We start from the raw sequence: 55,792 nt of genomic DNA, 5'->3' as shown, positions 1-55,792 counted from the left end.
CTTTCTGCCCACAAAAAAGGCGGACCACACGGCCCGCCCCTCATTCGCAAATTCCGGCTTCAAACAGCTTTCTTCAGCGCTTCGGCCAGGTCGGTGCGTTCCCAGCTGAAACCGCCGTCGGCTTCCGGATCGCGGCCGAAATGGCCATAGGCTGCGGTGCGCTGATAGATTGGCTTATTCAGGCCCAGGTGCTGGCGGATGCCGCGCGGGGTCAGGTCCATGACCTGATCAATTGCTTTTTCGATCGCAGCGGGTGCGACTTCACCGGTGCCATGGGTATCGGCATAGATCGACAGCGGCTTGGAGACACCAATGGCATAGGACAGCTGGATGGTGCATTTCTCCGCCATGCCCGCAGCCACAACATTCTTGGCAAGATAGCGCGCCGCATAGGCTGCCGAGCGGTCCACTTTGGTCGGGTCCTTGCCCGAGAAGGCGCCGCCGCCGTGCGGGGCTGCGCCGCCATAAGTGTCGACGATGATCTTGCGCCCGGTGAGGCCTGCGTCGCCGTCCGGGCCGCCGATCACAAATTTGCCGGTCGGGTTCACGTGCCATTCGGTGGCATCGGTCAGCCAGCCCTCGGGCAGGGTTTCGCGGATGTAAGGCTCGACAATGGCGCGGATATCGGCCGAGGTCAGCGCCTCGTCCAGATGCTGGGTCGACAGCACCAGCGAGCTGATGCCCACCGGCTTGCCGCCTTCATAGACCACCGACAGCTGCGACTTCGCATCCGGCCCAAGCGCCGGCTCGGTGCCGTTCTTACGCACTTCCGCCAGGCGGCGCAGGATCGCGTGCGAGTACTGGATCGGCGCCGGCATCAGGGCCGGGGTCTCGGTGGTGGCATAGCCGAACATGATGCCCTGGTCGCCGGCCCCTTCGTCCTTATCCGCTGCCGCGTCCACGCCTTGGGCGATATGGGCCGACTGTTCATGCAGCAGGTTGGTCACCTCGACGGTCTCGTGGTGGAACTTGTCCTGCTCGTAGCCAATGTCCTTGATGCAGGCGCGGGCGATCTCGTCGATCTTGCCCATGTAGTCGTGCAGCTTGTCCTGATCAGACAGGCCCACCTCACCGCCGATGACAACACGGTTCGTGGTGGCAAAGGTCTCAGCCGCTACGCGTGCTTCAGGCTCCTCCGCCAGAAACGCGTCCAGCACCGCATCGGAAATGCGGTCGCAAACCTTGTCCGGGTGGCCCTCGGAAACCAATTCCGACGTGAAGGTGTAGTTCATACGAGTCATGTGAGAAGTGCTCCATTATGAGGTTGCCTTGCCACGCCAGGAAGCCGTTGTGGTAGGTATCAAGCCGCATTACGCGGCGCGGCCGCGCCGGTCAATCTTTAATCGGTTAAAGTTAAGCAGCTATGACCGCCGTGCAAGTCTGCGGCTGCACAAGGCCGCGGCAACCGCGCCGAGAAGACATAGCAAGAACACAGGCCAGTCGCCGCTGCGGCTGTACAGCGTCGGCGGCAGCGGTGCGGGCAAAGCCGCGTCAATGTAACCCGCCTCGCCCAGGGCCAGGCTGTCCAGCAGCCGCCCGTCTGGTGCGATCATCGCCGACACGCCGGTATTGGCCGCGCGGATCATCGGCAGCCCCTGCTCCAGCGCCCGCATCTGCGCCTGCACCAGGTGCTGATAGGGCCCGGAACGTGTTCCGAACCAGGCATCGTTGGTGATCTGCACCAGCATCTGCGGCCGGATTGCAGCAGCATTTACATCTTGAGGGAAAACAGCCTCATAGCAGATTAGCGGCAGCGCAGCGCCGACGGGCAGGTCCATCACCCGCGCGCCCGGCCCGGCAGCATAGCCCGCGCCCGCTTGCGATGCAAAACCATGGATCCCGAACCGCGCCATGACATCGCCAAAGGGGACATATTCACCGAAGGGAACCAGATGCGCCTTGTCATAGATGGCGGCAGGCGCACCTTCCCCGTCCAGCAGCACGGCGGAATTGTAGTAGGCGCCGGCCTCTTCCCGCTGGATACCAAGCAGCACTGGCACGCCGCCAGTGCTTTCGGAAATGACCCGCATAGTGTCTCCGGCATAGTTCATCAGCTGCGGCACTGCGGTTTCCGGCCAGACAATCAGATCCGGGCGCGGATCTTGCTGCGCAAAGGCGACGGCGCGGCGGACGAACTCCCAGCGGTGATCAGGGTGCCATTTGAGGTCCTGCGGCGCATTGGGCTGGACGATTCGCACTGTTTTGCCAGTCATCGCGGTCTCTGGCGGCGCGGGGGCTGCATAAACTGCTGCTGCGGCCAGGCCCAGCGGCATCAGCGCAGCCGCAGGGGTCTGCCGCAGCATGGCCAGCGGCAGGAAGGCGGCAAGCGTCAGCAGCGCCAGCCCGTGCGGGCCGGCCCAGGGCAGGAAATGCGCCGCGGGCGTATCAACCCAGAACTGGCCGAACGCAGCCCATGGAAAGCCGGTGAGCAGATAGGCGCGCGCGAATTCCGCCAGGGACCAGGCGGCAATCAGCATCGGAATCCGCCAGGCGCCGGCGCTGAGCCGCGCTGTCAAGCCAAAGGCGGCGCCCCAGAACAGGGCCAGACCGCCGGCCAGGAAGACCAGCGCAAACGGTGCCATCCAGGCGTGACGGTCAGGGTCTACCTGAAACGGCTCGATAATCCAGGACAGGCCAAAGACAAAGTAGCCGAGGCCGAACAGCCAGCCAGCCAGCGCGGCAGTGCGGGCTGAACCGGCCTTCAGAATGAGCCAGCCGGATGCCCCCAGCGCAACCGGCACCCCAGGCAGAATGTGCCATGGGGCCAGGGCCAGCGACAGCAGCGCACCGGAACCAAAGGCCAGCGCGGCAGGCGCCAGCCGGAGCTGGCGCGCGGCCTGGCGCAGCCCCAGTGAGATCATGCGGCGGCGTCCGGCAGCCGCACCCGCAGCCGTTTGATCCGGCGCGGGTCGGCGTCCATGATTTCAAACTCGGCGCCCTCGGGATGCTCAATCACTTCACCGCGCGCAGGCACCCGGCCGGACAGCATGAAGACAAGACCGCCAAGCGTGTCGATCTCCTCCTCATCCACGTCGTCGTGGCTGGTCAGGGAGTGGCCGGTCTCCGCTTCGAAGTCAGGCAGCGAAGTACGGGCTAAAGCCACATAGCAGCCGGGCTTCTCCTCGAACCAGGTCTGCAGCTCGTCTGCGTCATGCTCGTCTTCGATCTCGCCCACGACCTGCTCAATCAGGTCCTCGATGGTGACGAGGCCATCGACACCGCCGTATTCGTCAATCACCAGCGCCATGTGACGGCGCTCGGCCTGCATCTTGGTCAAGAGTACGCCGATCGGCATGGAAGGCGGCACAAACAGCAGCGGCCGGAGCATGCGGGAGAGGTCAAATTCGGCGCTGTCGCCATTGAACCCGTGGGTAAGGGAGAAGTCCTTGAGGTGGACAAAGCCCAGCGGCGTGTCCAGCGTGCCCTCGTAAACGGGGATCCGGGTGAAACCGCTTTGGCGGAAAATGCCGACCAGATCCTCCTTGGCGACCGTGACCGGCACCGCGGAGATTTCTGCCGAGGGGATGGCGACGTCCTCAACCCGCATCCGGCGCAGGTTGATCATGCCATGCGGCTGGGAACCCGCCGCAGGCTGTTCGCTGCCGGTTTCCTCCCCGTCTTGCGTCTCGGGGCTGAACGCGCCGAACAGCCGCGCCCAGAAACCGTTTTTTTCAGTGGCCGGCGCTTCTGCCGCCGTGCCGTTCACGTTCTGCAGCGCGCCCTGCGCCGCGTTAGAACTGCCTTCTATGTCGCCCATCTTTCCATTCCAAAAGCCCCGCTCAGGGGGCGTCCTCACTCATATATGGGTTCGCGATACCCATTTTGCCAAGTAGCTGGACCTCAATCCCTTCCATCAATGCGGCATCACGGTCACGAATGTGATCATAGCCCAAGAGATGCAACAATCCGTGAACGACAAGATGGCGGGTATGGTCGGCCAGCGGTTTTCCCGCTTCTGCCGCTTCGCGGGCGCATGTGTCAAAGGAGATTGCAATGTCGCCCAACGCGATTTCTCCGGTGAAATCAGCTTCTGGTGCCTGCGGTGTGCCGCCGTCCTCTTCGGCCGCCAGTTCCTCGGCCGGCCAGCTGAGGACGTTGGTCGCCTTGTCCTTTTCACGAAACTCGGCATTGAGGTCTGCAATACGCGCGTCACCGCAGGCCAGCAGCGAGATTTCGCAGTCCTCCGGATCAAGGGCGAAATGCACAAGCACAGCCACGGCAGCCTGCCCGGCCAGAGCCTCAAGCCCGGCGTCCTGCCAGCGGCTGTCTTCGATGGTGATGTCGAGCGTCATGGATCGCTTTCAGATGCGGGGGCCGCCCCCCGCCCCCCCCGGAGTATTTTCACAAAGAAGAAGCAGCCGGAGAGTGCGGAGAGGTCAGGCCGGTTTGGCGTCCGCGTCATAAGCCTCGATGATGGCCGCCACAAGGGGGTGGCGGACCACGTCGCGGGCGGTGAAGTAGTTGAAGCTGATCTTGGGGATCGCTTGCAACAGGCGTTCGGCATCGGCCAGGCCCGATTGCACCCCGCGCGGCAGGTCGACCTGGGAACGGTCGCCGGTGATCACCATGCGCGAGCCTTCGCCCAGACGGGTCAGGAACATCTTCATCTGCATGGTGGTGGCGTTCTGCGCCTCGTCCAGCACCACAAAAGCATTGGAGAGGGTACGGCCGCGCATGAAGGCCAGCGGCGCAATTTCGATGCGTTTTTCTTCGATCAGCTTGGCCAGCTGCTTGCCGGGCAGGAAGTCGTTCAGCGCATCGTACAAGGGCTGCATATAGGGGTCGACCTTGTCCTTCATATCGCCGGGCAGGTAGCCAAGCTTCTCGCCTGCCTCAACAGCAGGACGGGACAGGATGATCCGGTCGACATGGCCGGTGATGAACATCGAGACTCCGACAGCCACCGCCAGATATGTCTTGCCGGTGCCGGCCGGGCCGATACCGAAGGCCAGCTCATTTTCGAACAGCGAATGCACATAGGCCTTCTGTGCCTCGGTGCGCGGCTCCACCAGTTTCTTGCGGGTCTTGATCTCGACCCGGCCGCCGCGGAACATCTGCAACTGGCCATCGGGTTCCGCATCATCGGAGTCGGGGCTCATCCGCAGCTCGCGGTCGATGTCGCCGCTTTCGACGCTGCGGCCGGTTTCCAGCCGGTCGTAGAGCGCGGTGAGTACCCCCGCAGCCTGTTCGCGCGCCGAATCCTCGCCCATAACCGACAGCTGGTTGCCGCGGCGGACGATCTGCACGCCCAGTTTCTGTTCGATGTCAGCCAAGTTGCGGTCGTATTCGCCGCACAGGTCGATCAGCAAGCGGTTGTCGGGAAATTCCAGCAGCACTTCATGGGTTGCGGTCTGGTTTTGCGCGTCATTCAGGGCACCGATGGCCAAGCTGATCTCCTCTGGTCCGGGTTTGTCCTTTCAGTTTGCCCGGGCCGTTCCGTTTGCGCAAGCAGGAGCAGCGGAAATTCACTCAATTGAAACAAAACAGCCGCCCCATCAAGGAGCGGCTGCCTGGAAAAGATATCCGGCTGCGATTACAGCGGATCCGCGAAATCCGAGCCTTCCTTGAACGGACCTGTGGCAACGTTGCGCGGCAGGTTGCTGTTGCAAACCGGTTTGCCGTCGGGCGTGCGCCGCAGGTCGGCATAGCCTTCGAGCCCGTCGTCGATAATCCAGTGCTCGCAGCCCTGCGGATCGACCCAGATGCCGGCTGTCAGGTTTGACAGATCCAGAGATTTGCCATCCGCGATATGCTGGTCAGTGGTCTTGTCGAAGGTTTCCGAACAAGCTGAGACAGCAGCCGCGGCGGCGAGGAGCAAAAGTGTTTTACGCATCATCATAGTCGCTTCCTCCTCAGCGCAGGCAGTAGATTTCAACGCGGCGGTTCTGCGCCATGTTGGCGGCGCTGGTGTTTGGCACCCGCGGGTCGCGTTCGCCGTAGGCCCGGACATCGTTGATCCGGGCGCCGACCGAGCGGCCTACCTGGGCCACCGCATTGGCGCGGCGTTCGGACAGGCCGATGTTGTATTCATCAGAGGCCCGGCTGTCGGTATGGCCGGCGATCACAAAGGAACGCGCACCGTTGGCCTTGGCCTGCTGAAAGAATTCGCCCAGGCGCTTGCGGCCTGCCGAATTGATGAAATGCTTGTCAGTGGCAAAAAACTGGTCGGTCGGCATCACGCCGCAGATGTTGCCGCGGCGGCAGACCGGTTTGCCGTCCGGAGTGATATGCGGGGTCATGAACCCTTCAGCCCCGTCATCCATCACCCAGTGCTCACACCCATCCGGATCCACCCAGATCGTCGGAATGTAACGTTCGCCCTTGATGACCCGCTGGGTTTGCGCGCTGGCAGGCGCGGCGGCGATGCTGAGCGCGGCCGCGGCAGCCAGCGCAAACGCCTTGTTCAATTTCAGTATCAACACAACCAGAATTCCTTCACCTAAGTTCCCCCAGGGCGCAGCCCCATACTTGCCCACTGCTCAGGCCATACCCATAAATCTACCTGAATCCGATGCAGTGCACCTGTTAAAATTTTTCCTATTCCGCGCAAATTAAGCCCAATTGCCGAACACTCAAGGCACGCAGCGGCCATTGTCCCCGAATGAGATGCAATCCAGTCTCACCCGGCTGCAGCCGGACACCTTCCCACCCAGCCTGGCAGAGGGATCCAAAGGTAAATTCGGCAGGCTGCCGGGCGATCAGCCGATCAGCTCGCCAGCCAGCGAATTGGCGCCGGAGGACACGATCCGCACCCGGGCCAGCTCGCCCGCCGCGCGGTTGCAATCGGCCACATGCACAGCGTGCAGGTAATCGGATTTACCGACCATTTGGCCCGGCAGACGGCCCGCCTTTTCAAACAGGACACCAACCTCGCGGCCAACCATGCTGTCCTGCACTTCACGCTGTTGCTTGACCAGCAGAGCCTGAAGGCGCTGCAGACGGTCGTCAGCTGCCGCCGGATCGACCTGAGCACGCTCCGCCGCCGGGGTTCCGGGGCGGGTCGAATACTTGAAGGAATAGGCCGTACCGTATTTCACCTCTTCCACCAGATCCATGGTGGCCTGGAAATCCTCTTCGGTCTCTTCCGGGAAGCCGACGATGAAGTCGCCCGAGATCAGGATGTCGGGGCGCGCCGCGCGAATGCGCTCAATCAGGCGGATATAGCTTTCGGCGGTGTGCGAGCGATTCATCCGCTTGAGGATCTTGTCGGAACCCGCCTGCACCGGCAGGTGCAGATAAGGCATCAGCTTGGCGCAGGTGCCATGGGCCTCGATCAGATCGTCTTGCATGTCGTTAGGATGCGAGGTGGTGAAGCGGATGCGCTCCAGCCCGTCGATTTTATCCAGTTCCCAGATCAGCTGCGCCAGGGTCAGATCGCCGTTTGGTCCTGCTCCGTGGTAGGCGTTCACGTTCTGGCCCAGCAGGGTGATTTCACGCACGCCGCGCTCCACCAGGTCCTGGGCTTCACGCAGAATGCGGTCTGCCGGGCGGGAGACTTCGGCACCGCGGGTATAAGGCACCACGCAGAAGGCGCAGAACTTGTCGCAGCCTTCCTGCACGGTCAAAAACGCGGTTGGGCCGCGCTTGGCCTTGGGGCGGTTTTTGAGCTTTTCGAATTTGTCTTCTTCGGGGAAATCGGTGTCGAGCACCTTCTCCCCTTCCCGCGCCTTGGCCTCCATCTCGGGCAGGCGGTGATAGCTTTGCGGGCCGACCACCAGGTCGACCAGCGGCTGGCGGCGCATGATCTCTTCGCCCTCGGCCTGGGCGACGCAACCCGCCACACCGATTTTCAGGTCCGGCTTTTCGGCCTTCAGCCCCTTGAAGCGGCCCAGTTCAGAGTAAACCTTCTCTGCCGCTTTTTCCCGGATGTGGCAGGTGTTCAGCAGGATCATGTCGGCGTCATCGGCCGATTTGGTCTCCACATACCCTTCACCGCCCAGCGCCTCCGCCATGCGTTCGCTGTCGTAGACATTCATCTGACAGCCATAGGTCTTGATAAACAGCTTCTTGGGCGCGGTCATGCGGATCAGCCTTCCAGCCAGGGTTGGTAAACAGCGGCCTGCCATACAGGCAAATGCCGCCGCTTGCAATGAGGCCGCAATTACCCGATTTTGAGCCCAAAGGCCAGAAAGGCAGAGGCAGACGGGCATGATGTATTCTTCGCTGGAGGATTTTCTGAAGCAGGGCAAGGCGCTGCTGGCCAAGGGGCCAGTAGCGCTGGTCTTCATTGAGGACGAAGTAGAGATCGCCACCACCCTGCGCCACCATTTGCAAAGCGGCTTCAAGGCAGTGGTGGCACTGATGCCGGATGCCTTCGACCTGCCGCAGGATGTACGTGCCAAGGTCCACCGGGTGCCGTTTGACTGCGGACCGCTGGATGCGGTGACCAAAGCCGTCAACGCAGTGATTGCGGCAGCGCAACCCGGGTGCTGGCTATACTACTGCTACAATGCAGAATACCTGTTCTACCCGTTCTGCGAGACCCGCAGTGTCGGTGAAATGCTGGCCTTCCACACTGAGGAGCGGCGGGACGCGATGCTCAGCTATGTGATCGATCTTTATGCAGGCGATTTGGAGGCCAGCCCGACCGCGGTATCTCTGGAGGCCGCCTATCTCGACAAGTCCGGTTACTACGCCCAGTCGCGCAAGGATCCCGAAACCGGCCACCCGCGCGAGCGGCAGCTGGATTTCTTTGGCGGCGTTCGCTGGCGGTTCGAGGAGCACATCCCCGCAGCCAGCCGCAAAATCGACCGGATTTCGCTGTTCAAGGCCAATCCGGGGCTGGAGCTGCAGCCGGATCACACCTTCAATGACCAGGAATACAATACCTATGCCTGCCCCTGGCACCACAACCTGACCGCTGCAGTCTGCTCCTTCCGCACCGCCAAGGCGCTGAAGCGCAACCCGGGCTCGACCTTCGATATCGAGACCTTCCGCTGGCACAACTCGGCGCCGTTCGAATGGCACTCCCGCCAGCTGCTGGACCTGGGGCTGATGGAGCCCGGCCAATGGTTCTGACCTGACGGGCGGCAGATTTGCCGGCCGGCATGCGGGTACCGGGTTAAGGTTGCGCGCCCTTCACTCTCTTCCCAGCCGGGCCCTGCACCGGGCCAGGTGAAAGGCGCGCTGATAAGCCATTCAACCGAACCTGCCATCAGCAGGAGCCCGGCTGGCCGGACTGCCTATACCCGCATCAGACCCCGCTCTTTCAAGTGGTACCCGGAGGGAGCAATCTGTGCGCGGAACTCCGGGTCGTGGCTCACCAGCAGGATCGCCTGATCAAGCCCTTTCAGGATCTCAGTCAGCCGCGCGTAATTGTCCGGGTCCAGCGCGTTGGTCGGCTCATCCAGGATGAGCACTTCCGGCTCCATTGCCAGCACCGTGGCCAGCGTCACCAGCCGCTTCTCACCGCCTGACAGCTTGTGGGTGACCCGGTCGCGCAGATGCAGCAGCCCCAGGCGGGCGAGCACATCGTCAACGATCGCGAGCGCTTCCTGTTTCGACTTGCCCAGGTTCAGCGGGCCAAAGGCTACATCCTCGGCCACGGTCGGGCAGAACAGCTGGTCGTCGGCGTCCTGGAACACAAAGCCCACGCGGCGGCGCATATCGTGGAAATCCGCCTCGGTCCGGCAGGGCCTGCCAAAGGCGGAGACGGTGCCGCTCATGGGGACAATCAGCCCCATGATGATTTTCAGCAGCGTCGACTTGCCGGCGCCGTTTGGGCCGACAATCGACAGCCGCTCGCCGGCGCCGAGCTGCATCGAAGCACCTTGCAGCACGGGCTCAAGCCCGGGGTAGGCAAAGTGGATGTCGTTCAGTTCAAGAAGCGGCATAGGCGGCCTCGGCCCAGATCAGGGCAGCAAGTGCGCAGGACAGCGCCAGGGCAAACAGCAGGTCGGCGCGGCGCAGGCGGAAGTCTTCCAGCAGGATGATGCGGCCGGAAAAGCCCCGGCATTTCATCGCGGCCAGGATGCGTTCGGAGCGTTCGATGGCGCGCACCAGCATCATGCCCACCAGGTAGCCATAGCTGCGGTAGGTGTGCCAGTTGGTGCCGGGGCGGAAGCCGCGCAGTTTCATCGAGGTGCGCAAGCGTTGATATTCCTCGCGCAGGACGTCGATGTAGCGGATGGTAAACATCATCAGATGCACCAGCCGCGCAGGGGTTTTCAGGGCAAACAGCGCATGCCCCATGGTGACCGGTTCCATCGACCCGACCAGTGTCATCACCGTCAGAATGACCGCATTGGCGGTCAGGGCAATTTCGGCCGCGCGCCGCAGGCCTTCCCAGCTCGCCTCAAGCCCCCAGATGGAAAACATCGGGGTGCCGGGAATGGTGAAGGGCAGCATCACCAGCATGAAGATGATGAAACTGTCCATCATCGCCATCCGCTTCAGCGTCTTCCGGGGCGGCAGGCCGGAGAAGGCCAGCAGCCACAGCGACAGGCCAAGCGCCGCTGCCAGCACCAGAAGGTTGCTGAGAGAGACAACCACCACCGCGTAGACGGCGGCCATCACGATGCGCGCCCTGGGGTCGAGCCTTGCGACCTTCGCGCGGAAGCCGCCAAACCCGCTGAGCGGCGCGTCGCTGCCTGTCAGCACATAGGTCATGCGCTGGCGCCGATTTTGCGCCGTGCGGCAATGTAGAAGCCCAGGCCGAACAGGCCGAAGATATAGCCGATACCGCCCAGAACGGACTGGAAGTCTGTCTTGTTTTTGAACGCGGTCAGCTCCTGACGCAGCGGCCGCAGCTCGGTGCGCAGCATCCGGGCCAGTTCGGCGCGGGATTGGTCGGAGAGGCCGGCAGCCCCCGCCGGAGCCGCGTCTGGGCTGGCTGCGGTCTCGATTGGGCTTTCGCCCATGATCTCAGCGACTTCCGCAGCTTCCATCGTGATCTCCGCGACGTGACCCGCGCCCAGATCGCCGCGGAAGACATGCGTTACCGGCGATGCCGGGGTGAACAAAAAGAAGCCTTCGGCATCGGTCCTGGTTTCGCCCAGCTTCGCTCCCCCCTCGTCAAAGACTTCGATCAGCAGGTCCGCGGCCATATCGCCATTGGAGAACCCCACCTCGCCCTCGATGTCCGAACCGGACGGGAACACCGAGGAGATCACATTGTGCGCCAGGGCCGGCAGCGGTGCCAGCAGCGCCAGGATCAGAACGCAGACGCGGATCATGCCAGGCTTCCTTTCGTGTCGATGAACAACTCGGGCTTCACCCGGCGGGCCAGGAAGATGGCGGCGCCGGACAGCAGCGCTTCGATCACCATCACCGGGATGTGGGAGAAAAACACCAGTTTGGCGGCCAGGATAAATTCGTCGCCGGACAGCATCAGCGACACCGCCACGGCAAGCGTTGTCAGAGCAATCGCCAGCCCGCCGCCGATGCCGCCCCAGACCGCCCCTTGCAGCGGCGAGCCGCGCGCCAGCAGCGGCCGGAACATCAGCCCCACGAGAACCGCAGGCAAGGCAATGTTCACTGCGTTCACGCCCAGGACGGTCAGCCCGCCAAAACCAAAGAACACCGCTTGCAGCAACAACCCGACAAACAGCGCCGGGAAGGCGGCCCACCCCAGCACCAGCCCGGCCAGCCCGTTCAGGATCAGGTGAACCGAACTGGGCCCGATCGGGACATGGATCAGCGAGGCCACAAAGAAACTGGCGGATAGCACCCCCGCCGCCGGAATACGCTCCAGCGGCAGGCTGCGCAGACCCATGGCAATACCGCCGACGGCGGCAACCGCGCCGCCGATCACAACCGGGTTAGACAGTGCGCCGTCTACGATATGCATCGGTCTGCTTTCACTTCAGCTCTTCAGCGTGGATCCACAGCACCGCATCCTGGCTGAGTTCCTTGCCGTCGTGCTCGGTCGCCGGACCGGAACCCAGAGCTGCAAAGCCCCAGTAGCCGGCTTTCGGAATGCCAAAGGAGAACACGCCGTTCTGGTCGGCGATGGCCACAATCGCACCGCCCGGCATCTCACCCACGGTCGGGCTGGTGGTGGAGAACTTCTCGAGATCCGGCTCGGCGGCCATGAATTCGATTTCAATCTCGGCACCCGGAACCGGCTTGCCGTCGGCCAGAACCTGGCCCGAGAAGGTGGAGCCCACGATGACGTTGTAGGGCTTGTTCAGCGGCAGGATTTCGGTGGCCAGGCCAACCGGCTGATCCCAGTCGGTGGGCAGTGTGTTGCGGTTCAGCACAACCTTGGCGATCTGCTGGATGTAGATGTCCTCGCTTTCCTCGTAATAAGGCGCAGGCACAGTCACCACCACATAATCGCCCGAGCGTTTCACCGGCACCGAGGCCTTGTAAGCTGAGGCTTCGTTCTCGACGCCCTTGAAGGTGGCGGGCTCCAGGCGGTCCGCCAGGTCGGTCTTTTCGCCCTTGTGGATCATGAAGAATTCTTCGGGCTTGCCCATGTCCATCGCATGGCCGTTCGCCATCGGGTGCCAGAACACCAGCCCCATCGGCACGTCGCCGGGCTTCTCGATCAGCGCGTTTTCGGTGTAGTTCAGCTGGAAATGCGCCGATGCGGTAACCGGCAGGGAAACGGCCAGGGCTGCGGCCAGGTAGTTCAGTTTCATTTCGTCCTCATTCGACGACGCAGGCACACCTGCAATCAGGAATGAACAACGGGGAGTAGCGGCACGGAATTGTCGAAACAACGCCCGGGCCAGACGCGCACCCCGGCGTCCGGTGGATAAGAGTTGAGCCCCCGCAAGCGGAGCCTCGGTCCTCGTGTCCGGCAGGTCTCCTGACTCGCGGGTCCTGGTTCGGCTGGCCTTCCCGGGAGACTTCCCAGTGGCATGTTCAGCGTCACTCACCGCTCACAGTTGCGGGGGCAGTCACGGATTTGGTCCCTTTTGGGTACGCCTCACCGTGTTCCCTATTTCTTCCGCTGCGCATTGAAACACTCGCGGAACCGGTCACTTTGGCTGAATGGCAAAACGGAATATGCGAGTCAAGCGTCTCGTCCATTGCCCGCTTGCCGTTGAACGCTTGAGGACTTGATCCCGGCTCCCGGCTAGGGGGACGGGTTTGCACAAAAGAAGCCGCGCGTCACGGAACTGAAAAGGCCTGCACCGAACTGTTGCGCCACAAGCTGCGCGGGAGGCCCGGAAATTACGGCGAAGCCTTCTGGTTAAGCCTGACGGGAGGAGCCGGCAGGCCATCCCGCCACAGTTCCGTTCTTGCCCGCGCTTCTAAAACGCTTCCAACTCTTAAACGGTCTTACTGCGGGAAGCGCCCTTTGAGGTGGTAGCAGGCTGGATTGCCGCGGTATCCTCCCTGTTCTCCTCCAGGCCGTATGATCAGCGCTCCCGGAAGGCGCGCCCGATCGGTTCGGTAATGGGAGAAACCACGTAGTCAAGAACGGTTCGCTCGCCAGTCCGGATCGCCGCGTTGACTTCCATGCCGGCAGTCAGCCGGCGGCTCAAGGAAACTTCTGAGGTATTTTCATCCGCAAAAGAAATCCGGACCTCGAAGTACGCCTCTTTGCGGTCATTGAGGCGCGAGTTTGGTGAGATTTCGAACACCTCGCCTGCCTGGACCCCGTACTGCCTGGAATCAAAGGTCGTCGACTTTAATTCAACCGGGTCGCCCACTGCCACGTGGCCGATGTCCTCCGGCCGGATTTCGACCTCGGCGATCAGGCGGTCCTGAGTAGGCAGAATCTCGGCAATCGGCTCACCCGGGGCAACAACCTCGCCAGGCCCGGTGAAATGCAGCTTTTGAACAATCCCCGGCACCGTTGCCAGAATTGTCAGCCGCTGCTGCCGTGCAGCATTGTCTGCCAGGGCTTGGGCAACCAATGCCAGCGCCTCCTCCTCGGCCTCCAGTTCCGACAGCAGGCTGTCCTTGATCCCCGCTACAAACTCCTGTTCCTGGCGGCGGGCCTCATGCAGGCTGCGCTCGCCATCTGCCAGCGCGGCGAAGGCGCGCAAGCGATCGCCTTCTATTTCCAGCGTCTGCGCGCGCAGACGGCTCAGCGCAGTGGTGCTGAGCAGCCCCTTGCGGTGCAGGGTGCTTGCGGCGGCTTGCTCAATTGCAAAGGTCTCTTCCCGGCGGCGTGCGTTGTCGAGGATTTGCTTACGGATTTCCAGCGCCCGCTCCAGTTCCTGAACCCTGGCCTGATGGCGGACACGGCTGGCCTCAAACGCATCGAGCTGCACCAGCAGCCTGTGCCCAGGTTCCAATTGGCCACGGGCTGCATTAGCGGATAAGGTTCCGCTGATCACCGCCACCACTGCCTGCAAGCGGGCCGTGGCCCGTTTCAAGGCGGTTTCCCGCAGGGACAGCTGCCCCTGTTCTTCTGTCAGCAAGCGGGCAGAAAGGCGGGCAACCGGAGCCCCTGCCTCCAGGAAATCTCCCTCGCGTACAAGGATTTCGGCCAGAACTCCGCCATCGGGATGCTCTACCGGACGGGCGTTCGACGAAGGCACGATGCGCCCCTTGGCATAAGTCATTTCAGGCAGTTCCGCATGCCAGGCCCAAACCGCCGCCGCGGCCAGCGCAGCCATCAATATCCGCGCCACCCGGCGGGCTGTGCCGGTAACCGGGGTGTGGATGACATTGAGCCCCCGCTTCTTCGCTTCATCCAAGCTTGGGGTCCAAAAGGCCGTTGACCGCTGTTCCATCTCGCGTTCTCCTTACCGCTCACCACTGGCATGAGGGCCAAACAAGTAGGCCGAAACCTTTTCCCGCCCCTTGCGGCCCTTACCGTTCAGCACTGTCCGCCCATGCTGCAAAACCGAGAACCTGTCGCCCAGCGCCAGATCCTCAGGCCGGTTCGATACCAGCAGCGTGGCGCTGCCCGCCCGCCGCCGGGCAATCGCGGCGCGGATCAGGCTGGCGTGACCGGGGGCCAGCCCCTCGCAGGGCTGGTCGAAAATGCGGACCGGGCCGGGATGCAGCAGCGCCCGCGCCGCGGACAGGCCCTGCAGCAATTCATGCGGCAGGCGGCTGCAGGCCTCGACTGTCAGGCGGGTATCCATGCCCTCGTGCAAGGCGGCGATTTCGCTGCGCACCCCTGTTTCCTCAAGGACGTCCAGAACTTGCCGCTGTGAAACCCCGGGCAGCGCCAGTTCGAAATTCTGCCAGATGGTGCCATAGACAAAGGCCGGCTGCTGCTGGGCAAAGGCAATGGCCCGGCGCAAATCATCGACCGGGATCTGCCGCTGGTCGGTGCCATCGAACAAAACCCGCCCCGCAACAAGCTGATGCAGCCCGGCGAGGGTTTCTGCCAGCAGGGTCTTTCCGGACATGTTTGCACCCGACAATACCGTTATTTCATCCGGCTGCAGCACCAGGCCTGCCCCGGTCAGGACCAGATCACTGCCGTCAGGCAGCCGCAGCGCTGCCTGCTCTACAACCACCGGCGCTGCAACAGGCGGCGCGGTCCTGGGTGCCGCGTCGCGGCGCAGTTCCTCCGGCTGAGCCAGCACCCGGTCGATGTCCCGCAGGCTTTGGCGGACCGCCAGCGCTTGTCCGGCTGCCCGGGCCAGCGACTGAACCGGTGACAGAAACCGCCAGATCACTACCAGCAGGGCGACGAAGCCGCCAATGGTGAGCTCCCCTTGAATTGCCATCCTGGATGCCAGCAGCCCGCCCGCAACACCCGCCAGCAGGATGAGAAGCTGAGAGGCATGGGCCGAAAGTTCAATCAGGTATTGCTGCCGCATGGACGCGTTCAGGACATTGCCGAGCACGGATTGGAACCGCCGCTGCCAAGGGGCAGCACAATTCAATCGCCGCAGATGCCATCGCTGCGCAGTAACCGTCTCGCAAAGCTGGCGCCATTCCCGCGCGGCATCGTTGGCCCGCACCTCCTGGCGGCGCAGATGCGGAGCGAAGGCCGCCAGGAAAACAACCTGCGCACCCGCCGCAGCCAGCGCCGCGAAACCAACCGGAGGCGCAATGTAAAACAGCAGTGCGCCAAAGATCAAAACAAAGGGCGCATCCAGGCCAACTTGCATCAGTGGCCCCACCAGCGCATCTCTGACCGTTTCGAACTGCTTGAGCCGGGCCCGCTGCTGCTGCGTGGTTGACTGCTGCTGTGCGGCATCCGGCAGCGCCATCAGCTTTTCCAGCAGCGCAAGGCTCAGCCGGTGCTCCAGTTGCGCGGCCAGGCTGACCAGCGTGCGGCTGCGGAGCCGGCGGGCCGCCAATTCGGTTGCCAGCCCAAGGAACAGGCCGGCGGTCAGCACCGCAATGACCCCCGGCACGCCCGCCGGAATCGCACGGTTGTAGACCAGCACCACAAAGACCGGTGTCAGCAGGCCGGCAAAGTTGATGGCGGAAGAGGCAAACAGAAGGGGCCAGACATGGTCCTGCACACCTTTCAGCAACGCAGCGGTGCTTTGCGCGGCAGGCCTGCGGCTTGCGGCAGCAGATGGCAGCACCGATAGCCGGGCTTCCTCTGGACTGGCCGCCGCAGCGTCAGTCTCATCAGGATGGCCGAAGAACCGGAAACTTCCGTCCGGAGATATGAGCAAGCCTATTCCAGGATCGTCAGGGCCGGCTGGCGCGGTGCCCTTGCCGCGCGAAAACGGCACCCGAAGCGCAATCAGCGCATCGCACAGGTCCCAGCCATCATAACGGTCCCGCGCGTGCGGCAGGGCCGCCCGCACCTGCGCCTCGCTGGCCTCCCAGCCGCCCAGATGCAGCAAGGACGCCAGCAGTGCCGCGGCGCGGGCCGGTTCCGCCCCGTCACGGCGGTCCCTTGCCCAATCCAGCAATGCAATGTTGGGCAGGAAGGTCTCTGTGCCGGGCCTTCGGCCCATTCCGCTGCTGATGCTGTTCATGCCTGAATGCCCCTCTGCTGTTTCATGCCGCTCCACTGGAACCGGCTTTACCGGGCTCCAGCCGGACGACGATATCGGCAGCATCGAGAACCGCCTGTGTCGGACGGCTTAGTACGCAGGTCGTCTTGCCGCGCAGAGACAGCAACATGTTTTCGAGCGCGCGGGCGCCACTGGGATCCAGATCCGCAAATGGATCCTCCAGCAACAGCACAGCGGGCTGCGCTGCAAAAGCCCGTGCCAGCGACAAGCGCCGGAAGAAACCCGGGCTGCCAACACCCTGGCCGTCGCGCGCTACCCGGCTGTGGACCCCGTCCTGGAGCAACGCCAGCTGGCTGCTGATTCCCAGCATTTCAGCCGCGGACTGCAACGCCTCAGTATTTCCTTCCGGATTGAACGCCGTGAGGTTTTCCAGAATGTCGCCATCCGTGACCACCGGCTGCCGGGGTTCGAACACCAGCCCTGGCGGTGCCGCAGAGGCATGCGGGTCCGCATAGCCGGCACCTTCCAGCAGCACTGTCCCCTTGTCTGCACGGGTTTCGCCAGCAAGAATCGCAGGAACACGCCGCTGCGGCAATCGATCCCGCCTTCGACGGCAACCAGCTGGCCTGGCGCTGCTGCAAAACTGATGTCCTGAAACCAATCCCCCATTTGACAGGGGCGGCTGAGCGTCAAGCCCTTCACGATGAGCCCACCCGTGGCGGCCGTCCGGTAAGATCCCTCTGCGGCAACCTTCACCCCAGCAACTTCTGCCAGCCCATTGGCCCGCGCGGTGGCATCATCCTTGACGGCGCTGAGGAACGTCAGCTGGATCACCGGCTGCACCGCGCGCCCGGTCAGCAGCATGCAGGCCGCCAGTTCTGCCACCGGCAATTTGCCTTGGATGGACAGCCAGCCGCCCAATGCACATGTCAGGACAGTCGCGATCTGGGAGCCAGCGCTTACCGCAGCCTGCCCGCTGCTGCTCAGGCGGATGATCTTTTCGCTGGCGGCCGAGGCGCTGGCATGCAGCAGCTCATACCGGCGCAGCATTTGGTGCTCCAAGCCAAGCAGCTTGATCAGCCGCGCGCGCCGCAGGATTTCCTGCAGGAACGACAGCCGCCGCTTGTCGTACTCCCGTTGCAGCAGTGATGCTTTGCGGTAGGGACGCCGGAGCAAGGCAACCGTCAGCAGCAACCCGGCAATAACCGCAATCGGCGCGGCAACCAGCCAACCGCCCAAGGCCAGGATCACCAAAAGGAAAATTACAGAAAACATGAGGTCAACGGAAACCTTGACGAATTGTTCCCGAACCGCGTGACGCAACCCAAGCACCCCCATCAGGCGGTCGACTGTGGCTTCCTGCCCCAGTTGCTCCAATGCCTCTGGCGACCCTTCGAGCAGCGCATCCGACAAGGCTTTCCCCGCCTGTTCGCCTTCCGCGCATGCCGCTTCCAGCACGTAGCGTGCCCGCGCGGCCTTCAGGATAAAATCGATCAGCAGGACGGCAATCAGAACCAGGAATATTCCAAACAAAGTGCTGTAGGATGCATTTGGTATGACCCGGCCGAACACAAGCAGCATGCTTATTGGAAGCGCAAGCGTGAACAGATTGATCACGATTGCCGAGAGGACTGAATCCGCATCAAGACTTTTCATGCCTGCCCAAAGGGCGGCAGCATCTGGCGGGCGTATCCCCATCATCGTTACCTTAACACTAAAAAACTACTATAGATTGAGTATCCGGCAACTCCCCTTTACCACCGGTAAAAACACGCCTCAGAATGGTGACAATTTTACAGTAAGTGACTCATCTAATTAATCGCCTCCTGCGTGCATAAATGGTATTAATAAATTGAAAAGTTCTGGCTGACGGCTCCTTGCCGCCCCTCGCCAGAATTTAGTGTTTTGCGTTTTGTGGCAGTGTTTGCCAGGGAGGCCGTATTGGCTGAAGAAAATCCGTTCGGCGCTGGGAGCGCCGGAATGATCGGTGGTGGGCCGGTTGAAAACCGCGTCGAAGAAATGGAGCGCGAACTGCGCGTAAAAACTGCCAACACCGCACCGAAATTCGGTGAAGGGGATGGCACGGGCGACGGTGAACGGCAGTCGCTCTTGCATCGTGGCACCATGGATTATCCCGGAATGGAACGGGCCGGGCGCGATGACTGGGAAATTCTTCCGAAGGAAGATGAGATTGCTATTGACCAATCCGCACCCCAGCCGCCCAAAACCAGCCAATTGAAAGACTTGCAAAGCACGCCACCTGAGCAGAAGAGTGTATCGCCCATCTTTTCCGAAGAACCCAGGGAAGACACCGGTGGCCTCTTGGAATTGCCGGTAGCATCAGCCGAAGCGGACTCTTCCGCTAATTTGCCCAGAGAAATAGAAACGCAGTACCGGCCAGCGCCGAATTTGGATTCAGCCGGCAGCCGGCCGCTCTCAGAGCCGAACACGGTGTCCCCGGACCCGACCGACCCTGGTCCGGTGGACCCGGTGCCGACCGACCCGGACCCGGTGGACCCAACGCCGACCGACCCGGACCCGGTGGACCCAACGCCGACCGACCCGGACCCGGTGGACCCGGTGCCGACTGACCCGGACCCGGTGGACCCAACGCCGACCGACCCGGACCCGGTGGACCCAACGCCGACCGACCCGGACCCGGTGGACCCGGTGCCGACTGACCCGGACCCGGTGGACCCAACGCCGACCGATCCGGACCCGGTGGACCCAACGCCGACCGACCCGGACCCGGTGGACCCAACGCCGACCGACCCGGACCCGGTGGACCCAACGCCGACCGACCCGGACCCAGAGGAACCCAAAGTCAATAGCGCTCCCGATGAGCCAGCCTTGGACAACGCCGTGGTCGCCGAGAATGCCGCGGGTGCCGCCATCGGCAGCCTCTCCGCCAGCGATCCCGACGGCGACACCCTCTCCTACAGCGTCGATGACGCCCGCTTCGAGGTCGTTGGCACCACCCTCAAGCTGAAGGACGGCATCAGCCTCGACCATGAGGCCGAGCCCACGGTGGACGTCACCATCACCGCAACCGACCCCGGCGGCCTCGCCAGCAGCAGCAGCTTCACGATCACCGTCAGCGATGTGAACGAGGCGCCGGACGCCCCGGCGCTCTCCGCAACCCTGGTGGCCGAGAATGCCGCGGGCGCCGCCATCGGCAGCCTCTCCGCCAGCGATCCCGACGGCGACACCCTCTCCTACAGCGTCGATGACGCCCGCTTCGAGGTCGTTGGCACCACCCTCAAGCTGAAGGACGGCATCAGCCTCGACCATGAGGCCGAGCCCACGGTGGACGTCACCATCACCGCAACCGACCCCGGCGGCCTCGCCAGCAGCAGCAGCTTCACGATCACCGTCAGCGATGTGAACGAGGCGCCGGATGCCCCGGCGCTCTCCGCAACCCTGGTGGCCGAGAATGCCGCGGGTGCCGCCATCGGCAGCCTCTCCGCCAGCGATCCCGACGGCGACACCCTCTCCTACAGCGTCGATGACGCCCGCTTCGAGGTCGTTGGCACCACCCTCAAGCTGAAGGACGGCATCAGCCTCGACCATGAGGCCGAGCCCACGGTGGACGTCACCATCACCGCAACCGACCCCGGCGGCCTCGCCAGCAGCAGCAGCTTCACGATCACCGTCAGCGATGTGAACGAGGCGCCGGATGCCCCGGCGCTCTCCGCAACCCTGGTGGCCGAGAATGCCGCGGGTGCCGCCATCGGCAGCCTCTCCGCCAGCGATCCCGACGGCGACACCCTCTCCTACAGCGTCGATGACGCCCGCTTCGAGGTCGTTGGCACCACCCTCAAGCTGAAGGACGGCATCAGCCTCGACCATGAGGCCGAGCCCACGGTGGACGTCACCATCACCGCAACCGACCCCGGCGGCCTCGCCAGCAGCAGCAGCTTCACGATCACCGTCAGCGATGTGAACGAGGCGCCGGATGCCCCGGCGCTCTCCGCAACCCTGGTGGCCGAGAATGCCGCGGGCGCCGCCATCGGCAGCCTCTCCGCCAGCGATCCAGACGGCGACACCCTCTCCTACAGCGTCGATGACGCCCGCTTCGAGGTCGTTGGCACCACCCTCAAGCTGAAGGACGGCATCAGCCTCGACCATGAGGCCGAGCCCACGGTGGACGTCACCATCACCGCAACCGACCCCGGCGGCCTCGCCAGCAGCAGCAGCTTCACGATCACCGTCAGCGATGTGAACGAGGCGCCGGACGCCCCGGCGCTCTCCGCAACCCTGGTGGCCGAGAATGCCGCGGGCGCCGCCATCGGCAGCCTCTCCGCCAGCGATCCCGACGGCGACACCCTCTCCTACAGCGTCGATGACGCCCGCTTCGAGGTCGTTGGCACCACCCTCAAGCTGAAGGACGGCATCAGCCTCGACCATGAGGCCGAGCCCACGGTGGACGTCACCATCACCGCAACCGACCCCGGCGGCCTCGCCAGCAGCAGCAGCTTCACGATCACCGTCAGCGATGTGAACGAGGCGCCGGATGCCCCGGCGCTCTCCGCAACCCTGGTGGCCGAGAATGCCGCGGGTGCCGCCATCGGCAGCCTCTCCGCCAGCGATCCCGACGGCGACACCCTCTCCTACAGCGTCGATGACGCCCGCTTCGAGGTCGTTGGCACCACCCTCAAGCTGAAGGACGGCATCAGGCTCGACCATGAGGCCGAGCCCACGGTGGACGTCACCATCACCGCAACCGACCCCGGCGGCCTCGCCAGCAGCAGCAGCTTCACGATCACCGTCAGCGATGTCCCGGTTCCTCCTGCGACGGTAACGGTCAGCACGGGTTTTCATGTGGAACAGATCGCAGTTGCCGATGGGGTTCTTGGCCTCCTGGGGGTCGACTACACCAGCGCGCCAGTGGATGATTTCTACACTTCGACCATCGACTTCCCAAGCACCCCTTTCTCTTTCTTTGATGCAGCGTCAGCCGATGTCTTTGCAACCCGTGTCACCGGGCGCATCGAAGTGGAAGACCCGGGCAATTATGAATTCCGCCTGACAAGCGGAGATACCGTTGTCATGTGGATTGACGGGGATCCTGTGGTGATCAATGCGGTCGAAGGTCTGGCAACCGTGCAGCTCGGAAATTCCAACATGAATGCAGGCGAGCATGAAATCGTCATCCACCATCTCGATCTCAACGGGGATGCAGAAATGACTCTGGAATGGCGCGGCCCGGGAGAAACGGATTTCAGCCTGGTCACGCCTAGCACACTCGGCACGATCGAAGATGACGATGACGATGACGCAGGCTTCATTGTCGATATCGACACTGGAACCAGCACTCTTTTGGGGGTCAAGCTGACAGATGTGCCTGACAACTGGCTGATCAGTTCGCAGGACAATGCAGGTGTCGCGGCCGATGGAGAACTGGATGTCACTGGCTGGGACCTGTCGCAGCTGACGATCGCGCCGGCTTCCGGCGACCTGGGTACTGCAACAATCAATATTGAGACGACCCTGCAAGCAACGGATGGGGAAATTGAAACATCCACTAGCAGCTTCGACGTGACTGTCGTTCCGGAAAACGGCATCGTGCTTGATCTCGATCTTGGGCTGGGCGGCCTTCTGGCGCCACCGCTGCCCGATTTGGGGCTTCTGGCACAAGCCGCTATCCCGAACGGTGCTGCCGTAGGCCCTGCGGCCGAAGACCTTGTTGAAATGGCACCCCAACCTCCCGGCTCGCTCTTCAATCCAGGTGTCGATCTGGGGGTTCTATAGTAGTCTCGAAAGACTAAAAGTTATTCGACGCAGGTGTGCAATGCCGACGGGCTTCGAATGGCACTCTTCCCCTCCGTGCGGTATGTGGCCAGCCGCTTGCAGCGCTGCGGTGCCGCAAGCCTGAAATCAGGTTTCGTAACCAGTTGATGACGGTTACTGCGGGTTCGAGCCAGACCGCGAAGCTCTTGTAGCGCCGCCCGGCACTGACCTGCCCCCCGCTGGTCCCTCGCTCATGACGAGAGTCTGGGGGTTTGTACTCTGAGCCCCAACGTTGGACCGCCAGATGCTTGATTTTTCCGGCTCTGTCACGATGACGGGCTGGTGACGCCATCGGGCTAATGCATGGCGATCGGTAGGTTGTATCCAATCGCACTGTGAGGTCTGTCCTCGTCATAGTGTCTACGCCAATCCTCCAGCTTTTCGCGGGCGTCTGCAAGGTTCATGAACCAATGGGCGTTCAGGCATTCCGCTCTGAGCTTGCTGTTAAATGCTTCGATGAAGCCATTGTCCGTGGGTTTTCCGGACTGTGAGAATTCGAGGGCAACGTCGTTGGTGTAGACCCAGAGGTCGAGGTCCCGCGAGATGAACTCGCTGCCGTTATCGACTCTGATTGTCTTGGGGTATCGATCCGGCCGATCCGAGGCTGACGGCATGAATGAGATCTGGGCATTCCCTGCCCGGCAGGCGATGCTGCGCATCGCCGAGAGGGGACTTCATGCCGGGCCGCTTGTTCGACGAAAAGCCATTCCGGATTTTAACCATTGCGGACTGCTATACGAGAGAGGCTCTCGCGACGGCTGCGGGAACAAACTTCCGAGCCTGCCAGGTCATTGATGAATTGGATCGGTTAGCCCGGATCCGAGGCAAGCCACGAAGCATTCGAGTCGACAACGGCCCTGAGTTCGCCGGTCGGTTACTGGACCAGCGGGCCTAATGGTTGATCTGCGTGTACTCTGGATGTGCGGGCACGCAATGATGGCATTCACGAAAGTCCTCGACCGCCAGTTTCCAGTTCCCGGGCATTTCGTAGCGCGCATGCGCAGCAATTTGTGCCTGGGCCGGGTCATTTGCCGCAATCAGCGGATCGAGCCTTTCCATCAGCACATCAAAAACCGCGATTCCGGGATCGTCGATGGCCGAGAGATTGATGAAAATCAGCCCGTGCCATAAGCGCATTTGGCAAGGGGGCAGCCCATTTGCGGCCTTGTCATAGTCGTCCGGCATTCCGCGAGCCTGCCGCAATGTACCGTAGGTCTGATAGACCCAGGCATGGTACGGGCAAGTCAGCAGCTTGGCATTTCCCCGCGGTGACAGGCAAACCCGGCTGCCTCTGTGCCGGCAGACGTTGAAAAAGGCGCGCAGCGCACCGTCATAACCGCGGATGACGATGATAGACTCGCCAAAAATTTCGTAGAGAAAGTAGTCGCCCTTCTCCGGGATGCTCTCAGCATGCCCGGCGAAGAGCCACTGCTTTGCCAGCACTCTTTCGCGGTCCAAGGCGAAAACTTCCGGATCAGTGTAAAACACTTGCGGAAGAGTACGGCCATGGCGATGCGCTTGAAGTGCGGATGCAATTTCGCGCGGCAGCTCTTCCTTGGCAGAGGAACCCGGAACTTGCGCCGGATGTTCAATACCCTCTGTCACAGCCCTGTGCTTGGAGGAGCATCGGACAGAAAATTCAGATACTGGCTGACGTAGTCCATTCCCACCAGCTCGGCAAAACCATCCATAATGCGCTTGGTGACAGGGCCTGGCACACCGCCTTCGTAACGGTGCCCGTTCAGCGAAGCCACCGGGCAAGCGCAAAGGCTGGTGGAAGTAAAGAACGCCTCCTGCGCGTCCAGAGCGGCGTTAAGCGGCAGGTCCTGCTCGCGCAAGGGAATGTCCAGTTCACAACAAAGATCAATCACCACCTGCCGGCTGACACCTGCCAGAACATACTCCGTCGTGGGCGTCAGAACCACGCCGTCGCGGACCACAAAGAAATTGCAGCCCGCACCTTCGGCGATATTGCCGTTGTGATCGGGCATGAGCGCCCACGCCCCCGGAAACTCCGCAGACACCTCTTTCTGCGCCAGGATCATGTTGAGATAGTTGTTGGTCTTGGCATTGGGATTGATGGCGCGGGGCGCAATCCTGCAGCGCCCGGTCATCCTGGCATCGATGCCGTTTACGAAGAACGGCGCCCTCGCCCGCAACGGGATCGGGATGCAGTCGATAATGACCGTGGCCCCGGAGTTTTGCGGAGGTTCCCCGTCAAAGTTCTGCAGCCCGCCGGTGACGCGAAGCGTGACCCAGTAGTCTTCACCGGGACGCAGCACAGGCAGGTTTGCCTGGACCAGGCTTTCCGTCGCATCAATCATTTCCTGGCGCGGCATGCCCGGATCGATCCTGGCGTAGGAAAGGCTCTCGATCAGCCGGTCGATGTGCTCTTCCAGCTTGAAGAGCTTTCCGCCAAAGGTTCTGATCGTATCAAAAACGCTGTCTCCGTAAACGAGCCCGAGATCTCTGATGGATACGGATGCTTCACTCTCCGGAACAAGCGCCCCGTTCACATAGGCAAACCGGCCTGCCATCTCGAACCCTCCCACTATTTTGATAGAAATGCAGCAATCTGGCGGCCGCGTGTCATGCTTGTTTGCGACATTCTCAGGGATTGCCGGTCAAGCAGCCGCTACGGATCGAAAATTGGCATCGGCGGAAAACGGTCCGTCATGCAATGCGGAGTTTTTCAACGGAATAGCCCCACTCCTGCCATTCCTCTTGTAAGACGGTTCTGCGATGCAGCTTCGCCGGAACGGCCATTTGCTGCAACCGCGTGATCGAAAGGTTACCAAGGATGGCTCTGGGGGCGAGTTTTCCCTTAGAAAATTGATAGCCAATGCCCATTTTGATGAAGGCATGGCCGTCAAAACAGTGGGGGTAGCCGGCAGGATTCCCCAATCTCATTGTTACGCTTGGTCACTGGGTCAACTAGGATTTCCGGATCAAGTTCTCCTTAAGCTTTTGAAATGACGGGTCGCTGCTTTGTCTCTCGCTATAAACGAGATAGTATCCAAAGCCCGGGCGGCTGACCGGGGGACCGATACACACCAGTTTACCGGATGCGATCAGATCGTCCTCGATCCCGATCGTGCCAATGCTGATACCTTCGCCGGCACAGACCATGTCGAGCATCGTCGGGTAGCTTTGCACGACGCGCAACGCTTGCCTGCCAGGGTACTCCCCACCAGTCAGAGTCAGAAAGCGCTCCCAATCCATCCAGCCAATGCCGTTGGGGTCGCCATGATCCAGCATGAGCCCGGGGTCGAGTGATCGCAGCGGATCCATCGGATCGAGTTGGGGGTTGTCCTTCAAGAAAGATGGGGCTGCAATGATCCGGCATTGCTCGTCAAACAAATGATCCGCGCAGTTCTCTCCGAAATCGCCATGTCCAAATCTTATGGAGAAGTCGACTCCGGTCTCATCGAAAATCCGATAGTCGTCAGAGGTGACAAGGTTGATATTCTTACCAGATGCCGCCCGCATTCCGCTAATGCGCGGCATGACCCATAGATGGGCAACACCGAAGGAAGCACCGACGACAAATTCGTCTTTGTTGGCAGGCAGGATGCCGCGCACCCCCAATTCCAGCCTGTCAAATGCAGCCGTCGCAAGATCAGACAGCCTTTGACCTTCCCGGGTCAGTTCAACCTTGCTGCCATGACGAATAAACAGCGGGGTTCCGATCCAGCTTTCCACGTTGGCGATATGCCGGGTGACGGCAGGCTGCGCGACCGAGAGTTCCTGTGCAGCAGCGGTGAAATTACAGTGCCGCGCGGCCGCCTCAAAGGCCAGGAGCGCGTTGAGAGGGGGAAGCTTGCGGCGCATGATCGCGCTCCCATCATATCAAAATGTTAGTCCACGATGCCGATTTTTGGGATCGCGGTAAAGGCTTTGCTGATGCAGCCTGACCGAAGCAACCGGAGGGCAGCCATGGACAAGGTCAGTTTCACCCAGATGAAGGATGGCACAAAGGAGGAGTATGAACTCCTGAATGAACGTGCCGCCGATGATGCCAAGCAAACAGCCGACCGCTTGCTGGAGGCACTGGTCGAGCTGGACAGTGAAATGGCGGGCTACCAGATCACCCGCATGGGGCATTCGGTGCAATCTGCCACACGCGCCTGGCGTGACGGGGCGGACATTGACTGGGTTGTCTCAGCGCTGCTGCACGACATCGGGGATATTTTTGCGCCCTACAATCATGATGAATATGCCGCCTCGATCCTGCGGCCCTTTGTCCGCGAGCAATGCGCCTGGGTCGTGCAGACACATGGCGACTTCCAGATGCTTTACTATGGCCATCATCTGGATGGCTATGATCAGCACAAGCGCGAACGCCACCGCGGCCACCCCTGTTTCGACGACAATGCCGAGTTCTGCGAACGCTGGGATCAGGCCAGTTTCGATCCTGACTATGACGACCTGCCGCTGGAATTCTTTGCCCCTATGGTGCGCGAGGTCTTCAGCCGCGAGGCCTATGCCCCGGATGTGATCCAAAGCGGCATACGCATCCCATTGGTACAACCTGAAATTGCCAAGCATCGCGCGGCGTGACCGCCAGCCCGGAGAACAAAAAACATGGTCCAAGAAAACCTGCGTGCGCTGGCCGCCGACTACTATGCAAGCCCGGAAATCCACGCTGAAGAACGCGAAAAACTGTTCTACAAGGCCTGGCAATACGCCTGCCATGCCAGCGAACTGGCCGAGCCCGGCGATTATGTGGCCACCAGCATTCTGGGCCAGAATGTATTTGTGGTGCGGGATCAGGATCAGGAAATCCGCGCCTATTACAACATCTGCCCCCATCGCGGTCACAAGCTGGTCGAGGGCTCAGGCCAGACCCGTGCCATCGTTTGCCCTTATCATCACTGGAGCTTTTCCCTGGATGGATCGCCGCGCCATATGCGCAAACGCGACACCAGCCATATCCCTGAACAGAAAGAAGTTTGCCTGAAAACGGTTCGGGTGGACCGCCTGCTGGATTTCATCTTTGTCAATCTGGATCCGGATGCGGAACCGATTGCAGAATACTGGCCGGGGATCGAGGCGCAGGTGCGCGAGAAATGCCCCAAGGTGGACAGCTATGTTCTGGGCAAAACGGCGGCGGCTATTCACGAGGTGGATGTTGCTGCCAATTGGAAGATCCAGATCGATAACTATCTGGAATGCCAGCACTGCCGTCATGGGCACCTGTCTTTCACCGACATGCTGGACATCAACAACCAGACCTATGAGCTGAGCAAGAACGCCGCCTACAACTTCATTCCCGGCAATGGCAAGGCCGACAACATGGCCTATCCGCTGGATCTGGAGCATGACGAAACCGATCTGCACTTCTGGTTCCTGTTCCCTAATGTAGGCATTTCCCAGTTTGCCGGTGTGCCCAATATCACCCTGTTCCAATGGAACCCCATCGGCACGGACCGGGGCCTGCGCTGGAGCATCAACCTGGAGCCTGCCGAAGACACCGATCCGGGCATGCGCGAGCGTCAGGAAAAGCGGGCAATCTGGGGGCGCGATGTGCTTCAGCCCGAGGACATCTCATTCCTGCTGTCCGTTCAGGAGGGCATGTCGCAACGCTCGTTCGATCAGGGATGGTACATCGTGGATTGGGAAAATATTGAGTTTTCCGAGGCGATGATGCGCCATTTCCACGCGCTCTATCTGGCCCATATGGGGCGCGGAGAGATGCCCGAGGATGTCTCCACGCGTCTGGTTGAAGAGCCCGCGCAATGAGCGGTGCAAGGCCGCTTTCCGGCGTCCGGGTTCTGGATTTCGGGCACTATCTGGCCGGGCCGCTGGTCGGCATGATGCTGGCCGATATGGGGGCCGAGGTCATCCGCATCGATCCGCCCGCCGGGCCGCGGTGGGATGATCCCGCCTTTTCCATGCTGTCACGCGGCAAACATGTGATCCGGCTGGATCTGAAAAGCGCGGCGGGGCAACAAAAGGCAATCGATCTGGCCAAGCGCGCTGATGTCGTTATCGAGAACTTTCGCCCAGGCGTCATGGACCGGCTCGGCGTTGGTCCGGCGGTTCTAAGGGCCGCAAACCCCGCCCTGATTTATCTCTCCATGCCCGGCTTTGCCTCAACCGACACTGAACTGGCAGGGCTAGCGGCGTGGGAGGCCATCATTGCCGCACGCACCGGCCAGTTCACCGACATGGGGCTGAACCGCCGGCTGATGGGGATCAAGGCGTCGTTTTCACCCCTTCATCTGGCGTCTGCCTATGCGGCCAGCTACGGGGCAATGGCGGTGCTTTTTGCGCTCTATTCCAAAGAGACAACCGGTGGCGGTCATATCGAGGTGCCATTGGCTTCGTCGCTGTTTGAGGGGCTGGCCTACAATCACGAACAGATCGAAGATTACCCCGACCGCTACAAATCCCCGCGCGAGTTGGAACTGGATCGCCGCGCACGCACGGGCGAGCCCTGCAATCTGAATTTCGCTGAGCTGACGGAATTCCTGGACCCGTTTTACCGCACCTATTCCTGTCAGGATGGCCGGGGGTTTTACGTTGTGGCTGGCAGCATTGCGGCTCATCCCGCACGGGTATTGAAAACGCTGGGTTTGGAACACCTGCTGGAAGATCTTCCTGTGTTTGACCCTTACTTGGATACCAAAGACTGGCCGGATGAATGGACGCTGAGCAATTACCCGGTCGGGGCCCGGGACCGCGCAAGGATCGCAGAGGCGATGAAGGCCGCCTTCTTGACCAGGCCCGCGCATGAATGGGATGCGCTTTTTGGCGCGGCCAAGGCCCCGGCGACCGCGCAGCGCTGCACCGCTGAATGGCTGCACGATCCGCATGCGTTGGCGTCTGGTTTGATCTTGTCCGTTGATGACCCAAGCTATGGATTGATGCAGCAAATTGGCAATGTCGCCTGGTTGGCTTCAGATACGGGTGCAACGGTCAAACACGCCCCGTGCGATGGCAGCGCCTTGGTCGAGACGATCCTGGCCGAAGCGCCACGCGATGCTCTAACGGGAAATGAAAGCGCTGGCTGGCTGGACGGTTTGAAAGTGGTCGATCTGACCAATGTGATTGCAGGCCCGACGATTGGTTCAACACTTGCGCGTTTCGGAGCCAAGATCACTCATGTTCAGCCGGTCAGGCCTTCGGTCGATCCGTGGAATGCGGTTGTCTTTGGACTTCAGGCAAACCGGGGAAAAGAGAGCATTCTGCTGGACCTGAAGTCCAAAGCCGGGCGCGAGGCGCTCAACCGTCTGATTGTGGAGGCCGACGTTGTCACTCTGAATGCAACGGACGATCAGCGGGACGCTTTGGGACTGTCGGCAAGCGATCTGGCTCTGATCAACCCGCAGGCACTTCTGGTGCAGCTTGATGCCTTTGGCGGGCCGATGCGGGGGCCAAAATCAGATCATCTTGGCTATGATGACCTGGCGCAGGCGGCAACGGGCATCATGACCCGGTTTGGCGGCGGCAAAGAAACCCCGGAAGAGCATGCTCACGCCGGTACCATCGATGTTTTGGCTGGCTTGACAGCCTGTGTCGCATTGGGCGGTGCCTTGCTGCAAATGCAACGAACCGGCAAAGCCGATATTGCCCGATCTTCGCTTTCGGCAGGCGGGAACATGATACAGGCGCAGTTCATGTATGACTATGCCGGCCGCGCTGCATTCGATGAACCTTCCGGCCGCGCAGCTTTAGGATCTGACGCGTTCTACCACTGTTACGAAGCATCGGATGGCTGGTTTTTCTTTGCGGCTCCAACCGAGAAACGTGACCGGTTGGCGGTGACTACTGATCTGGCCGGGCTGGCGCAATGCCCCGATCTGATCAGCCGGCTGGCGCAACGGTTCAAGACCAAGCCCATCGCCTATTGGGAAGAACATCTGAATGCGGGAGCAAGCGCTGTGGTTCCTTTGGCCTCGATGCTGGAAACGCGTGACGACGCCCTGGAAACCGATAGCAACGGCCCGGCCGATATCGAACAAGCCACCTTTAGAGCTGTGCGCCATGACACACATCCCATGGGTCTTTGGTGTGATCTGGCTGCGCCCAATGCCATCCGCCCGAAGCATGCGCAGATCAGGGTGCCAAGCCCAGCACCAAAATACGGCAGTGACACAAGGGCGGTGTTGAAGCGGTTTGAGTTTTCTGAACAGCAGATCGACGACATGCTCGCCGAAGGGTCCGCTGGGGAAAGTTGGTCGGTGAGCTACTTGCCGAAGTAGCCAGGGTTCAACTTTTTCTCGACCATACAAAGATGGATGGCACGTTAGATACCTCGGCGTTGTACTTGAAGATGCGCTGGCGATCTCAAAGCCCTTTGAAATCTTCAGGCATGGGCCGTCTTCACGGACGGCCCTAATGAGACACCCAGCGGTCGCCGTGGATGCTACAGCGCGGCCCGTCGAACTTGCCATTCATGCAGCGTGCAGAATCTCTGAAACCGAACATAGGGCGGGACGGTCCGGACATTTACCGGCTTCCTCCATTCGGACTTTGCTGACGCAGAAACTTTCCGCATGCGCGGTAGGTATTCCGCTGAGCCGCTGCCGGTGCTGCAAGACCGGCCCTTCAAAGCGGGGGTGAAGCCTGCTGCTCACCGGGCCTCACACGCTCCCAAAACCTAAGGCACCCCAAATTCTAAGCATAGACCGCTATGGGGTCCCCGATCACGTCCAACAACGGTGTCGTGCCGAGGCCCGGCAACTCAGGTGCCCTGACGCGGCCGTTTTCGACAACAGCTGCGTTTGCGACAGTCTCTTTCAGCAGTCCCTTTGCGTTGATCGCGGATCGGATCGCGCGGGCTGGCGTGGAGTGGGCCATATGCGCAACAACCGAACAGGCGATTTCGCTGTAAGAGCTGTCCTGGATTTCCATCGGCACCCGCAATGCAACACACAGATCGCGGATCAGGCGCATCTTGGAAATACCGCCAACCCGCGCGAGTTTGAGGTTTAACCCATCCATAACGCCATCTTCCTTGGCTCGCAGGACAACACCGATGTCGAGCGCGGATTCGTCCAGGATCAGCGGCACGCCAGTCGTACGGCGGACTTCACGGCATTCCTCGTAGGTCGCACAGGGCTGCTCAAAATAGACATCAATGCTGCCCATGGCTTTGGCCACCCGGATCGCCTCATCCACGCGCCAGCCGCCATTGCCGTCGTATTTCAATGACTCCCCCGGGCGCATGCGCTCGCCCATCCAGCGCAGATATTCAATGTCACGGGCAACATCGCCGCTGGTTTTCCCAGACAGTTGCATAGTGCCGTGCGCGCGATGCCGGGCAATCGCCTCTTCAAGCTCAGGGCCAGGGTCAGGCGGGATCGATCCCACGACATCGGGCGCCTCGGTGATCATGCCGCCGAGGAGCATGTAAAGCGGAGCACCAAGAGACCGGCCCAGGATATCCCAGCATGCCACGTCGAGGGCGCTTTTCACAAAGGGCTGGCCAGACATTTCGAAGTCCATCACTTCGTTGATCGCGCCCACCATCCGGGGGTCTTTACCTATGAGGTGAGGAGCCAGTTCGTCGAGTCCGGCGCGGACCCCCCGCGCCCAGGCAGGTACAAAGTTCGCACCCCACGGCACTGAATCGCCCCAGCCCTCGATACCGGTATCCGTCTCGATCCGCGCTAGGGTAATATCAAAGTTGGACATAACCCGGTCATGCGAAATTGTTGCGGGTTTGATCGGCACATCGACTTGATAGACAGAAATTCGGGTGATTTTCATGGATCTGAGCCTCACTGTCGCCGTGGCATGAGTTTCTCGCAGGCTCACGCCTGGCGGGCATTCGGTCAATGCAAGAATTTTGGGGCCCTTGGCTCAGTTTTCATGGCTCAGTTGTGCGATGGCTTTCGGAACTCTGAGATGATCCAGTCCCGGACGATGCATCCATCTTGGGATAAGGGTTTGTCTGCGGGGGTTAAAAGATAGAAACTGAATTCAGTCTGCATCGGAATGCCGCACGCGATGGTCAGCCAGCGCGCTCAAACTGCTCGCCCAGCAAGGGGCGCAGCCCCAGCGCAATACCAGCCCCTTCAAACGCCGCCTTGTTCAACAGCGTGTAGGTGTTCAAGCGCATCGACGGGCTGGGCGCCGGCGCATCAACGCCAGCGGCCCGGAACCATGCGGGCCAGCTCACCCAATCCATGCTGGTATCATCCAGATGCAGCAGCGGTTGATCCAGCAGGTCCGCGGCGGCCGGAAACTGCGCACGCCCGGCCAGAAATTCAGGGCTGCAGACTGGCACCGCTTCCCCGGCTCGCAGAAGGGTTTTGTTTGTACCAGGCCAGCGCCCACCCTGCTTTGCCCTCCGGAAGACACGAAGTCTTCCGAAGTGAAAATCAGGGAAGGCTTCGCCACTGGCGGAACAGGAGGCGCGAGCGGGGATGTTGGAGACACGAAAAAGGAAAAGTTCTGCCGCAAATGGCAAAACTATGCGTCGTCCAACAAAGAGAGATAGTGGCGGACCGAGGAGGATTCGAACCCCCGACCCCTTAATTCGTAGTCAAGTACTCTATCCAGCTGAGCTATCGGTCCACTGCGGCGGGGTTTAATCATAGCACCGGGGAGGCGCAACCCCAAAAACAAAAATAGTTTCATCCGGCTGTCTTGGGTCCGCGGGTCCCGGACCGGCACCCGGCCGGCGGGTCAAAGCGCACCGTCGCCTTTGGGCAGGCAGATCTCGAATACGGTGCCCTCCAGCCCGGTCTCCTTCAGCATCACCGAGCCGCCATGGCCGCGCGCCAGTTCGCCGGCAATCGCCAGGCCCAGCCCGGTGCCGCCTTTGCGGGCGCCGCCCTGGAACGGCGTGAACAGATTGTCCTGCGCCTTTTTGGGCAGGCCCGGGCCGGTATCCGCCACGGTGATCAGCCAGGCATCATCTTCCTCGCGGGCCGAAACTGACACGCGCCCCTGCTTGCCGGTAGCGGCGATTGCCTGGCGGGCATTGCGCACCAGGTTCATGATGATGCGGAACAGCTGCTCAGGATCAGCCCGCAGCATCATCCCAGGCGGTACCTCGCTGACGATCTCAACCTCGGCTTCGCCTGCCGCCAGGGTTTCGCTTTCAGCGATATCTGCTGCCAATTCGCCTAGCGCCACATGGGCAAAAGCAGGCGCCGGCTCTTCGGCGCGCCCGAAGGCCAAGGTGCCTTCGCATAAGGACACTGCGCGGGTGATCGAGTTCACCAGCTTTGGCGCCAGCCGCCGCACCAAGGGATCTTCGCTCATCTCGATGCGGTCGGTGAACAGCTGCGCGGAAGTCAGGATGTTGCGCAGGTCATGGCTCACCTTGGCCACCGCGCCGCCCAGTTGCGCCAGCCGCTCGCGCTGCTTCAGCGCGTGGGTCAGCTCAGTCTGCAACTGCATCAAGGCGTCTTCCGCCTCGCGCAGCTCTACCACGCCGGAACTTGGGTTGATGATGCCGCGCCCGTCCTCCGGGGCCGCCGCATAGCGCTGCATGTAGCCAATCACCCCCTTGATCGGCTTCACCAGCACAATCCGCACCGCGACAAACAACAGCAGCGCCGTAAAGACCGAGATCACCGCCGACAGGATCAGGATCCGCACCCCGTAATCCACCATCGCCGCGCGCAGCGGCGCGGTCTCCATGGTGACCTCGATCAGCAGGCCCGCATCCCGCACCGGTGCGCCGATCACCCGGATAATCTCATTCTCCGGGCGCAGCAGCCGGTTCATCGCATCCATGATCAGCGTCATGGCACCTGCCATACGCAGATCGTATGTCGCGGTGATCTCCTGCGGGATCGGCGAGGCCAGCATCAGCTGGCGGATCTCATCCCGGCGCAACACCACATTGTAGACGCCCGCGTTTTCCAGAAGCTCCGCTTCCAGCTCGGTCTCCAGCATGTCGTCGGCCAACAGCGCCAATGAGGCAATCTGCGCCCGCTGCAGCCGGTCAGACAGGTAATCCTCGCGGAAGCGCGCAATCGACGGCACGAAGATCAGGACTTCGGCCAGCATCACGAAGACCGTTGTCAGGATCAGGAATTTGCCCGAAAGCGTGTTGAGCATTCCGCCGCCTTTGCCTCAAGGAATCCAGCGCTGAACAAAGCGCACCGCGCGTTTTACAAAGCCACTCTCAAACAGTCTCGGGGAAAAATAGGCTCCCGCTGCCCGTTTGTTAATCTCGCCGATACTTGGGTAAGGTGCAACCATTGCAGCCACCTGGCTCATTTTCAGGTTATTGGCGATGGCCATCGACCACAAGCCAATCAGCTCGCCCGCCTGGTGACCCGCGATGGTGACACCGACGGGACGGCCCTTGAACACCATCACCTTGATGAATCCCTTGGTCTTACGCTCGGCAATGGCGCGGTCGTTGTGGCGGTAATCGAACCGCGCCACCTCCAGCTTGACGCCGTAAATGTCGCGCGCCTGTGCCTCGGTCAGCCCCACCTGCGCCAGCTCCGGGTCGGTATAGGTGGCCCAGGGGATATGGCTGGTTTTGGCCTTGGATGGCAGGCCGAACAGGGCGGAGCGGATGATGATGCCCGCGTGGTAGCCCGCCACATGGGTGAACTGCGGACCGCCCGCGACATCGCCGATGGCATATACCTTTTTGTTGGTGGTCAACAGGCTCTCATCCACCTTGATGCCATTGCCCTGGGTCTCAATCCCGGCGGCCGCCAGGTTCAAGCGCTCCATATTGGCCTTGCGCCCCACTGCCATCAGCAGATGGGAGCCTTTGAACAAGCTGCCGTCCCGGGTTTCCACCTCAATCGCGCCTGCCTGGCCGCCGACGCGGGCAACCAAGGCGCCTTCGACGATCTCCACGCCCTCGGCCCGCAGATTATCCAGCACAACAGCCGCGGCTTCAGGATCATCCTTGCCCAGCGCCTTGAGGCCCTCGATCACGGTCACCTTGCAGCCCAGCCGCACATGCGCCTGCGCCATCTCCATGCCAATCGGCCCGCCGCCGATGATCAGCAGATGCTCCGGCTTCTCACGCAGATCAAACAGGGTTTCGTTGGTTTCATAAGGTACGGAATCCAGCCCCGGAATAGGCGGCACCAGCGGCGCAGAACCGGTGGCAATCACCACCCGCCGCGCGGTGATGCGGTGCGGGCCGGCCTCAACCTCCGTGGGTGACACAAAATGCCCGAACTCACGGATCACCCGCACACCAAATCCTTCGAACCGCTCCTGGCTGTCCACCGGCGCAATGGTATCGATCACCGCCTGTACATGATCCTTGGCCGCCGCATAGTCCGCCTGCGGCAGCTGATCCGCAACGCCAAAACCCTGGGTATGCGCCTGCATATGCGCCGCCTTGCCGCTGGCCAGCAGCGCCTTGGAGGGCACACAGCCATAGTTCAGGCAGTCGCCACCCATCTTGTGGCCCTCCAGCAAGACCACCGAAGCGCCCATCTGGCTGGCGCCTGCCGCCACCGACAGCCCGCCTGACCCGGCCCCGATGACCAGGAGATCGCATTCAATTCTGCTCATGTTCAGACGTCCTTGTTCTTCTTGCCGCGGATGGATTTCACGATGATCGGCATGGCCGCCAGCACACAAAGCCCCAGGATCGGTCCGATCACATGCGGCTCCCACAAGAGGCTCAGGTCCGGGCTCTCGCCGCGGTCGAAGACTTCGCCCAGGCCGACCCCGATCCAGGTAAAGACAACGGCGCCCGGAATGATGCCCACCGCCGTGGTCCACAGGAAGTTACGGAACTTCACCCCCACCAGCGCGGGCAGCAGGTTCGCCACAAAAAACGGCACCGCCGGCACCAGCCGCAGCAGCAGCAGCACCTCGATCTCATTCTGCCGCAGCGCCTGTTTCAGCATCTGCACCCGGCCCTCGGCCGATTCCATCTTGGCAGTCAGCGTCGCGCCCAGCCCCCAGCGCGCCGCCAGAAAAATCCCCGCTGCGCCAATGGTCGCCGAAATCACGTTGAACGCAGTCCCGGTGACGAGGCCAAACAGGAACCCGCCGGTGACCGAGGCAACAGCGGCGCCAGGCAGCGAAAACACCACGATCACGATGTAGATGCCGATGAACAGCGCCGCGAGCCCCGCGTAGTTCTGGTCACGGAACGCCATCAGCGCCTCGCGATTGTCGCGCAGCGTGTCAAAGGTCAGGTAGTCCTTCAGCGTCACCGCCCCGATCAGCGCCACCGCCACCACGGCAATCAGCGGCAGATGGCGGGCCAGCCCCGGCTTGGCCGCCGAATCTGGACTGGACTGGGAATCGGTCTTCGGGGTCTCGCTCATATCGGTCATAGGTCCGTCTCTATAGGTGCCCTTTGTTGCTACGTGTTAAATGGCCCGCATGCGAGGGCGCGGCAGCCCTGCTCACGCCCGCTTGATCACCTGCCCCCGGAATTGTGAGCTTTGTGGCAGAATCACTGCCGGGATGTTACATCCCCCCTGCCCGGAGGCTGTGCCGGTGCGGTTTTTGGCAGAAATGTTGCATATCTTTCCGAAAACCCATCCCGCAGGGTTTGACTTACCCGCCTTTCCCTCCTAAAGACCGGGCTTCGAGATAGACCCCCGGGCGGGCGATTCCGCGCACCCGATGACAAAATGTGGAGACCGGAGCGATGAAACGCACCTATCAGCCTTCGAACCTGGTTCGCAAACGCCGCCACGGCTTCCGTGCGCGCATGGCCACCAAGGCAGGCCGCAAGATCCTGAACGCACGCCGCGCACGCGGTCGCAAAGAACTGAGCGCATAAGCTCAGTTCCTGTTCTGACGGACATGACACCGCCGGAGGCCCCCAAGGACGGCAACGCTGCCCGCGGGGACACGCCTCCGGCGGTGTCCGTTTGCGCAGACGCTGCTGCGTCCAAGCCTGAGGTCATGGCCAAGCGCCGTGATTTCCTCGCCTGCGCCCGCCCGCCTGCCCGCAAGCAGGGCACCAAGGGCATGATGGTCCAGGGACGCAACCGTGCCGATGAGGGCGGCATCCGCGTCGGCTTCACCTGTTCAAAGAAGGTCGGCAACGCGGTGGCCCGCAACCGTGCCAAGCGCCGCCTGCGCGAGGCCGCACGGATGATTCTGCCCATCCACGGCCGCCCCGGCTGGGACTACGTGCTGATCGGCCGCGCCGTGGAAACCGCCCAGCGCCCGTTCGAAGAGCTGAAGCGCGACCTGATCTACGCGCTGAAAAAGATCCACGGGCAGTAAGCTGCCGGGCCATCGGTCTCATTGCCACCCGGCCGCCCGGCCCCTATCTATCCCGCATGACCCTGCTGGCTCAACTCTTCGCACTTCCTGTACGCGCTTACCGGCTGCTGTTCAGCCCCTGGGTCGGCTTCAATTGCCGTTACCAGCCCACCTGCTCGGCCTACGCACTGGAAGCGCTGGAAAAACACGGGGGCCTCAAAGGCGCCTGGCTCACCGCCCGGCGCATCGGCCGCTGCCACCCCTTGGGCGGCGATGGCTATGATCCGGTGCCGGAAAAACCAGCCACCCCGCCCAAAGAGCCCCGCTGCTGACCCGGACCGCGGATCCTCGCTCAGATCAGCGGCAGGTTTCCTCTGTTGGTTCGCTGCCCTCGGGTCGGAATCACCTCCCGGTCCAGCTTGCCCATCAGGGTATAGTTCAAATCCTCATAGAAGCGCGGCGAGTCAAAGTACCAGCGGTGCGGCCAGCTAGGCCCGCTTTCCTGCCCGGCCATGTGCACCTTGTAATACTCGCCGCAATAGACGTTCACCGCCTTCTGCGGGTGCCCGTCCGGCAAACCCACACGGCCCAGCCGCGGCGCGACCCCGACCCGTTTCACTTCCGAAACCGACAGGGCTTCGTCGAAAGGGCTGTAGTAATTCGTCACCCGGGAACAGCGGCGGTATAATGAGCTGGAATTGGCATTTCCTTCTGCCAACGACTTCTGCGAAATATCCGCCGCCACAAGGGCAAGCTGGCTCACAAGCCAGCCAGTATGAGCGATTTCGGGATCGTCATCGGCATAATCAAACGCCTCCCGCACCACAAAACTGCCCATTGAATGGGCCAGCACATGCACGTTGTATTCACAGTCCGCCCGCTGCATTTTCGCCAGCCAGCGAATGCCGTGATCATACAGTTCCTCTGCCGCGCGCCGGGCGTCACGCCGGTCAGACACATACCCCAGCACCGATCCATTGCTGGGCCAGTCAAAACCAATCACCGTCCCTGGGTAGCCCTGCGCCTTCAGCCCGCTGCAAATCTTGCGGTGGCGCTCCAGCATGTCAAACTGCGAGGTGTTGAAACCATGCACGAAAATCAGAATGTGCCCCTTCTCCACGACGGTGCCGCTGGAATCGTGCACGCAGCCTGATGCATCCTGCACCAGCTTCAGCCAGTCCGCCCTCCTGCTGACCTCTTGCGACCGATGCAGCGTATCTTCGCCCTCGGGAACCGCCAGCAGTTTCACCGCGCCTTCCCGGTTGGAATAGCCATCCCCGTCTCTTCCTCTGATCGAAACAAAATAGTCCACAACCCTGAATCCTTTAGTTGAAATTTTTTCCAAGGCTCATCGCTGGATTGAAACCTGTCAAGCCTCTGTCCGCCAGATGCACCTTTTTTCCTTGGCAAAACGGCCATCCTCGGCTAGGGCGCGGCCATGCTTGATGATGATCTGGACGAAATCCACCCGCTGTTTGCCGGCGCTCCCTCGACCACCGAGTTCAAGAAGCTCAGGAAGCGCATCGTGCGCTACGCGCGTGAGGCGATTGAGCAATACGGCATGGTGGAGCGCCGCGCCGATGGCAGCACGCCCAAATGGCTGGTGTGCCTCTCCGGCGGCAAGGACAGTTACACTCTGCTGGCGGTTCTCTATGAACTGAAATGGCGCGGCCTGCTGCCGGTGGACCTCTTGGCTTGCAACCTGGATCAGGGCCAGCCCGGATTTCCCGCCACCGTACTGCCGGAGTTCCTGGAAAAGATGGGCGTGCCGCACCGGATCGAATACCAGGACACCTACAGTATCGTCGTCGACAAGGTGCCGCAGGGGCGGACCTACTGTGCGCTCTGCTCGCGCCTGCGCCGCGGCAACCTCTACCGCATCGCACGCGAAGAAGGCTGCTCGGCGGTTGTCCTTGGCCACCACCGCGACGACATCCTGGAAACCTTCTTCATGAACCTGTTCCACGGCGGCCGCCTGGCAACCATGCCGCCCAAGCTGGTGAACGAGGAAGGCGACCTTTTTGTATTCCGCCCGCTGGCCCATGTGGCAGAGGCCGACTGTGAGAAGTTTGCGCGGTCGATGAACTATCCGATCATCCCCTGCGACCTTTGCGGCAGCCAGGACGGGCTGCAGCGCCAGCAGGTGAAACAGATCCTCGATCAGTGGGAATCAAACTCCCCGGGCCGCCGCCAGGTGATGTTCCGGGCGCTGATGAACGCGCGGCCGTCGCATCTTCTGGACCCGAAACTGTTCGATTTTGCGGGTCTTGAACTGAAAAATCCGGATTCCGTGCCGGAATTAGATGGGATTCCCAAGCTGCGTTAACTCCCGGGTTAGAACAGCGCCTTAGTCTCATGCCGGAACGACTGGCTGCAGACGAAAGGTCTGAGAATGACAAACACGGGTTCAGGTCTCCTGGCGCGCCTCCGGCAAACCCTTGCTCCCGCACTTTTCGGGCCGCCCGTGCTCGCCTTTCTGCCTGCCCTGACCCTGGCCACCTACTGGCTCGGCGGCGAGGCGGCGCTGCTGTCGGTGGCGCTTGGCCTGCCGGTGCTGATTGCCGCGGCCGGCGGCTTTGGCAAGATCGGCGGCTCCAGCCTGCCGCGCGACAGCGTGACCGGCATGATGCTGCGCGACGGGTTTGAGCAGGAGGCCGCCCGCATCTACGGGGAATGCGCCGAGTCCGACCTGCGCTCGGCGCTGTTTGTCCTCGAACTCGACGATTACCGGGAACTGACGGACCGGCACGGCCAGGAAGCCGGCGACCGGCTCATGCAGCATTGCGGTGCGCAGATCGCTTCTGTCCTGCGCCAAAACGATACTGTCGCCCGTATCGGCGACAGCCGCTTTGCCGTTTGCGTGGCGCCCACGCTGCAACTGGATCTGGAACTGTGCATTCAACTGGCCGGCCGGATGCAGACCACCGCCGAGGAGCCGGTGCCGCTGGATGGCACCACGGTCTATTTGACCTCCTCCATCGGCTTCTGCCAGCGCAACCGCGCCCCGGGCGAGACCTCCTCCGAATGGTTCACCGCTGCAACCGCTGCCCTGTCCGAGGCGCAAAGCAGCGGACCGGGCGGCATCCGGGCGTTTTCCGCCGACATGTCCGGCCGCGGCAACGCCCGCTCCAACCTGCGCGAGGAAGCTGCGGCGGCGCTGGAATCCGGCCAGATCCAGGCGTGGTTCCAGCCGCAGATCTGCACCGACACCGGCCGGGTCTCGGGTTTTGAGGCGCTGGCGCGCTGGTCGCACCCGGTTCAGGGGCTGATCCCGCCCTCCACTTTCCTGCCCGCGCTGGAAGAAGCCGGGCTGATGGACCGGCTCAGCCAGGTGATGCTCTACAACGCCCTGGTGGCCATCAAGGCCTGGGACGCGGCGGGGGTGCAAGTGCCTGCTGTCGGGGTGAATTTCGCCACCCAGGAGCTGCGCAACCCCGGGCTGGCCGGCCGGGTCAAATGGGAATTGGAACGGTTCGAGCTGGAGCCGAGCCGCCTGTGCGTGGAAATTCTGGAAACCGTGATGACCGATCAGCCCGACGATGTGGTCACCCGCAATATCCTGGCGCTCAGCGAATTGGGCTGCCAGATTGATCTGGACGATTTCGGCACCGGCCATGCCTCGATTGCCGCCGTGCGCCGGTTCAGCATCTCCCGTATCAAGATCGACCGCTCCTTCGTGATGAAAGCAGACCGGGATCCGGAACAGCAGAAACTGATTTCCGCGATCCTGACCATGGCCGAGCGGCTGGAGCTGGAAACCCTGGCCGAAGGTGTGGAAACCGCAGGCGAGCACGCGCTGCTGGCGCAGCTGGGCTGCGGCCATGTGCAGGGCTTCGGCATCGGCCGCCCGATGCCCTTTGACCAGACCCTGGACTGGATCACCGCGCATGAAGCCAAGCTGCAGGATACTCCGGTGATCGGCCGCCAGACGCCCTGACCGCCCGAATCCTCGCAATTCCTTTGATTTTCTGCTGCGCCGGGGCCCTATGCCGCCCCGGCGCGCCGCGATTTTGCTTGACCTTTGCGGCCCACCTCTGTTGAACCCCTCCTGTCATTCCATGCACGAGGCGCCTGTCCCCAATGGACGATCAGAACAAAAATCTTATTCTCGCAACCGCACTCAGCTTTCTGGTGATCCTCGGGTGGTACACCCTCTTTCCGCCGCCGGAACCGGAACAGGCCCCTGAAGCCGCAGTCAGCGAAACCGCCCCCGCAGGCGACACCGCCCTGGCGCCCAGCGCGTCCGCCGATGCAGTGGCAGAAACCGCCGCGGAAGACGCCGAAGCCACCGAGGCGCCGCGCGTGGCCATCGACACGCCCCGCGTGACCGGCAGCATTTCGCTGCAGGGCGGCCGGATCGACGACCTGTCGCTGAAGGACTACCGCGAGACGCTGGACGAGGATTCCCCGATCGTCAAACTGCTGAAGCCGGTGGGCGAAGCCCAGGCCTATTACGCGCTGTACGGCTGGGCCCCGGGTGCAGGCCTCAGCGCCAGCGACGTGCCCGGCGCCAACACCATCTGGTCGCTTTACGAAGGAGAGACACTGACACCGGAGACCCCGGTGACGCTCCGCTGGGACAACGGCAAGGGGCTGACCTTCTTCCGCACTGTCTCAATCGACGAAGATTACATGTTCAAGGTCGTCCAAAGCGTGATGAACGAGAGCGCCGGCACCGTCTCGCTGGCGCCCTACGGCACCCTGGCCCGCCATGGCGAGCCTCAGGACCTGAAGAACTTCTTCATCCTGCATGAAGGCCTTGTGTCGATGGCCGATGGCGAGCTGGCCGAGACCGACTATGACGATATGGCCGATTTCGAGCCCGACCCGCGCGATGGGTCCAAATCCGAGATCAAACAGGTCGAAACCAACGGCTGGACCGGCTTTACCGATCACTACTGGATGTCGACCCTGGTGCCCGCTCCGGGCCAGTCCTTCCGCTCGATTGCAAAATTCGACGAGCGCCGCGAGATCTACCAGACCGACATCGTGCTGCCGACCGTGACCCTGGCCGAGGGCCAGTCCTCCGATGCCACCACCCAGCTGTTTGCCGGCGCCAAGGAATGGGCCACCATCCGCGGCTACCAGAAGGCAGGCATCCAGGGCTTCCTCGACTCGATCGACTGGGGCTGGTTCTTCTTCCTGACCAAACCGATGTTCGCGGTGCTGCACTGGCTGAACGTGATGATCGGCAACATGGGCTGGGCCATCATCGGCCTCACCGTGCTGATCAAGATCCTGGTCTTCCCGCTGGCTTATAAATCCTATGCCTCGATGGCAAAGATGAAAGAGCTGCAGCCGGAGATGGAAAAGCTCAAGGAGCGCGCCGGCGACGACCGCCAGAAGATGCAAAAGGAGATGATGGAGCTGTATAAAAAGGAAAAGGTGAACCCCGCCGCGGGCTGTCTGCCGATCCTGATTCAGATCCCGATCTTCTTCTCGCTCTACAAGGTGATCTTCGTTACCCTGGAGCTGCGCCATGCACCGTTCTTCGGCCCGTTCCAGGACCTCAGCGCGCCGGACCCGACCTCGATCATGAACCTGTTCGGCCTGCTGCCCTTTGCAGCACCCGCGGCCGACAGCATCCTTGCGCTGGTCTTCATCGGCATCCTGCCGATCCTGCTGGGCGTCTCGATGTGGCTGCAGCAGAAACTGAACCCGGCACCCACCGACCCGACCCAGCAGATGATCTTTGCCTGGATGCCCTGGGTGTTCATGTTCATGCTCGGCGGCTTTGCCTCCGGCCTGGTGGTCTACTGGATTGCCAACAACACGATCACCTTCACCCAGCAGTATCTGATCATGCGCAGCCACGGCTATACGCCGGACGTGTTCGGCAACATCAAGTCGGGCTTCAAGAAGAAGCCGAAGGCGGACAGCTGATGACCGCTGAGGTCACCCATATCTGGCGCCACCCGCTCAAATCCCACGGGCGGGAGGCACTGGAGGAAACCACCGTGAGCGCCGGGCAGACCATGCCCGGCGACCGCGTTTGGGCGGTTGCGCATGAGGCATCGGATGCCGACGGCAGCCAATGGGTGTCCTGGGCCAATTTCACCCGCGGCGCCAAGGCGCCCCGGCTGATGGCGATCAACTCTGCTTATGATGAGGCTGCGGGCCTTCTGACCCTGACCCACCCGGACCGCCCCGAGCTGACCTTCAACCCGGACGATCCCGCAGACCAGGCCCGCTTCCTTGAGTGGGAGAAGCCGCTGCTGCCGGAGAACCGCGCCGGGTCTTCCCATATCGTGCGCGTTCCGGGCCGCGGCATGACGGATACCGAATTCCCCTCCATCTCGCTGGCGAACCACGCGTCGCACCGGGCAGTGGAACAGGCCATCGGCCGTGAGCTGTCTCCCATGCGCTGGCGCAGCAATATCTGGTTTGACCTGGCCGAGGCCTGGGTCGAAAACACCTGGCTCGGCCGCGAGGTGCAGATCGGCGAGGCCGTGCTGCAGGTCCGTGAACGCGCTGTGCGCTGCCTGGCCACCGCGGCCAGCCCGCAAACCGGCGAACGCGACGCCGACACACTGAAAACCCTGAATGACAACTGGGGCCACCAGGATTTCTCGGTCTATGCCGAAGTTGTCCGCGACGGCCGCATTCGCATCGGTGATGCGGTAAAGGTGCTGTGATGCAGATGCAATTTCCCCTGGCCGAGGCGCCGGACGACTTTTCCACCGAAAAAGGCCGCAAGCTGTTTGCGGGCGAAACCACCTTCCTGAAGGGCGTGGTGGCGATGAACGGCCTGCCCCCTGCCGACCGGGTCGAGGTCTGCTTTGCCGGCCGCTCCAACGTCGGCAAGTCTAGCCTGATCAACGCGCTGACAGGCACCAAGGGGATCGCCCGTGCTTCCAACACGCCGGGCCGCACGCAGGAAATCAACTTCTTCACCCAAGGGCCTGAGCTTTATCTGGTCGACCTCCCCGGCTATGGCTATGCCAACGCACCGCTGTCGGTGGTGGAGAAATGGCAGAAGCTCTTGAAGCAGTATCTCTCCGGCCGCGTCTCACTGCGCCGCGCCTTTGTGCTGATCGACAGCCGCCATGGCGTCAAGAAGGTCGACGCAGACATCATGAAGCTGCTGGACAGCTCCGCAGTGACCTTCCAATGCGTGATGACCAAGGCCGACAAGGTCAAGGAGAAGGACCGCGCCAAAGTGCTGGACCAGGTCCGCGGAGCATTGGCCAAACACCCTGCGGCCTATCCGGAAATCGTCCTGACATCGTCTGAAAAAGGAGACGGAATCTCGACGCTTAGATCGATTATCGCTACTCTCTGACCGATGTTTGACCGGCTCGCCTCCTATCTGGTTGTGATTGCTCTGGCTGTGGCCGGGCTGATCCCGGCTGGCTGGATGCCGGGCACCGGTTCGGACGGCAAGGTGCTCTTGGTGATCTGTACCGCGGAGGGCGCCGTCGAAACCTGGGTTGACCTGGACGGCAGCGGCGGTGGCGGCAGCCATGCCCCCACCGAACAGATGGAGGACCGCAGCTGCCCCTTTGCTGCCTTGGGCACCGTGGCCCTGCTGCCGGACAGCCTGATTGACCTGAACCTGGATGCGCCCTTGTCCGACCGCTGGTCGCGCGAGGCTTTCACCCATCATACCGCCGGCTTCCACTGGCGCTATGACGCCCGCGGCCCGCCCGCGCTCTCCTGAGGCCTGAAGGCCTTTCCCTGAACATACCTGACTTACCTGCCGGCACTTCCCGTGCCCGGCCCTGTTCTGACATGGAGAGAACAATGGCGACCAGCCAACCGCATTCCGCGGGCCAATCCCGCCCGCTTTCTGAGAAATTCTACTTCGCCGCCTGGCGCTGGCACTTTTATGCCGGCCTTTATGTGGTGCCGTTCATGATCATGCTGGCGGTGACCGGCCTGATGATGATGTTCATCACCCAGTTCGACGGCCGCGACGGCGAAACCATCCAGATCACCCGGGGCGAGGCCGCCCTGCCCCTCGCCCAGCTCGAAGACAGCGTCCTGGCCGCCCAGCCCGGCACCATCGCCGAGTGGATCGGCCCCAAGGCGCCGGACCTGGCCACCGTATTCCGAGTGAAAACCGAAGCAGGCCAGCGCCTGGTCGCCATCAACCAGTACACCGGCGAGGTGCTTTCCAGCTGGGACCGCCGCGCGGGCTGGTACGACTGGGCCGACAATATGCACGGCTCCCTGCTGATCGGCGACACCGGCGACCGGTTGATCGAGATTGCCGCGGGCCTGGGCCTCTTGCTGGTCTTCACCGGCCTCTACATCTGGTGGCCCCGCGGCAATGCCGCCTCGGCTTTCATCCCCAACTTCCGCGCCCGCGGCCGCGCCCTGTGGAAATCGCTGCACGCGGTCACCGGCTTCTGGATGTCGGCGCTGCTGATTGTCTTCCTGATCTCGGGCCTGTCGTGGACCGGCATCTGGGGCGGCAAATTCGTGCAGGCCTGGTCCACCTTCCCGGCCGAGAAATGGGACAATGTGCCTCTGTCGGACACCACCCACGCCGAGCATATGAACCACGGGCACACCAACGATGTGCCCTGGGCGCTGGAGCAGACCCCGATGCCTGCCTCCGGTTCTGATGCCGGGATTGGTGGCATTCCCGCAGGCACCCCGGTGAACAGCGGCAGCCTGGTGGTTCTGGGCCGGATGCTGGGCATGGAGGGCCGCTTCCGTCTCGCCTACCCCGGCGGCGAGGACGGTGTCTGGACCATCAACCGCGACAGCATGAGCAGCGACTCGGACGATCCCTTCATCGACCGCACCATCCACATCGACCGGCACAGCGGCAAGATCCTCGCCGATGTGAAGTTCGAGGACTACTCCTGGGCCGGCCAATCCATGGCCGTTGGCATTCCCTTCCACATGGGGCTGATGGGCACCTGGAACTTCGTGCTGAACGTGGTGTTCTGCCTCGCTGTCATCTTTGTGTCGGTCTCCGGCGTGGTTATGTGGCTGAAGCGCCGCCCGGCCGGTGCGGCCCGTCTGGCGGCACCGCCGGTGCCCGCGGACCTGCCGTTCTGGAAGGGTGCGCTGCTGATTGGCCTCTTCACCTCGCTGGCCTTTCCGCTGGTCGGCATCACGCTGCTGGCCGTGCTGGCCTTTGATGTGCTGCTGGTCAGCAACATCCCGGCGATGAAACGTGCGCTGACCTGATTGCAGATTGACCCCGCCACACCCTCACCGGCGGGGTCAGGATGCGCGGCGCCATTGCGTCCTTAGGGCGCCGCGCATCAATAGCAGCGGGCAGCGCGCTGCGTGTTTGAGCCAAGCTTCACACGTGCTGCGCGCCGTTCACCTCGATCTCGGCACCGGAGATGTAGGAACTGCCCTCCGAACACAGGAAATAGATGGCTGAGGCCACTTCCTCGGGCTGGCCCAGCCGCTGCATCGGCAGCTTCTCGACAATCTTCTCAGTGCCGGGCGACAGGATCGAGGTCTCCACCTCGCCCGGGGCAATGGCATTGACCCGCACCCCCAGCGGGCCGAAATCATGCGCCATCTCCCGCGTCAGCGCTGCCAGCGCCGCCTTTGACGTGGCATAGGCGGCACCGGCAAAGGGATGCACCCGGCTGCCCGCAATCGAGGTTACATTCACCACCGACCCCTTGGCCGCAGCCAGCTCATCCTTCAGGCCCCGCGCCAGCACCACGGAGGCAAAGAAATTCACATGGAACACCTTGCCCCAGTCCATCAGATCGGTGTCCAGCGTGCTCAGCCGCTCACCATTGGGCCCCTTGGGAGAAATGCCTGCGTTGTTGACCAATGCATCCAATTGCCCGTCCAGCCGCTCCTGAATTTGTCCCACCGCGTTGATCGTGTCCGACGGGTCCGACAGGTCCAGCTGCACATGGTTCTCCGCACCGCCGCCCCAGGGGCATTCCTCGGGGAAGGGCTGGCGCGAGCAAGTGATCACCCGCCAGCCCTCAGCGTTGAAACGGCGCACGGTGGCATGGCCGATACCGCGGCTGGCGCCGGTCAGGAGCAGGGTTTTACGGCGCATGGGCAAGGATCCTCGCGTTGGGTTTCCCGGCAAAGCCTATCACCCGCACCGCCGCCTGCAATGGGCAAGGGCATACATGTCTTGGCACCAGCCCAAGAACCGCCTAAACCAGTCGCCCAAAGGGATGATGACAGCGATGAAGACACAGAACATGAACCGCGATTGGATTGCCACTGCCGAGACCCTCTCCAGCGCCCTGCCGTATCTGCAGCGCTATGACGGGGCCATTGTCGTCATCAAGCTCGGCGGCCACGCCATGGGCAGCGACGAGGCGATGGATACTTTTGCGCGCGACATCGTTCTGATGCGCCAGGTTGGCGTCAACCCGGTGATCGTGCACGGCGGCGGGCCGATGATCAACGCAATGCTGGAAAAGCTGCAGATCCAGTCCGAATTCGTGAACGGCAAGCGGGTCACTGATGCTGCCACCATGGAAGTGGTGGAGATGGTTCTGTCAGGCGTCGTCAACAAGCGCATCGTGCAGGCGATCAACCGCCAGGGCGGCCGCGCGGTGGGGCTGTCGGGCAAGGATGCAAACCTGATCACCTGCGATCAGGCCAACCCGGACCTGGGCTTTGTCGGCGCGCCGGCCGAGATGGACCCCAAGGTGCTCTACGGCCTGTTCGAGAAAGACATGATTCCGGTGATTGCGCCAATCGGTGCAGGCCGCGCAGGCGAGACCTTCAACATCAACGGCGACACCGCCGCCGGGGCCATCGCCAAGTCGCTGACAGCCGACCGGCTGCTGCTGCTCACCGATGTGGCCGGCGTCAAGAACGGCGAAGGCGAAGTGGTGACTGAGCTGTCCGCGGCGGATGTTGAGGCAATGACCGCCAGCGGCGTGATTGCCGGCGGCATGATTCCCAAGACCGAAACTGCGCTGGACGCGGTCCGCAACGGCGTGCGCGCCTGCACCATCGTCGACGGGCGGGTGCAGAATTCGGTGCTGCTGGAACTGTTCACCGATCACGGCGCCGGCTCGATGATCCGCGCCTGACGGCGGTCAAAAGGCCAGAGGGGCGCTGCCCCTCTTGGCCCTCCCGGGCCAATTCACCCCGGAGTATTTTCAACCAGAAAGAAGCAGCAGCCTCGAGACCGGGCTTGCTTTTTGTCCTCGCATGCGCATCGCTGCATGCATGGAGCATGAGAGTTCTGATCCGCCTGGGCGTTTTCCTGGGCCTGTTTGCGCTGTTTGCCCTGGCCGAGGCCAAGGCGCCAAAACGTGCGCGGCGGCTGCCGCGGCGGCAGCGCTGGGTCACCAACCTGTCGATCACCCTGCTGAACACGCTTGCCTTGCGCGCCCTGGCCCTGGGGCTGCCGCTGCTGGCGGTTGGGGCGGCGCTGGATGCGGCGGAACAGGGCTGGGGACTGCTGAACGCGCTGTCCTGGCCCGCTTGGACAGAGATCCTGCTGGCGGTGCTGGTGCTGGATTTTGCCATCTGGCTGCAGCATCTGATCACCCACAAGGTGCCGCTATTGTGGCGGCTGCACCGGGTGCATCACGCCGACCGCGACATGGATGTGACCACCGCCGTGCGGTTCCACCCTGTCGAGATTGCCCTGTCCATGCTGTTGAAGATCGGACTGGTCTATCTGCTGGGGCCGTCCGCCTTGGCGGTGGTGCTGTTTGAGATGCTGCTGAACGGCACCGCGCTGTTCAACCATGCCAACCTGCGGCTGCCGCCCGCGGCAGACGCAGCCATTCGGCTCCTGCTGGTGACGCCGGACATGCACCGGGTGCATCACTCGGACCGGCGCGCAGAGCATGACAGCAACTTCGGCTTTGCGCTGTCGGTCTGGGACCGGCTGTTCGGCACCTATCGGGCGCAGCCCGGCGGCGGCCATCAGGACATGACCATCGGCCTGCAATGGCAGGACAGCCGGCCCGCCCGGCTGGGCTGGAGCCTGTTGCTGCCGTTCCGCCGCCGCTGAACGGCCGGCAGGAAGGCGCCGGCAGGCCAGCACGGGACGTTTTTGCACTCTGCGCCGCCGGCGGCCGCTGTTAGGCTCGCCTCAAAGCCACCTGACCGGACGCCGCCCATGACCCTGACCGAACCGACCGCTCCGCAAGCCGCGTCAAGCTATGGCGCCATCGAAGCCGCGGCCGAAGCCGCCGGGCTGATGGTCTATGCCGCCCTGCATCCGCGCCGCCAGCCGGTACAGGCGCTGCAGGAGGGCACATTGGTTCTGCTGGGCACGGCCCGGGCCTTCTGGCCGCGTTTCACCCAAAGCCCGGAACACCTGGACACCCTTCCCGATCCGGTTGACCGCTGGTCCGAACGGGTGGTTGGCAGCCTGGCGGGTGAGCTGGGCGGCCGCGCCTATTTCCCCTTCACCGGTCCGCCCTACACGCCGTTCATCAATTGGGCGCTGGCTTCGGGGCGGTTTTTCACATCACCGTCACAGATGATGGTGCATGATCGCGCCGGGATGCTGATTTCCTTGCGGGGGGCCCTTCATTTCAAACAGGAATTTGACATTCCCCCTCCGCCTTTGGCAGAGTCTCCCTGCGAAAGCTGCCCCTCCCGTCCCTGCCTCAGCAGCTGCCCAGTGTCGGCGCTGGCAGACGGAGGCCCCTACGATCTGGCGGCCTGCCATGATTATCTCGATACCAGCGCAGGCGCCGGCTGCATGTCCGGCGGCTGCCTTGCCCGGCGGGCCTGCCCGCTGAGCCGTTCCGCAGGCCGGGACCCCGAACAAACCGCACACCACATGAGGCATTTTCACACGCGATGACCTGCACCCTGATCCTGACCCGCCACGCCAAATCCGCCTGGGACACCAATGTGCCCAGCGACCATGCCCGCCCGCTCAACAAGCGGGGCCGCCGCTCGGCCCCGGCAATTGCCGCCTGGCTGACCGAATGCGGCTACCTGCCGGATCAGGTGATCTCATCCTCGTCGCAGCGCACCCGCGAAACCTGGGAGCTGATGGGCCTGGATGCGCCCGCATCCTTTACCGAGCGGCTCTATCACGCCAATTCCGACATCATGTTCAAAGTGCTGCAGGAGGCCGAACAGTCCCGGGTCATGCTGATCGGGCATAATCCCGGCATCGCTGCCTTTGCCCATTCCATCGTCGCCTCGCCGCCCGACCATTCCCGGTTCGACGATTACCCGACCGGTGCCACCCTCGTCGCGGAATTCGACATTTCCAGCTGGCGCGACCTGACCTGGAGCAGCGGCAAGGCGATCGGCTTCACCGTCCCGCGGGAGTTGCTGGGCGAATAACCGCGCCGCAACAAAAAAGGCCGGGCAATTGCCCGGCCTTTCTTTTTGGCAAGCAAGAGGACCCTGCCTTCAGTGCCCCAGGATCTGGCTGAGGAACAGCTTGGTGCGGTCGCTTTTCGGGTTGTTGAAGAACTCCTCGGGCTCGTTCTGTTCGACGATCTGGCCCGCGTCCATGAAGATCACCCGGTTTGCCACCTGGCGGGCAAAACCCATCTCGTGGGTCACGCAGAGCATCGTCATGCCTTCCTCAGCCAGCTCGATCATGGTGTCGAGCACCTCCTTGATCATCTCCGGGTCCAGCGCCGATGTGGGTTCATCAAACAGCATGATCCGCGGCATCATGCAAAGCGAGCGCGCAATCGCCACCCGCTGCTGCTGGCCGCCCGACAGCATGCCGGGATACTTGTGGGCCTGCTCCGGGATCTTCACCTTTTCCAGGAAATGCATCGCCCGCTCCTCGGCCTCTTTTTTGGGCGTTTTGCGGACCCAGATCGGCGCCAGGGTGCAGTTCTCCAGGATGGTCAGATGCGGGAACAGGTTGAAGTGCTGAAACACCATGCCCACTTCGGAGCGGATCTTGTCGATGTTTTTCAAGTCGTTGGACAGTTCGGTGCCATCGACGACGATCTTGCCCTGCTGGTGCTCTTCCAGTGCATTGAGACAGCGGATCAGGGTGGATTTGCCGGAGCCCGAGGGGCCGGCGATCACGATCCGCTCGCCCTGATTGACGGTCAGGTTGATGTCACGCAGCACGTGGAACGAGCCGTACCACTTGTTCATGCCATTGATTTCGATAGCGACCTCGTCGCTCACCTGCATCTTGGAGCGGTCGATTTGGCGGTCGGACATAAGTTCAGACATATGTTGAACTCCTTAACGGTGGTCGGTGGCGAGACGGCGCTCGAGCCACTGTGAGTATTGAGAAATGCCGTAGCAGACGACGAAGAACAGCAAGGCCGCAAAGCCCAGAAGCTCCCAGTAGACCCCGTTCCACTCGGTGGAGGCGAGGATCGGGCCGCGGATCATGCCAACCAGGTCGAACATCGAAATGACCGAAACCAGGGTGGTGTCCTTGAACAGGCCGACGGCCACGTTCACGATGCCCGGGATGGAGATCTTCAGCGCCTGCGGCAGGATGATCAGCCGCATCGCCTGGGGGTAGTCCAGGCCAAGGCTGTCTGCCGCTTCGTACTGTCCCTTTGGCAAGGCCGCCAGGCCGCCGCGGATCACCTCGGCGATATAGGCTGCCGAGAACATGGTGATCATGATCACCACGCGCAGGAACAGGTCGACGGTGCTTTCCGGCGGGAAGAAATAGGCCAGCATCACCGATGCCACAAACAGCAGGGTGATCAGCGGCACGCCGCGCACAAATTCAATGAAGATCACGCAGATCCACTTGATCAGCGGCATATCCGACTGACGGCCCAGCGCCAGCGCGATGCCCAAGGGCAGCGACAGCGACACACAGGTGACACCCAGCATCAGGTTCAGCATGAAGCCGCCCAGATCGCGCGAGGGCACAGCCTGCAGCATGGCGTTTTCCGATGCCCCTTCGGGGATCAGCGCGCCGCCCAGGATCCAGACCGCAAAGGCCGCCGCAATCGCCCCGAAAAAGCCGATGGCAAAGCTGCTCTTGCCGTAAGTCTGGAACACAAAGGCGCCAGCCGCAAAGCCAACCAGCGCCACGACCGGCGCCATGATGGTGCCGCCCCAGATCAGCCAGAAGGCCAGGAAGGGGTAGACGGCGGTAAAGGCCAGCAGCTTGCGCGGCAGGTCAAAGAACAGCACCGGCGCAATCGCCACCAGCAGCAGCACCAGGGCCAGGTTCGGGCGCCAGTACTGGTCTGTCGGGTATTTGAAACCATAGAGCAGCTGGTTCCAGCGCTCGGTCAGCACCGAGAAACAGGCGCCGGTCTTGCCGCTCAGCACTTCGCGGCATTCCGCCAGCGAGCTGGTGGTCCAGACGCCGTTCAGAACCCAGGGCAGGATCCTGGCAAGGATCATATAGATCGCGATCAGCGCCAGGATGGTCAGGACCGAGTTGACGGCATTGGAGAACAGATTCTCGCGCAGCCATTTGATGGGGCCGGTTTCGCCCGCAGGCGGCGGCGACGGCGGGATGGTGCCGTCGGCGACAAAGGCAATGGAGTTGGTTGTCTGATCAGTCATGTCTCAGCGCTCCTTCAACTTCACGGATGCGTTGTAAACGTTCATGACCATCGAGATCACCAGCGAGGCGGTCAGGTAGAACAGCATCAAGAGGAGAACACATTCAATGGCGCGGCCGGTCTGGTTCAGGGTGATCCCGCCCAGAGTTGCGGTGATATCCGCATAGCCCACGGCAATCGCCAGCGAGGAGTTCTTGGTAATGTTGAGGAAGTTGGAGATCAACGGCGGGATGATCACCCGCAGCGCCTGCGGCAGAACCACCAGGTTCATCACCCGGCGCGGACGCAGGCCCAGGGCCGACGCGGCTTCGGTCTGGCCCTTGGACACCGCCTGGATGCCGGCCCGGACGTTTTCCGCAATAAAGGCGCCGGTGTAGATCGACAGGGCAAACCACAGCGCGATCAGCGGGCCGCCGATCTTGATGCCGCCCTTGAAGTTGAAGCCCTTCAGCTCAGGGTATTCCCAGGTCAGCCCCATGATCAGCATCAGCGCCAGGAACGGCACCAGCCACGCCGCGAGGATCAGCGACAGGGTCTTGGGCCGCACACCGGTGGCTTCCTGCTTGTTATTGGCCCAGACGTTGATCTGATGCGCCGCAATCCAGGAGCCCGCGAAACCGGCCAGTACCAGCAGCCAGTTCATCGCGGTGCTGGCAAAAATGCCGTTCTCGAACCAAGGCATCGGGATGTAGATGCCGCGGTTGGTGAAGGCAAAGGCGTCAAACAGCATGCTCGAGGTGGCATCATCGCCGCGGAACGCCCGCGGACCCGGCAGCACCGCCGTCATGATGGTGAAGATGATGATGATCCAGATCAGCACCGGGATGTTGCGGAAGATCTCCACATAGACCGCCATCAGCTTGGAGACGAGCCAGTTGTTGGAGAGCCGCAGAACACCGGCCACCACCCCGAAGACAGTCGCCGTGATACAGGCCAGGAAGGCCACCAGCAGTGTGTTCAGCAGGCCGACCAGGGCAGCGCGGGCGTGACTGGACTGGCTGTCATACTCAACCAGGCGCTGGTTGATGTCATAGCCGGCCGAGTCGCCGAGGAACGCATAGGAAATATTGAGCCCGGCAGCGCGGAGGTTCTGGATCAGATTGTTTCCAAGATACCAAATGCACAGGGCAAGAACGACAGCCGCGATTACCTGGAAGGTCAGTGACCGGTAACGGGTGTCGTTGATGAGCATAGACAGCCGAAACCCTTCGTTCGGCGGGTCAGTCAACGTTGACATGAATTGTGATCCCCTGGCTCCGGTGGTCTATCCTGGCGGGGTTGTCCCCGCTCCGCAGCAGTCCGGAGCTTTTTGCAGATAGGAAAAGGGCGCAGGAGTGTCCTGCGCCCTTCCCGTTGATGTGTTTAGCGGAACGGCGGTGCGTACAGCAGGCCGCCTTCGGTCCACTGAGCGTTCAGGCCGCGCGCCAGGCCGACCGGGGTGTCTTCACCGATGGTCTTGGCAAACACTTCGCCGTAGTTGCCGTTGGCGGCAACTGCGTTTTTCGCCCAGTCAGCCGACAGGCCCAGCATTTCGCCCAGGGTGCCTTCGGTGCCCAGCAGGCGATTGATTTCCGGGTTGTCGGTGCCTGCGGACATCTCGCTGATGTTGGCCGAGGTCACACCCAGCTCTTCCGCAGCGATCATCGCGTTCAGGGTCCAGCGGACAACGTCGCCCCACTCGTGGTCGCCATGGCGGACCAGCGGGCCCAGCGGCTCCTTGGAGATGATTTCCGGCAGAATCGCGTGGCCCGACGGATCGTCGAAGGTGGCGCGGGTTGCTGCCAGGCCGGAGGCGTCGGTGGTGTAGACGTCGCAGGAGCCAGCCAGATACTGCTGCTGGGCTTCCGCGTTGGTCTCGATCGGCACCGGCTCATAAGAGATGTTGTTGGAGCGGAAGAAGTCCGCCAGGTTCAGCTCGGTGGTGGTGCCGGTCTGGATGCAGACGGTGGCGCCGTCCAGTTCCTTGGCCGAGCTGACGCCCAGCTCTTTCGGCACCATGAAGCCCTGGCCGTCATAGTAGTTGACGCCCACGAATTCGAACTTCAGGTCGACATCGCGGCTGAAGGTCCAGGTGGTGTTGCGGGCCAGCATGTCGATTTCGCCCGACGCCAGCGCGGTAAAGCGGGTCTTGCCGGTGGTCGGCACGAATTCCACAGCGGTCGAGTCGCCCAGCACGGCTGCAGCCACAGCACGGCAGACGGCAACGTCAAAACCTTCCCATTCCCCGCTCGCATTCGGAGCCGCAAAGCCGACCAGGCCGGTGGTCACGCCGCAGTTCAGCTTGCCGCGCGCTTTCACGTCGTCCAGCGTGCCGGCAGATGCTGCGCCAGCCGCAAGACCGGCAAAGGCCATTGCGCCCAAAAATACGGATTTTTTCATTTTTACCTCTTCCTGATAGCCCGCCATTCGGCGGTTCTTATTTTCCAGCGATCCCCCGCCGGAAATGAGACCGAAGAAGGGTTTACCCCTAATTCGCGCCCAATTCTGGGCGCATTCATCAACAAACGTCAAGGGTGCTATCAGGAAATTCGATGTTCGGGCTCCGCACAAATTATTCCGGCGTATAATTTTATGGCGCGCGGAGCCCTCGATAGGTAATTTTCTGAACTCTCAGGAAAAATCGTAGAAGCGCTTGGCGTGCAGAAACTCCTGGCGTTTCACTTCCGCAGCGGCCTGGGCTTCCTCATCCTCGCCCCACTGCTCTTCCTG

Annotated in this window: 53 protein-coding genes, 1 tRNA gene, 2 pseudogenes and 2 riboswitches (1 of these 58 only partly in view); of the genes and pseudogenes, 20 read left to right on the top strand and 36 right to left on the bottom strand. The window is 62.2% G+C overall.

Annotated elements, in window-relative coordinates; genetic code table 11:
• Positions 1-59 precede the first annotated feature (59 nt).
• The 8 genes from metK to miaB all read right to left on the bottom strand — a co-directional run bounded on the left by metK (position 60) and on the right by miaB (position 8,021).
• Positions 60-1,241: a methionine adenosyltransferase gene (metK, locus tag ACXAEH_RS17280; RefSeq protein ID WP_475034511.1), complete on the bottom strand. Its 1,182-nt coding sequence runs from the start codon at positions 1,239-1,241 to the stop codon at positions 60-62.
• An 8-nt stretch (positions 1,242-1,249) separates the two neighbouring features.
• Positions 1,250-1,300, bottom strand: a riboswitch (SAM-SAH riboswitch).
• Between the two features lie 61 nt (positions 1,301-1,361).
• A complete protein-coding gene (gene lnt / locus ACXAEH_RS17275; protein WP_475034510.1) occupies positions 1,362-2,861 on the bottom strand; it encodes an apolipoprotein N-acyltransferase in 1,500 nt (499 codons plus the stop codon).
• A complete protein-coding gene (locus tag ACXAEH_RS17270; RefSeq protein WP_475034508.1) occupies positions 2,858-3,757 on the bottom strand; it encodes a hemolysin family protein in 900 nt (299 codons plus the stop codon). Before ACXAEH_RS17270 ends, lnt begins: the two co-directional genes overlap by 4 nt.
• A 22-nt stretch (positions 3,758-3,779) precedes the next feature.
• Positions 3,780-4,292 carry an rRNA maturation RNase YbeY gene (ybeY, locus tag ACXAEH_RS17265; RefSeq protein ID WP_475034507.1) on the bottom strand — a complete coding sequence of 171 codons (513 nt, stop codon included), beginning with the start codon at positions 4,290-4,292 and terminating at the stop codon, positions 3,780-3,782.
• Positions 4,293-4,376: 84 nt separating this feature from the next.
• Entirely contained in the window at positions 4,377-5,387 is a 1,011-nt protein-coding gene (locus ACXAEH_RS17260; RefSeq protein ID WP_475034505.1) for a PhoH family protein, read from the bottom strand.
• A gap of 146 nt (positions 5,388-5,533) precedes the next feature.
• Positions 5,534-5,839, bottom strand: a complete 306-nt coding sequence (locus ACXAEH_RS17255) for a hypothetical protein (RefSeq protein ID WP_475034503.1) — start codon at positions 5,837-5,839, stop codon at positions 5,534-5,536.
• Between the two features lie 13 nt (positions 5,840-5,852).
• Entirely contained in the window at positions 5,853-6,389 is a 537-nt protein-coding gene (locus ACXAEH_RS17250) for an OmpA family protein (RefSeq protein ID WP_475035616.1), read from the bottom strand.
• A 309-nt stretch (positions 6,390-6,698) separates the two neighbouring features.
• Entirely contained in the window at positions 6,699-8,021 is a 1,323-nt protein-coding gene (gene miaB / locus ACXAEH_RS17245; RefSeq protein WP_475034501.1) for a tRNA (N6-isopentenyl adenosine(37)-C2)-methylthiotransferase MiaB, read from the bottom strand.
• A gap of 127 nt (positions 8,022-8,148) precedes the next feature.
• Here miaB and ACXAEH_RS17240 point away from each other — a divergent pair, with 127 nt between their 5' ends.
• Entirely contained in the window at positions 8,149-9,018 is an 870-nt protein-coding gene (locus ACXAEH_RS17240; RefSeq protein ID WP_475034500.1) for a glycosyltransferase family protein, read from the top strand.
• A gap of 164 nt (positions 9,019-9,182) precedes the next feature.
• Here the strand turns inward: ACXAEH_RS17240 and ACXAEH_RS17235 are convergent, their stop codons facing one another.
• The 10 genes from ACXAEH_RS17235 to ACXAEH_RS17190 all read right to left on the bottom strand — a co-directional run bounded on the left by ACXAEH_RS17235 (position 9,183) and on the right by ACXAEH_RS17190 (position 19,031).
• A complete protein-coding gene (locus ACXAEH_RS17235) occupies positions 9,183-9,833 on the bottom strand; it encodes an energy-coupling factor ABC transporter ATP-binding protein (RefSeq protein WP_475034498.1) in 651 nt (216 codons plus the stop codon).
• Entirely contained in the window at positions 9,820-10,608 is a 789-nt protein-coding gene (gene cbiQ, locus ACXAEH_RS17230) for a cobalt ECF transporter T component CbiQ (protein ID WP_475034497.1), read from the bottom strand. The genes ACXAEH_RS17235 and cbiQ overlap by 14 nt, the downstream gene beginning before the upstream one ends.
• Positions 10,605-11,174: a cobalt ABC transporter permease gene (locus ACXAEH_RS17225; RefSeq protein WP_475034495.1), complete on the bottom strand. Its 570-nt coding sequence runs from the start codon at positions 11,172-11,174 to the stop codon at positions 10,605-10,607. The genes cbiQ and ACXAEH_RS17225 overlap by 4 nt, the downstream gene beginning before the upstream one ends.
• Entirely contained in the window at positions 11,171-11,788 is a 618-nt protein-coding gene (gene cbiM, locus ACXAEH_RS17220; protein WP_475034494.1) for a cobalt transporter CbiM, read from the bottom strand. The genes ACXAEH_RS17225 and cbiM overlap by 4 nt, the downstream gene beginning before the upstream one ends.
• A gap of 10 nt (positions 11,789-11,798) precedes the next feature.
• Positions 11,799-12,584 (bottom strand): DUF4198 domain-containing protein, encoded by a 786-nt coding sequence (locus ACXAEH_RS17215; RefSeq protein ID WP_475034492.1) that lies wholly within the window; start codon positions 12,582-12,584, stop codon positions 11,799-11,801.
• Positions 12,585-12,727: 143 nt separating this feature from the next.
• A riboswitch (cobalamin riboswitch) is annotated at positions 12,728-12,942 on the bottom strand.
• 368 nt (positions 12,943-13,310) lie between these two features.
• Positions 13,311-14,636 (bottom strand): HlyD family type I secretion periplasmic adaptor subunit, encoded by a 1,326-nt coding sequence (locus ACXAEH_RS17210; protein WP_475034491.1) that lies wholly within the window; start codon positions 14,634-14,636, stop codon positions 13,311-13,313.
• Positions 14,637-14,648: 12 nt separating this feature from the next.
• A complete protein-coding gene (locus ACXAEH_RS17205) occupies positions 14,649-16,802 on the bottom strand; it encodes an ABC transporter transmembrane domain-containing protein (RefSeq protein ID WP_475034489.1) in 2,154 nt (717 codons plus the stop codon).
• Between the two features lie 22 nt (positions 16,803-16,824).
• Positions 16,825-17,151, bottom strand: coding sequence for a hypothetical protein (locus ACXAEH_RS17200; RefSeq protein WP_475034488.1), 327 nt, complete (start codon positions 17,149-17,151; stop codon positions 16,825-16,827).
• Positions 17,094-18,437 (bottom strand): ABC transporter transmembrane domain-containing protein, encoded by a 1,344-nt coding sequence (locus ACXAEH_RS17195; RefSeq protein ID WP_475034487.1) that lies wholly within the window; start codon positions 18,435-18,437, stop codon positions 17,094-17,096. Before ACXAEH_RS17195 ends, ACXAEH_RS17200 begins: the two co-directional genes overlap by 58 nt.
• A 159-nt stretch (positions 18,438-18,596) precedes the next feature.
• Positions 18,597-19,031: a hypothetical protein gene (locus ACXAEH_RS17190; protein ID WP_475034485.1), complete on the bottom strand. Its 435-nt coding sequence runs from the start codon at positions 19,029-19,031 to the stop codon at positions 18,597-18,599.
• 201 nt (positions 19,032-19,232) lie between these two features.
• On the opposite strand from ACXAEH_RS17190, the gene ACXAEH_RS17185 reads away from it, so the two are divergent.
• Entirely contained in the window at positions 19,233-22,532 is a 3,300-nt protein-coding gene (locus ACXAEH_RS17185; protein WP_475034483.1) for a PA14 domain-containing protein, read from the top strand.
• Between the two features lie 335 nt (positions 22,533-22,867).
• Here the strand turns inward: ACXAEH_RS17185 and ACXAEH_RS17180 are convergent.
• Positions 22,868-23,155: pseudogene (locus ACXAEH_RS17180) on the bottom strand (integrase core domain-containing protein); the annotation flags it as partial.
• Between ACXAEH_RS17180 and ACXAEH_RS17175 the strand changes: the two are divergent.
• Positions 23,154-23,463, top strand: a pseudogene (locus ACXAEH_RS17175) (integrase catalytic domain-containing protein); the annotation flags it as partial. The pseudogenes ACXAEH_RS17180 and ACXAEH_RS17175 overlap by 2 nt on opposite strands.
• On the opposite strand, the gene ACXAEH_RS17170 reads toward ACXAEH_RS17175, so the two are convergent.
• From ACXAEH_RS17170 to ACXAEH_RS17155, 4 genes are all read right to left on the bottom strand, one after another.
• Positions 23,463-24,176, bottom strand: a complete 714-nt coding sequence (locus tag ACXAEH_RS17170; RefSeq protein WP_475034481.1) for an aromatic ring-hydroxylating oxygenase subunit alpha — start codon at positions 24,174-24,176, stop codon at positions 23,463-23,465. The pseudogene ACXAEH_RS17175 and the gene ACXAEH_RS17170 sit on opposite strands and share 1 nt — an antisense overlap.
• Positions 24,173-25,108, bottom strand: a complete 936-nt coding sequence (locus ACXAEH_RS17165) for an aminotransferase class IV (protein WP_475034479.1) — start codon at positions 25,106-25,108, stop codon at positions 24,173-24,175. Before ACXAEH_RS17165 ends, ACXAEH_RS17170 begins: the two co-directional genes overlap by 4 nt.
• Before the next feature lie 136 nt (positions 25,109-25,244).
• Positions 25,245-25,481 (bottom strand): hypothetical protein, encoded by a 237-nt coding sequence (locus ACXAEH_RS17160; protein WP_475034477.1) that lies wholly within the window; start codon positions 25,479-25,481, stop codon positions 25,245-25,247.
• Positions 25,482-25,505: 24 nt separating this feature from the next.
• Positions 25,506-26,402: a LysR family transcriptional regulator gene (locus tag ACXAEH_RS17155; protein ID WP_475034475.1), complete on the bottom strand. Its 897-nt coding sequence runs from the start codon at positions 26,400-26,402 to the stop codon at positions 25,506-25,508.
• A 105-nt stretch (positions 26,403-26,507) separates the two neighbouring features.
• Between ACXAEH_RS17155 and ACXAEH_RS17150 the strand changes: the two genes are divergently transcribed.
• From ACXAEH_RS17150 to ACXAEH_RS17140, 3 genes are read left to right on the top strand one after another with little or no spacing between them, the layout of a single operon-like run.
• Positions 26,508-27,131, top strand: coding sequence for an HD domain-containing protein (locus ACXAEH_RS17150; RefSeq protein ID WP_475034474.1), 624 nt, complete (start codon positions 26,508-26,510; stop codon positions 27,129-27,131).
• Between the two features lie 24 nt (positions 27,132-27,155).
• Entirely contained in the window at positions 27,156-28,313 is a 1,158-nt protein-coding gene (locus ACXAEH_RS17145) for an aromatic ring-hydroxylating oxygenase subunit alpha (RefSeq protein ID WP_475034472.1), read from the top strand.
• Positions 28,310-30,778 carry a CoA transferase gene (locus tag ACXAEH_RS17140; protein WP_475034470.1) on the top strand — a complete coding sequence of 823 codons (2,469 nt, stop codon included), beginning with the start codon at positions 28,310-28,312 and terminating at the stop codon, positions 30,776-30,778. The genes ACXAEH_RS17145 and ACXAEH_RS17140 overlap by 4 nt, the downstream gene beginning before the upstream one ends.
• Positions 30,779-31,193: 415 nt before the next feature.
• Here the strand turns inward: ACXAEH_RS17140 and ACXAEH_RS17135 are convergent, their stop codons facing one another.
• The 6 genes from ACXAEH_RS17135 to ACXAEH_RS17110 form a co-directional block, all read right to left on the bottom strand.
• Positions 31,194-32,288 carry a mandelate racemase/muconate lactonizing enzyme family protein gene (locus tag ACXAEH_RS17135; RefSeq protein ID WP_475034468.1) on the bottom strand — a complete coding sequence of 365 codons (1,095 nt, stop codon included), beginning with the start codon at positions 32,286-32,288 and terminating at the stop codon, positions 31,194-31,196.
• 244 nt (positions 32,289-32,532) lie between these two features.
• Positions 32,533-32,991, bottom strand: coding sequence for a LysR substrate-binding domain-containing protein (locus ACXAEH_RS17130; RefSeq protein ID WP_475034466.1), 459 nt, complete (start codon positions 32,989-32,991; stop codon positions 32,533-32,535).
• 30 nt (positions 32,992-33,021) lie between these two features.
• A tRNA-Arg gene (locus ACXAEH_RS17125) sits at positions 33,022-33,098 on the bottom strand.
• A 111-nt stretch (positions 33,099-33,209) separates the two neighbouring features.
• Positions 33,210-34,595, bottom strand: a complete 1,386-nt coding sequence (locus tag ACXAEH_RS17120; protein WP_475034464.1) for a sensor histidine kinase — start codon at positions 34,593-34,595, stop codon at positions 33,210-33,212.
• Positions 34,596-34,610: 15 nt separating this feature from the next.
• Positions 34,611-36,029 (bottom strand): dihydrolipoyl dehydrogenase family protein, encoded by a 1,419-nt coding sequence (locus ACXAEH_RS17115; protein ID WP_475034462.1) that lies wholly within the window; start codon positions 36,027-36,029, stop codon positions 34,611-34,613.
• Positions 36,030-36,031: 2 nt separating this feature from the next.
• Positions 36,032-36,796, bottom strand: coding sequence for a TVP38/TMEM64 family protein (locus tag ACXAEH_RS17110; protein ID WP_475035615.1), 765 nt, complete (start codon positions 36,794-36,796; stop codon positions 36,032-36,034).
• A 329-nt stretch (positions 36,797-37,125) separates the two neighbouring features.
• Here ACXAEH_RS17110 and rpmH point away from each other — a divergent pair, with 329 nt between their 5' ends.
• From rpmH to yidD, 3 genes are read left to right on the top strand one after another with little or no spacing between them, the layout of a single operon-like run.
• Positions 37,126-37,260, top strand: a complete 135-nt coding sequence (rpmH, locus tag ACXAEH_RS17105; protein ID WP_008554144.1) for a 50S ribosomal protein L34 — start codon at positions 37,126-37,128, stop codon at positions 37,258-37,260.
• A 23-nt stretch (positions 37,261-37,283) separates the two neighbouring features.
• On the top strand, positions 37,284-37,712 hold the full coding sequence (gene rnpA / locus ACXAEH_RS17100) for a ribonuclease P protein component (protein WP_475034460.1): 429 nt from the start codon (positions 37,284-37,286) through the stop codon (positions 37,710-37,712).
• Between the two features lie 56 nt (positions 37,713-37,768).
• A complete protein-coding gene (yidD, locus tag ACXAEH_RS17095) occupies positions 37,769-38,023 on the top strand; it encodes a membrane protein insertion efficiency factor YidD (protein ID WP_475034458.1) in 255 nt (84 codons plus the stop codon).
• Positions 38,024-38,043: 20 nt separating this feature from the next.
• Here yidD and ACXAEH_RS17090 read toward each other — a convergent pair whose 3' ends face one another.
• Positions 38,044-39,003 carry an alpha/beta fold hydrolase gene (locus ACXAEH_RS17090; protein ID WP_475034456.1) on the bottom strand — a complete coding sequence of 320 codons (960 nt, stop codon included), beginning with the start codon at positions 39,001-39,003 and terminating at the stop codon, positions 38,044-38,046.
• Between the two features lie 126 nt (positions 39,004-39,129).
• Between ACXAEH_RS17090 and ttcA the strand changes: the two genes are divergently transcribed.
• The 7 genes from ttcA (at position 39,130) to ACXAEH_RS17055 (ending at position 46,835) form a co-directional block, all read left to right on the top strand.
• A complete protein-coding gene (ttcA, locus tag ACXAEH_RS17085) occupies positions 39,130-40,017 on the top strand; it encodes a tRNA 2-thiocytidine(32) synthetase TtcA (protein WP_475034454.1) in 888 nt (295 codons plus the stop codon).
• Between the two features lie 66 nt (positions 40,018-40,083).
• Positions 40,084-41,628: a putative bifunctional diguanylate cyclase/phosphodiesterase gene (locus ACXAEH_RS17080; protein ID WP_475034452.1), complete on the top strand. Its 1,545-nt coding sequence runs from the start codon at positions 40,084-40,086 to the stop codon at positions 41,626-41,628.
• A 143-nt stretch (positions 41,629-41,771) separates the two neighbouring features.
• Positions 41,772-43,574: a membrane protein insertase YidC gene (yidC, locus tag ACXAEH_RS17075; RefSeq protein WP_475034451.1), complete on the top strand. Its 1,803-nt coding sequence runs from the start codon at positions 41,772-41,774 to the stop codon at positions 43,572-43,574.
• A complete protein-coding gene (locus tag ACXAEH_RS17070) occupies positions 43,574-44,326 on the top strand; it encodes an MOSC domain-containing protein (protein WP_475034449.1) in 753 nt (250 codons plus the stop codon). Before yidC ends, ACXAEH_RS17070 begins: the two co-directional genes overlap by 1 nt.
• Positions 44,326-44,973 carry a ribosome biogenesis GTP-binding protein YihA/YsxC gene (yihA, locus tag ACXAEH_RS17065; RefSeq protein WP_475034448.1) on the top strand — a complete coding sequence of 216 codons (648 nt, stop codon included), beginning with the start codon at positions 44,326-44,328 and terminating at the stop codon, positions 44,971-44,973. The genes ACXAEH_RS17070 and yihA overlap by 1 nt, the downstream gene beginning before the upstream one ends.
• A gap of 3 nt (positions 44,974-44,976) precedes the next feature.
• Positions 44,977-45,351, top strand: coding sequence for a DUF2946 family protein (locus ACXAEH_RS17060; RefSeq protein ID WP_475034446.1), 375 nt, complete (start codon positions 44,977-44,979; stop codon positions 45,349-45,351).
• 83 nt (positions 45,352-45,434) lie between these two features.
• Positions 45,435-46,835 (top strand): PepSY-associated TM helix domain-containing protein, encoded by a 1,401-nt coding sequence (locus ACXAEH_RS17055; protein ID WP_475034444.1) that lies wholly within the window; start codon positions 45,435-45,437, stop codon positions 46,833-46,835.
• Positions 46,836-46,953: 118 nt separating this feature from the next.
• Here the strand turns inward: ACXAEH_RS17055 and ACXAEH_RS17050 are convergent, their stop codons facing one another.
• A complete protein-coding gene (locus ACXAEH_RS17050; protein WP_475034442.1) occupies positions 46,954-47,682 on the bottom strand; it encodes an SDR family NAD(P)-dependent oxidoreductase in 729 nt (242 codons plus the stop codon).
• A 136-nt stretch (positions 47,683-47,818) separates the two neighbouring features.
• Between ACXAEH_RS17050 and argB the strand changes: the two genes are divergently transcribed.
• The 4 genes from argB to ACXAEH_RS17030 all read left to right on the top strand — a co-directional run bounded on the left by argB (position 47,819) and on the right by ACXAEH_RS17030 (position 50,912).
• Complete coding sequence (argB, locus tag ACXAEH_RS17045; RefSeq protein WP_475034440.1) at positions 47,819-48,679, top strand: acetylglutamate kinase; 861 nt, start codon at positions 47,819-47,821, stop codon at positions 48,677-48,679.
• Between the two features lie 146 nt (positions 48,680-48,825).
• Positions 48,826-49,614, top strand: a complete 789-nt coding sequence (locus ACXAEH_RS17040) for a sterol desaturase family protein (protein ID WP_475034438.1) — start codon at positions 48,826-48,828, stop codon at positions 49,612-49,614.
• Positions 49,615-49,722: 108 nt separating this feature from the next.
• A complete protein-coding gene (locus tag ACXAEH_RS17035; RefSeq protein WP_475034436.1) occupies positions 49,723-50,418 on the top strand; it encodes a ferredoxin in 696 nt (231 codons plus the stop codon).
• Positions 50,415-50,912 (top strand): SixA phosphatase family protein, encoded by a 498-nt coding sequence (locus ACXAEH_RS17030; RefSeq protein ID WP_475034434.1) that lies wholly within the window; start codon positions 50,415-50,417, stop codon positions 50,910-50,912. The genes ACXAEH_RS17035 and ACXAEH_RS17030 overlap by 4 nt, the downstream gene beginning before the upstream one ends.
• Positions 50,913-50,981: 69 nt before the next feature.
• Here ACXAEH_RS17030 and ACXAEH_RS17025 read toward each other — a convergent pair whose 3' ends face one another.
• The 5 genes from ACXAEH_RS17025 to ACXAEH_RS17005 form a co-directional block, all read right to left on the bottom strand.
• Entirely contained in the window at positions 50,982-51,773 is a 792-nt protein-coding gene (locus ACXAEH_RS17025) for an amino acid ABC transporter ATP-binding protein (RefSeq protein ID WP_424979926.1), read from the bottom strand.
• Between the two features lie 12 nt (positions 51,774-51,785).
• Positions 51,786-53,084: an amino acid ABC transporter permease gene (locus ACXAEH_RS17020; RefSeq protein WP_475034432.1), complete on the bottom strand. Its 1,299-nt coding sequence runs from the start codon at positions 53,082-53,084 to the stop codon at positions 51,786-51,788.
• Positions 53,085-53,087: 3 nt separating this feature from the next.
• A complete protein-coding gene (locus tag ACXAEH_RS17015; RefSeq protein ID WP_475034430.1) occupies positions 53,088-54,320 on the bottom strand; it encodes an amino acid ABC transporter permease in 1,233 nt (410 codons plus the stop codon).
• 125 nt (positions 54,321-54,445) lie between these two features.
• Positions 54,446-55,462 (bottom strand): amino acid ABC transporter substrate-binding protein, encoded by a 1,017-nt coding sequence (locus ACXAEH_RS17010; protein WP_475034428.1) that lies wholly within the window; start codon positions 55,460-55,462, stop codon positions 54,446-54,448.
• A 231-nt stretch (positions 55,463-55,693) separates the two neighbouring features.
• A protein-coding gene (locus ACXAEH_RS17005; RefSeq protein ID WP_475034427.1) for an ATP12 family chaperone protein crosses the window boundary here: on the bottom strand, positions 55,694-55,792 show its end. Its footprint extends 606 nt past the window's final position; the window shows 99 of its 705 coding nt (coding positions 607-705); its start codon lies beyond the right edge, outside the window; it ends in the stop codon at positions 55,694-55,696.

Source organism: Leisingera sp. ABM4_060 (assembly GCF_056158765.1).
The sequence above is the reverse complement of the archived record's forward strand: the minus strand, read 5'-3'. Positions and strand labels throughout refer to the sequence as shown.

Excerpts from the sequence above, each read along its gene's own strand:
- metK (WP_475034511.1), bottom strand. The coding sequence starts at position 1,241 with ATGACTCGTATGAACTACACCTTCACGTCGGAATTGGTTTCCGAGGGC.
- lnt (WP_475034510.1), bottom strand. The coding sequence starts at position 2,861 with ATGATCTCACTGGGGCTGCGCCAGGCCGCGCGCCAGCTCCGGCTGGCG.
- ACXAEH_RS17270 (WP_475034508.1), bottom strand. The coding sequence starts at position 3,757 with ATGGGCGACATAGAAGGCAGTTCTAACGCGGCGCAGGGCGCGCTGCAG.
- ybeY (WP_475034507.1), bottom strand. The coding sequence starts at position 4,292 with ATGACGCTCGACATCACCATCGAAGACAGCCGCTGGCAGGACGCCGGG.
- ACXAEH_RS17255 (WP_475034503.1), bottom strand. The coding sequence starts at position 5,839 with ATGATGATGCGTAAAACACTTTTGCTCCTCGCCGCCGCGGCTGCTGTC.
- miaB (WP_475034501.1), bottom strand. The coding sequence starts at position 8,021 with ATGACCGCGCCCAAGAAGCTGTTTATCAAGACCTATGGCTGTCAGATG.
- ACXAEH_RS17240 (WP_475034500.1), top strand. The coding sequence starts at position 8,149 with ATGATGTATTCTTCGCTGGAGGATTTTCTGAAGCAGGGCAAGGCGCTG.
- ACXAEH_RS17235 (WP_475034498.1), bottom strand. The coding sequence starts at position 9,833 with ATGCCGCTTCTTGAACTGAACGACATCCACTTTGCCTACCCCGGGCTT.
- cbiQ (WP_475034497.1), bottom strand. The coding sequence starts at position 10,608 with ATGACCTATGTGCTGACAGGCAGCGACGCGCCGCTCAGCGGGTTTGGC.
- ACXAEH_RS17225 (WP_475034495.1), bottom strand. The coding sequence starts at position 11,174 with ATGATCCGCGTCTGCGTTCTGATCCTGGCGCTGCTGGCACCGCTGCCG.
- cbiM (WP_475034494.1), bottom strand. The coding sequence starts at position 11,788 with ATGCATATCGTAGACGGCGCACTGTCTAACCCGGTTGTGATCGGCGGC.
- ACXAEH_RS17215 (WP_475034492.1), bottom strand. The coding sequence starts at position 12,584 with ATGAAACTGAACTACCTGGCCGCAGCCCTGGCCGTTTCCCTGCCGGTT.
- ACXAEH_RS17210 (WP_475034491.1), bottom strand. The coding sequence starts at position 14,636 with ATGGAACAGCGGTCAACGGCCTTTTGGACCCCAAGCTTGGATGAAGCG.
- ACXAEH_RS17205 (WP_475034489.1), bottom strand. The coding sequence starts at position 16,802 with ATGAACAGCATCAGCAGCGGAATGGGCCGAAGGCCCGGCACAGAGACC.
- ACXAEH_RS17200 (WP_475034488.1), bottom strand. The coding sequence starts at position 17,151 with ATGCTGGGAATCAGCAGCCAGCTGGCGTTGCTCCAGGACGGGGTCCAC.
- ACXAEH_RS17195 (WP_475034487.1), bottom strand. The coding sequence starts at position 18,437 with ATGAAAAGTCTTGATGCGGATTCAGTCCTCTCGGCAATCGTGATCAAT.
- ACXAEH_RS17165 (WP_475034479.1), bottom strand. The coding sequence starts at position 25,108 with ATGGCAGGCCGGTTTGCCTATGTGAACGGGGCGCTTGTTCCGGAGAGT.
- ACXAEH_RS17160 (WP_475034477.1), bottom strand. The coding sequence starts at position 25,481 with ATGAGATTGGGGAATCCTGCCGGCTACCCCCACTGTTTTGACGGCCAT.
- ACXAEH_RS17155 (WP_475034475.1), bottom strand. The coding sequence starts at position 26,402 with ATGCGCCGCAAGCTTCCCCCTCTCAACGCGCTCCTGGCCTTTGAGGCG.
- ACXAEH_RS17150 (WP_475034474.1), top strand. The coding sequence starts at position 26,508 with ATGGACAAGGTCAGTTTCACCCAGATGAAGGATGGCACAAAGGAGGAG.
- ACXAEH_RS17145 (WP_475034472.1), top strand. The coding sequence starts at position 27,156 with ATGGTCCAAGAAAACCTGCGTGCGCTGGCCGCCGACTACTATGCAAGC.
- ACXAEH_RS17140 (WP_475034470.1), top strand. The coding sequence starts at position 28,310 with ATGAGCGGTGCAAGGCCGCTTTCCGGCGTCCGGGTTCTGGATTTCGGG.
- ACXAEH_RS17135 (WP_475034468.1), bottom strand. The coding sequence starts at position 32,288 with ATGAAAATCACCCGAATTTCTGTCTATCAAGTCGATGTGCCGATCAAA.
- ACXAEH_RS17120 (WP_475034464.1), bottom strand. The coding sequence starts at position 34,595 with ATGCTCAACACGCTTTCGGGCAAATTCCTGATCCTGACAACGGTCTTC.
- ACXAEH_RS17115 (WP_475034462.1), bottom strand. The coding sequence starts at position 36,029 with ATGAGCAGAATTGAATGCGATCTCCTGGTCATCGGGGCCGGGTCAGGC.
- ACXAEH_RS17110 (WP_475035615.1), bottom strand. The coding sequence starts at position 36,796 with ATGAGCGAGACCCCGAAGACCGATTCCCAGTCCAGTCCAGATTCGGCG.
- rpmH (WP_008554144.1), top strand. The coding sequence starts at position 37,126 with ATGAAACGCACCTATCAGCCTTCGAACCTGGTTCGCAAACGCCGCCAC.
- rnpA (WP_475034460.1), top strand. The coding sequence starts at position 37,284 with ATGACACCGCCGGAGGCCCCCAAGGACGGCAACGCTGCCCGCGGGGAC.
- yidD (WP_475034458.1), top strand. The coding sequence starts at position 37,769 with ATGACCCTGCTGGCTCAACTCTTCGCACTTCCTGTACGCGCTTACCGG.
- ttcA (WP_475034454.1), top strand. The coding sequence starts at position 39,130 with ATGCTTGATGATGATCTGGACGAAATCCACCCGCTGTTTGCCGGCGCT.
- ACXAEH_RS17080 (WP_475034452.1), top strand. The coding sequence starts at position 40,084 with ATGACAAACACGGGTTCAGGTCTCCTGGCGCGCCTCCGGCAAACCCTT.
- yidC (WP_475034451.1), top strand. The coding sequence starts at position 41,772 with ATGGACGATCAGAACAAAAATCTTATTCTCGCAACCGCACTCAGCTTT.
- ACXAEH_RS17070 (WP_475034449.1), top strand. The coding sequence starts at position 43,574 with ATGACCGCTGAGGTCACCCATATCTGGCGCCACCCGCTCAAATCCCAC.
- yihA (WP_475034448.1), top strand. The coding sequence starts at position 44,326 with ATGCAGATGCAATTTCCCCTGGCCGAGGCGCCGGACGACTTTTCCACC.
- ACXAEH_RS17060 (WP_475034446.1), top strand. The coding sequence starts at position 44,977 with ATGTTTGACCGGCTCGCCTCCTATCTGGTTGTGATTGCTCTGGCTGTG.
- ACXAEH_RS17055 (WP_475034444.1), top strand. The coding sequence starts at position 45,435 with ATGGCGACCAGCCAACCGCATTCCGCGGGCCAATCCCGCCCGCTTTCT.
- ACXAEH_RS17050 (WP_475034442.1), bottom strand. The coding sequence starts at position 47,682 with ATGCGCCGTAAAACCCTGCTCCTGACCGGCGCCAGCCGCGGTATCGGC.
- argB (WP_475034440.1), top strand. The coding sequence starts at position 47,819 with ATGAAGACACAGAACATGAACCGCGATTGGATTGCCACTGCCGAGACC.
- ACXAEH_RS17040 (WP_475034438.1), top strand. The coding sequence starts at position 48,826 with ATGAGAGTTCTGATCCGCCTGGGCGTTTTCCTGGGCCTGTTTGCGCTG.
- ACXAEH_RS17035 (WP_475034436.1), top strand. The coding sequence starts at position 49,723 with ATGACCCTGACCGAACCGACCGCTCCGCAAGCCGCGTCAAGCTATGGC.
- ACXAEH_RS17030 (WP_475034434.1), top strand. The coding sequence starts at position 50,415 with ATGACCTGCACCCTGATCCTGACCCGCCACGCCAAATCCGCCTGGGAC.
- ACXAEH_RS17025 (WP_424979926.1), bottom strand. The coding sequence starts at position 51,773 with ATGTCTGAACTTATGTCCGACCGCCAAATCGACCGCTCCAAGATGCAG.
- ACXAEH_RS17020 (WP_475034432.1), bottom strand. The coding sequence starts at position 53,084 with ATGACTGATCAGACAACCAACTCCATTGCCTTTGTCGCCGACGGCACC.
- ACXAEH_RS17015 (WP_475034430.1), bottom strand. The coding sequence starts at position 54,320 with ATGTCAACGTTGACTGACCCGCCGAACGAAGGGTTTCGGCTGTCTATG.
- ACXAEH_RS17010 (WP_475034428.1), bottom strand. The coding sequence starts at position 55,462 with ATGAAAAAATCCGTATTTTTGGGCGCAATGGCCTTTGCCGGTCTTGCG.